The sequence below is a fragment of the Candidatus Binatia bacterium genome (assembly GCA_029243485.1).
Taxonomy (GTDB): domain Bacteria; phylum Desulfobacterota; class Binatia; order UBA12015; family UBA12015; genus VGTG01.
On record JAQWRY010000075.1, the window covers coordinates 168,980 to 226,487 of the forward strand.

General features: G+C 65.9%; 55 protein-coding genes (2 of these 55 cut by a window edge). 30 read left to right on the plus strand and 25 right to left on the minus strand.

All coding sequences use genetic code 11. From position 1 onward, the window contains the following. Positions 1–1,311 carry the 3' portion of a Na+/H+ antiporter gene (locus P8R42_22450; GenBank protein ID MDG2307357.1) on the plus strand. It extends 285 nt beyond the left edge of the window, so the window shows 1,311 of its 1,596 coding nt (coding positions 286–1,596); the start codon falls outside the window, past its left edge; its stop codon occupies positions 1,309–1,311. Between the two features lie 567 nt (positions 1,312–1,878). On the opposite strand, the gene P8R42_22455 is transcribed toward P8R42_22450, so the two are convergent. Next, positions 1,879–3,513 (minus strand): acyl-CoA/acyl-ACP dehydrogenase, encoded by a 1,635-nt coding sequence (locus tag P8R42_22455; GenBank protein MDG2307358.1) that lies wholly within the window; start codon positions 3,511–3,513, stop codon positions 1,879–1,881. 56 nt (positions 3,514–3,569) lie between these two features. Beyond that, positions 3,570–5,549 carry a protein meaA gene (locus P8R42_22460; GenBank protein MDG2307359.1) on the minus strand — a complete coding sequence of 660 codons (1,980 nt, stop codon included), beginning with the start codon at positions 5,547–5,549 and terminating at the stop codon, positions 3,570–3,572. A gap of 463 nt (positions 5,550–6,012) precedes the next feature. Here P8R42_22460 and P8R42_22465 point away from each other — a divergent pair, with 463 nt between their 5' ends. The 3 genes from P8R42_22465 to P8R42_22475 all read left to right on the plus strand — a co-directional run bounded on the left by P8R42_22465 (position 6,013) and on the right by P8R42_22475 (position 8,191). Then, positions 6,013–6,540: a hypothetical protein gene (locus P8R42_22465; protein ID MDG2307360.1), complete on the plus strand. Its 528-nt coding sequence runs from the start codon at positions 6,013–6,015 to the stop codon at positions 6,538–6,540. Positions 6,541–6,748: 208 nt separating this feature from the next. Beyond that, positions 6,749–7,645 carry a 3-hydroxyacyl-CoA dehydrogenase family protein gene (locus P8R42_22470; protein ID MDG2307361.1) on the plus strand — a complete coding sequence of 299 codons (897 nt, stop codon included), beginning with the start codon at positions 6,749–6,751 and terminating at the stop codon, positions 7,643–7,645. 138 nt (positions 7,646–7,783) lie between these two features. Continuing rightward, on the plus strand, positions 7,784–8,191 hold the full coding sequence (locus P8R42_22475) for a hypothetical protein (GenBank protein MDG2307362.1): 408 nt from the start codon (positions 7,784–7,786) through the stop codon (positions 8,189–8,191). A 73-nt stretch (positions 8,192–8,264) separates the two neighbouring features. Here the strand turns inward: P8R42_22475 and P8R42_22480 are convergent, their stop codons facing one another. The 6 genes from P8R42_22480 to mtnA all read right to left on the minus strand — a co-directional run bounded on the left by P8R42_22480 (position 8,265) and on the right by mtnA (position 14,098). Further along, positions 8,265–9,380 (minus strand): response regulator, encoded by a 1,116-nt coding sequence (locus tag P8R42_22480; protein ID MDG2307363.1) that lies wholly within the window; start codon positions 9,378–9,380, stop codon positions 8,265–8,267. Continuing rightward, positions 9,377–10,738 carry a HAMP domain-containing sensor histidine kinase gene (locus P8R42_22485; protein MDG2307364.1) on the minus strand — a complete coding sequence of 454 codons (1,362 nt, stop codon included), beginning with the start codon at positions 10,736–10,738 and terminating at the stop codon, positions 9,377–9,379. Before P8R42_22485 ends, P8R42_22480 begins: the two co-directional genes overlap by 4 nt. Before the next feature lie 3 nt (positions 10,739–10,741). After that, positions 10,742–11,365, minus strand: a complete 624-nt coding sequence (locus P8R42_22490; GenBank protein ID MDG2307365.1) for a hypothetical protein — start codon at positions 11,363–11,365, stop codon at positions 10,742–10,744. Between the two features lie 63 nt (positions 11,366–11,428). Further along, complete coding sequence (locus tag P8R42_22495) at positions 11,429–11,671, minus strand: acyl carrier protein (GenBank protein ID MDG2307366.1); 243 nt, start codon at positions 11,669–11,671, stop codon at positions 11,429–11,431. Further along, positions 11,658–12,902, minus strand: a complete 1,245-nt coding sequence (locus P8R42_22500; protein MDG2307367.1) for a beta-ketoacyl-[acyl-carrier-protein] synthase family protein — start codon at positions 12,900–12,902, stop codon at positions 11,658–11,660. The genes P8R42_22495 and P8R42_22500 overlap by 14 nt, the downstream gene beginning before the upstream one ends. A 107-nt stretch (positions 12,903–13,009) precedes the next feature. Then, a complete protein-coding gene (mtnA, locus tag P8R42_22505; protein ID MDG2307368.1) occupies positions 13,010–14,098 on the minus strand; it encodes an S-methyl-5-thioribose-1-phosphate isomerase in 1,089 nt (362 codons plus the stop codon). A 94-nt stretch (positions 14,099–14,192) separates the two neighbouring features. On the opposite strand from mtnA, the gene P8R42_22510 reads away from it, so the two are divergent. Further along, complete coding sequence (locus P8R42_22510) at positions 14,193–14,642, plus strand: SRPBCC family protein (protein MDG2307369.1); 450 nt, start codon at positions 14,193–14,195, stop codon at positions 14,640–14,642. A 53-nt stretch (positions 14,643–14,695) separates the two neighbouring features. On the opposite strand, the gene P8R42_22515 is transcribed toward P8R42_22510, so the two are convergent. Next, the gene (locus tag P8R42_22515) at positions 14,696–15,040 is read right to left on the minus strand and encodes a helix-hairpin-helix domain-containing protein (GenBank protein ID MDG2307370.1); all 345 of its coding nucleotides are present in this window, start codon (positions 15,038–15,040) and stop codon (positions 14,696–14,698) included. 203 nt (positions 15,041–15,243) lie between these two features. Here P8R42_22515 and P8R42_22520 point away from each other — a divergent pair, with 203 nt between their 5' ends. Further along, entirely contained in the window at positions 15,244–15,984 is a 741-nt protein-coding gene (locus P8R42_22520) for a dienelactone hydrolase family protein (GenBank protein ID MDG2307371.1), read from the plus strand. 69 nt (positions 15,985–16,053) lie between these two features. Further along, positions 16,054–16,671, plus strand: a complete 618-nt coding sequence (locus P8R42_22525) for a hypothetical protein (GenBank protein ID MDG2307372.1) — start codon at positions 16,054–16,056, stop codon at positions 16,669–16,671. 81 nt (positions 16,672–16,752) lie between these two features. Here P8R42_22525 and P8R42_22530 read toward each other — a convergent pair whose 3' ends face one another. The 3 genes from P8R42_22530 to P8R42_22540 all read right to left on the minus strand — a co-directional run bounded on the left by P8R42_22530 (position 16,753) and on the right by P8R42_22540 (position 19,312). Then, positions 16,753–17,637: a fructose bisphosphate aldolase gene (locus P8R42_22530; protein ID MDG2307373.1), complete on the minus strand. Its 885-nt coding sequence runs from the start codon at positions 17,635–17,637 to the stop codon at positions 16,753–16,755. A 399-nt stretch (positions 17,638–18,036) separates the two neighbouring features. Beyond that, positions 18,037–19,053 carry a tRNA dihydrouridine synthase DusB gene (gene dusB, locus P8R42_22535; protein ID MDG2307374.1) on the minus strand — a complete coding sequence of 339 codons (1,017 nt, stop codon included), beginning with the start codon at positions 19,051–19,053 and terminating at the stop codon, positions 18,037–18,039. 52 nt (positions 19,054–19,105) lie between these two features. Beyond that, positions 19,106–19,312 carry a hypothetical protein gene (locus P8R42_22540; protein MDG2307375.1) on the minus strand — a complete coding sequence of 69 codons (207 nt, stop codon included), beginning with the start codon at positions 19,310–19,312 and terminating at the stop codon, positions 19,106–19,108. Positions 19,313–19,500: 188 nt separating this feature from the next. Between P8R42_22540 and P8R42_22545 the strand changes: the two genes are divergently transcribed. Continuing rightward, positions 19,501–19,713 carry a hypothetical protein gene (locus P8R42_22545; protein MDG2307376.1) on the plus strand — a complete coding sequence of 71 codons (213 nt, stop codon included), beginning with the start codon at positions 19,501–19,503 and terminating at the stop codon, positions 19,711–19,713. On the opposite strand, the gene P8R42_22550 is transcribed toward P8R42_22545, so the two are convergent. From P8R42_22550 to P8R42_22565, 4 genes are read right to left on the minus strand one after another with little or no spacing between them, the layout of a single operon-like run. Next, entirely contained in the window at positions 19,710–20,789 is a 1,080-nt protein-coding gene (locus P8R42_22550) for a ferritin-like domain-containing protein (GenBank protein ID MDG2307377.1), read from the minus strand. The genes P8R42_22545 and P8R42_22550 overlap by 4 nt on opposite strands. Positions 20,790–20,804: 15 nt before the next feature. Continuing rightward, positions 20,805–20,987 (minus strand): hypothetical protein, encoded by a 183-nt coding sequence (locus P8R42_22555; protein MDG2307378.1) that lies wholly within the window; start codon positions 20,985–20,987, stop codon positions 20,805–20,807. Between the two features lie 9 nt (positions 20,988–20,996). Beyond that, positions 20,997–22,070, minus strand: a complete 1,074-nt coding sequence (locus tag P8R42_22560) for a hypothetical protein (protein MDG2307379.1) — start codon at positions 22,068–22,070, stop codon at positions 20,997–20,999. Then, positions 22,067–23,980 (minus strand): AAA family ATPase, encoded by a 1,914-nt coding sequence (locus P8R42_22565; GenBank protein ID MDG2307380.1) that lies wholly within the window; start codon positions 23,978–23,980, stop codon positions 22,067–22,069. Before P8R42_22565 ends, P8R42_22560 begins: the two co-directional genes overlap by 4 nt. Positions 23,981–24,100: 120 nt before the next feature. On the opposite strand from P8R42_22565, the gene P8R42_22570 reads away from it, so the two are divergent. Then, positions 24,101–24,736 carry a hypothetical protein gene (locus P8R42_22570; protein MDG2307381.1) on the plus strand — a complete coding sequence of 212 codons (636 nt, stop codon included), beginning with the start codon at positions 24,101–24,103 and terminating at the stop codon, positions 24,734–24,736. Here the strand turns inward: P8R42_22570 and P8R42_22575 are convergent. Beyond that, positions 24,733–26,739 carry an ATP-dependent helicase gene (locus tag P8R42_22575; GenBank protein ID MDG2307382.1) on the minus strand — a complete coding sequence of 669 codons (2,007 nt, stop codon included), beginning with the start codon at positions 26,737–26,739 and terminating at the stop codon, positions 24,733–24,735. The two genes, P8R42_22570 and P8R42_22575, sit on opposite strands and share 4 nt — an antisense overlap. Before the next feature lie 82 nt (positions 26,740–26,821). Here P8R42_22575 and P8R42_22580 point away from each other — a divergent pair, with 82 nt between their 5' ends. From P8R42_22580 to cutA, 7 genes are all read left to right on the plus strand, one after another. Then, positions 26,822–27,142, plus strand: coding sequence for a DUF3467 domain-containing protein (locus tag P8R42_22580; GenBank protein ID MDG2307383.1), 321 nt, complete (start codon positions 26,822–26,824; stop codon positions 27,140–27,142). A gap of 11 nt (positions 27,143–27,153) precedes the next feature. Continuing rightward, the gene (locus P8R42_22585) at positions 27,154–27,456 is read left to right on the plus strand and encodes a hypothetical protein (protein ID MDG2307384.1); all 303 of its coding nucleotides are present in this window, start codon (positions 27,154–27,156) and stop codon (positions 27,454–27,456) included. Continuing rightward, positions 27,456–27,704 carry a sulfurtransferase TusA family protein gene (locus P8R42_22590; GenBank protein ID MDG2307385.1) on the plus strand — a complete coding sequence of 83 codons (249 nt, stop codon included), beginning with the start codon at positions 27,456–27,458 and terminating at the stop codon, positions 27,702–27,704. Before P8R42_22585 ends, P8R42_22590 begins: the two co-directional genes overlap by 1 nt. After that, a complete protein-coding gene (locus P8R42_22595) occupies positions 27,694–28,554 on the plus strand; it encodes a tetratricopeptide repeat protein (GenBank protein ID MDG2307386.1) in 861 nt (286 codons plus the stop codon). The genes P8R42_22590 and P8R42_22595 overlap by 11 nt, the downstream gene beginning before the upstream one ends. Positions 28,555–28,822: 268 nt before the next feature. Next, positions 28,823–30,352, plus strand: coding sequence for a YifB family Mg chelatase-like AAA ATPase (locus P8R42_22600; protein ID MDG2307387.1), 1,530 nt, complete (start codon positions 28,823–28,825; stop codon positions 30,350–30,352). A 251-nt stretch (positions 30,353–30,603) separates the two neighbouring features. After that, a complete protein-coding gene (locus P8R42_22605) occupies positions 30,604–31,983 on the plus strand; it encodes a cellulase family glycosylhydrolase (protein MDG2307388.1) in 1,380 nt (459 codons plus the stop codon). 40 nt (positions 31,984–32,023) lie between these two features. After that, a complete protein-coding gene (cutA, locus tag P8R42_22610; GenBank protein ID MDG2307389.1) occupies positions 32,024–32,356 on the plus strand; it encodes a divalent-cation tolerance protein CutA in 333 nt (110 codons plus the stop codon). 9 nt (positions 32,357–32,365) lie between these two features. Here cutA and P8R42_22615 read toward each other — a convergent pair whose 3' ends face one another. The 4 genes from P8R42_22615 to P8R42_22630 all read right to left on the minus strand — a co-directional run bounded on the left by P8R42_22615 (position 32,366) and on the right by P8R42_22630 (position 36,669). Continuing rightward, complete coding sequence (locus P8R42_22615) at positions 32,366–33,475, minus strand: radical SAM protein (protein MDG2307390.1); 1,110 nt, start codon at positions 33,473–33,475, stop codon at positions 32,366–32,368. Then, a complete protein-coding gene (locus tag P8R42_22620; protein MDG2307391.1) occupies positions 33,472–34,533 on the minus strand; it encodes an NAD(P)-dependent oxidoreductase in 1,062 nt (353 codons plus the stop codon). The genes P8R42_22615 and P8R42_22620 overlap by 4 nt, the downstream gene beginning before the upstream one ends. Positions 34,534–34,551: 18 nt before the next feature. Next, entirely contained in the window at positions 34,552–35,763 is a 1,212-nt protein-coding gene (locus P8R42_22625) for a glycosyltransferase family 9 protein (GenBank protein MDG2307392.1), read from the minus strand. A 126-nt stretch (positions 35,764–35,889) separates the two neighbouring features. After that, the gene (locus P8R42_22630; GenBank protein ID MDG2307393.1) at positions 35,890–36,669 is read right to left on the minus strand and encodes a class I SAM-dependent methyltransferase; all 780 of its coding nucleotides are present in this window, start codon (positions 36,667–36,669) and stop codon (positions 35,890–35,892) included. 192 nt (positions 36,670–36,861) lie between these two features. On the opposite strand from P8R42_22630, the gene P8R42_22635 reads away from it, so the two are divergent. Beyond that, complete coding sequence (locus P8R42_22635; protein ID MDG2307394.1) at positions 36,862–37,272, plus strand: OB-fold domain-containing protein; 411 nt, start codon at positions 36,862–36,864, stop codon at positions 37,270–37,272. Then, positions 37,269–38,411 (plus strand): thiolase family protein, encoded by a 1,143-nt coding sequence (locus P8R42_22640; protein ID MDG2307395.1) that lies wholly within the window; start codon positions 37,269–37,271, stop codon positions 38,409–38,411. Before P8R42_22635 ends, P8R42_22640 begins: the two co-directional genes overlap by 4 nt. A 23-nt stretch (positions 38,412–38,434) precedes the next feature. Here P8R42_22640 and ptsP read toward each other — a convergent pair whose 3' ends face one another. Further along, positions 38,435–40,888, minus strand: a complete 2,454-nt coding sequence (gene ptsP, locus P8R42_22645) for a phosphoenolpyruvate--protein phosphotransferase (protein ID MDG2307396.1) — start codon at positions 40,886–40,888, stop codon at positions 38,435–38,437. A 105-nt stretch (positions 40,889–40,993) separates the two neighbouring features. Between ptsP and P8R42_22650 the strand changes: the two genes are divergently transcribed. The 4 genes from P8R42_22650 to tatC all read left to right on the plus strand — a co-directional run bounded on the left by P8R42_22650 (position 40,994) and on the right by tatC (position 46,029). Further along, positions 40,994–43,714, plus strand: coding sequence for a PBP1A family penicillin-binding protein (locus P8R42_22650; GenBank protein MDG2307397.1), 2,721 nt, complete (start codon positions 40,994–40,996; stop codon positions 43,712–43,714). After that, entirely contained in the window at positions 43,711–44,736 is a 1,026-nt protein-coding gene (locus P8R42_22655; protein ID MDG2307398.1) for a histone deacetylase, read from the plus strand. The genes P8R42_22650 and P8R42_22655 overlap by 4 nt, the downstream gene beginning before the upstream one ends. A 75-nt stretch (positions 44,737–44,811) precedes the next feature. Continuing rightward, positions 44,812–45,216: a twin-arginine translocase TatA/TatE family subunit gene (locus tag P8R42_22660; protein ID MDG2307399.1), complete on the plus strand. Its 405-nt coding sequence runs from the start codon at positions 44,812–44,814 to the stop codon at positions 45,214–45,216. 36 nt (positions 45,217–45,252) lie between these two features. Beyond that, on the plus strand, positions 45,253–46,029 hold the full coding sequence (tatC, locus tag P8R42_22665; GenBank protein ID MDG2307400.1) for a twin-arginine translocase subunit TatC: 777 nt from the start codon (positions 45,253–45,255) through the stop codon (positions 46,027–46,029). On the opposite strand, the gene P8R42_22670 is transcribed toward tatC, so the two are convergent. The 3 genes from P8R42_22670 to P8R42_22680 are packed head-to-tail and all read right to left on the minus strand — an operon-like array spanning position 46,026 to position 49,005. Continuing rightward, the gene (locus P8R42_22670) at positions 46,026–46,340 is read right to left on the minus strand and encodes a hypothetical protein (GenBank protein MDG2307401.1); all 315 of its coding nucleotides are present in this window, start codon (positions 46,338–46,340) and stop codon (positions 46,026–46,028) included. The two genes, tatC and P8R42_22670, sit on opposite strands and share 4 nt — an antisense overlap. Continuing rightward, the gene (locus tag P8R42_22675) at positions 46,337–48,616 is read right to left on the minus strand and encodes an AsmA-like C-terminal region-containing protein (protein MDG2307402.1); all 2,280 of its coding nucleotides are present in this window, start codon (positions 48,614–48,616) and stop codon (positions 46,337–46,339) included. The genes P8R42_22670 and P8R42_22675 overlap by 4 nt, the downstream gene beginning before the upstream one ends. Positions 48,617–48,618: 2 nt before the next feature. Next, entirely contained in the window at positions 48,619–49,005 is a 387-nt protein-coding gene (locus P8R42_22680) for a hypothetical protein (protein ID MDG2307403.1), read from the minus strand. Positions 49,006–49,171: 166 nt separating this feature from the next. On the opposite strand from P8R42_22680, the gene P8R42_22685 reads away from it, so the two are divergent. The 8 genes from P8R42_22685 to argH form a co-directional block, all read left to right on the plus strand. After that, positions 49,172–50,086 carry a tyrosine recombinase XerC gene (locus P8R42_22685; protein ID MDG2307404.1) on the plus strand — a complete coding sequence of 305 codons (915 nt, stop codon included), beginning with the start codon at positions 49,172–49,174 and terminating at the stop codon, positions 50,084–50,086. Positions 50,087–50,140: 54 nt separating this feature from the next. Continuing rightward, positions 50,141–50,728, plus strand: coding sequence for an ATP-dependent protease subunit HslV (gene hslV, locus P8R42_22690; GenBank protein MDG2307405.1), 588 nt, complete (start codon positions 50,141–50,143; stop codon positions 50,726–50,728). A gap of 59 nt (positions 50,729–50,787) precedes the next feature. Continuing rightward, complete coding sequence (hslU, locus tag P8R42_22695; protein ID MDG2307406.1) at positions 50,788–52,107, plus strand: ATP-dependent protease ATPase subunit HslU; 1,320 nt, start codon at positions 50,788–50,790, stop codon at positions 52,105–52,107. 113 nt (positions 52,108–52,220) lie between these two features. Next, a complete protein-coding gene (argB, locus tag P8R42_22700; protein MDG2307407.1) occupies positions 52,221–53,114 on the plus strand; it encodes an acetylglutamate kinase in 894 nt (297 codons plus the stop codon). After that, positions 53,111–54,310: an aspartate aminotransferase family protein gene (locus P8R42_22705; protein MDG2307408.1), complete on the plus strand. Its 1,200-nt coding sequence runs from the start codon at positions 53,111–53,113 to the stop codon at positions 54,308–54,310. The genes argB and P8R42_22705 overlap by 4 nt, the downstream gene beginning before the upstream one ends. Beyond that, positions 54,307–55,227: an ornithine carbamoyltransferase gene (gene argF / locus P8R42_22710; GenBank protein MDG2307409.1), complete on the plus strand. Its 921-nt coding sequence runs from the start codon at positions 54,307–54,309 to the stop codon at positions 55,225–55,227. The genes P8R42_22705 and argF overlap by 4 nt, the downstream gene beginning before the upstream one ends. A gap of 15 nt (positions 55,228–55,242) precedes the next feature. After that, the gene (locus P8R42_22715) at positions 55,243–56,445 is read left to right on the plus strand and encodes an argininosuccinate synthase (protein MDG2307410.1); all 1,203 of its coding nucleotides are present in this window, start codon (positions 55,243–55,245) and stop codon (positions 56,443–56,445) included. A 4-nt stretch (positions 56,446–56,449) separates the two neighbouring features. Then, positions 56,450–57,508 carry the 5' portion of an argininosuccinate lyase gene (argH, locus tag P8R42_22720; GenBank protein ID MDG2307411.1) on the plus strand. It continues 393 nt past the right edge of the window, so the window shows 1,059 of its 1,452 coding nt (coding positions 1–1,059); it begins with the start codon at positions 56,450–56,452; the stop codon falls past the right edge of the window.

The window sequence follows — 57,508 nt, forward strand, 5'->3', positions numbered from 1 at the left end:
ACGACCGCCGCGGTGGCGTTCGTCGCTCACGCTCTGGTGCCGGGCCTTCCTCTCGCGGCGGCCGCGACGCTGGGCGCGATCGTCTCGCCGACCGACGCGATCTCCGCCACCGCGATTGCCCGACGACTGCGCATTCCCCATCGAGTCCTCACGATCCTCGAGGGAGAAAGCCTCGTGAACGACGCGAGCGGGCTCGTCGCCTACCAAATCGCCGTTGCCGCGACGGTGACGGGCATCTTCACGTGGCAGGGTGTCGGCCTCGAGTTCGCCGTCGTCGGCGTCGGCGGGATCGTGATCGGCCTCGCGATGGGCTGGCTGATCGCGCAAGCACTTCGCTTCGTGGAGGAGTCGGCGTCCGAGATCACCGTGTCGCTCGTGACACCGTACATCGTCTTCCTCTCTGCCGAGCAGGCCCAGGCTTCCGGCGTGCTAGCGGTCGTCGCGACCGGGATCTACCTACGCTCGAGGCGCACCGAAATCTTCTCGCCCGACGGGCGGGTCGAGCACGCGGCCATATGGGACGTCATCGAATACCTCATCAACGGCCTCGTTTTCCTCCTCATCGGGCTGCAGCTCAAATCCGTCGTCGAGGGCCTTCCCGCCTGGCCACTGGAGGACATTCTGCTGTACGTCCTCGCGATCAGCGCTGTAGTGCTCGGGGTGCGCATCCTCTGGGTCTTTCCGGCGTCACGAGCAACGCGCTTGGTCCGCACGCGCCTCGGCGGTCAGGACCCGGGTCTTTCGTGGCAGAGCCAACTGATCATCAGCTGGGCCGGGATGCGCGGGGTGATCTCGCTGGCCGCCGCCCTCGCTCTCCCGGCCACGATTCATCACGGCGCGCCCTTTCCGGACCGGAGCGTGATCGTCTTCCTCACGTTCTCCGTCATCCTGACGACCCTGATTCTGAACGGGCTCACTCTACCCCTGCTCATTCGTCGCCTCGGCGCGAGCCCCGACGAGATTGAAGAGGAGAGCGAGATGCGAGCCCGCGTGACGATCATGCGGTCCGCCGTCGAAGAGCTCGACCGACGTGCTGCAGACGGAGCCCTCCCGTTGTCGCACGACGACGTCATGGCGTTGCGCAGCGAGATCACCGCGCGGATCCAACGCGCGGAGGCGCTCAGTGGCACCGAGGAACGACGGGCCGAGAACCAGCGGCTCCACGGAGTCTACCTCGAGATGCTGCAGGTCGAACGCCGCGAACTCGAGCGACTCACGCGCGCCCGCCGCATCAGCCGCGAGGTCGCGCACCGCATCGAACTCGACATCGACGTCGAGGAGAGCCGCGCGAGCGCACAACGCCGCGCCTGAGGGCCGTGGGTGGCGCGGAGCCGCGATCCGGGGCGGAGTAAGACAGATAGGGGAGTCCGCTCGTGGAGAAGTCCGGCGCGAGCACCAGACCGAGCAGTCCGTTCTCGCCGACGCGTGACACGTCGATCCACACCGGTGGCCCAGCTTCGTATACAAGGACCGCCCCCATGGAAGGCTCGCCGTCCGTGTTCGGGTAGATGAACCCCTGTTGGTCGACGACCTCCTCATCGATGGTCAGGAGAATCGGGTGGCCGGATCGCGGGTTGCGATCAAAATTGTAGATCTCTGGCAGACGCCCCACGACAAGCCGCGAGCCCCGCCCGCAAGACGCGGGCCCGGACACGTGGGCTGCTTCTGCGCAAAGGCGGGCGCGGTACAGACCAGACCCGACACCAGGACAGAAGCGAGAACAGAGACCGAACGCGAAGGCACCTCGGACGGCCTATCCCGCACCCGCGGCCGAACAAGTGGAGGTTTCCGAGACGAGCCGGGTCCGCAGAACGGCCGCCTCAGGCGGCGCTCGAGGCCCGAGCTTCCACTTTTGCCTCTTTCCGGTGGGATCCCGGCTCAGGCGAGAATGGTCCGGCCGATGACCTTCAGCTCGAGGATGGGCTTCACCCCCTCGAAGATCGGCAGCACCAACGCGTCGATCGCATAGCGGCAGATCGGGAACTCCTCGGCGTAGCCCCACCCTCCGTGGAGCAACTGGGCCTCCTGCGTCGTGCGCACCGCGACGTCACAGGCGAAGAGCTTCGCCATCGCCGGCTCGAGCGCCCGGCCCTCATCCTGATCGAAAATGCGTGCCGCGTGATAGGTGATCTGTCGCGCTGCGGCCAGTTCGACGGCCATGCGCCCCAACTTGTACCGCGTGAGCCCATACTCGCCGATGGGCTTGCCGAACTGCCCGCGCTCGTTCGCGTAGATCGCAGCCGCCTGGATCGCCGCCTGCGACAGGCCGGTTGCGCGACCACCGGTCTGCAGACGCCCCGCGGCGAAACCGCTCATCTGCAAATAGAAGCCACGCCCTTCGCCGCCGACGAGGTTCCCGGCCGGAACGAAGTAGCGATCCAGCTGCATCGAGTACGAGTGCATCCCGCGGTAGCCCGGCGTGCGATCCGCCTGGCCCTCGAGGCTTCCGCCTCCGGGCTGCTCCATCGTGAAGCTGTGGCCTTCAAACGAATCCTTCGGAACGACGAGCAGCGAAAGCCCCTTCGCCCCCTTGCTCATGTCCGGATCGGTGCGGGTCAACATCGCGATAACGTGGGCGCGACCGGCGAACGTACACCACGCCTTCGCACCCGAGATGAAGTAACCGGGCTTACCGTCCTGCTCACCCTTCTCCGCTTTGATCTTCACCGACGCGACATCCGATCCGGTGTCGGGCTCCGTGACGGAGATCGCGACCAGGAGCTTGCCCGCGGCAATCTGCGGCAGCCATTCCTCCTTCTGCTCTTCGGTCCCGCCGGCAAGAAGCGCCTTGGTGAGAATCTCCGGCCGCGTGATGAGACTCCCCGCGGCAGCCAATGATGCGGCGGAAAGCTCCTCAGTCGTGAGGATCATCGCCTCGTTGCCCATGCCCTGGCCGCCGTATTCCTCCGGAATCGCGAGGCCGAAGAAGCCCAACTCGGCCATCTTCGAGATGATCGAATCGGGAACGAGGTCGTCGTTGAGATGGACTTCCTGGGCGATCGGGGCGACTTCGCTCTGGGCGAAGGCCCGAACGGCCTCACGCGTCATCCGAAGTTCTTCGCCCTCGAGCCAGGAGTCGGGCACTCCTTGACGCTCGATGATCTGGCGCCCGACCGCCTCGATCCGCCCGTCGGCGAGACCGGCGCGAATGAACGCCTTGTGCTCCCCCGAATCGATCGTCTCATCGAGGAGTGAAGAGGAAAGACCAAACGCCTCGGCCTGCTCCGCCGCCTGCGCTCGGACACGGGAGCCGACCATCGCGGTGAAGATCGCCGCAGACTCCACGGCCAGCGGATCCTTGCTGCCCGCCTTGCCCGCGTAGTCGAGCAACGCGTCTACGGCCGCAGCCTCCGTTGCCAGGTACGCCAAGCGCTCGGTGTGAGGCTGGTAATCATCGACCGCCTTGCCGCCATCGGTCAGCTTTCGCCCAGCCTCGATGGCTCCGTCAACGACCTTACGAATCTGGTCACGTGCAGCGAGCGCCGCGTTCAGCGCGTCCGTGGAATCCGACATGCACTCCTCCTCTGGTATACTGCTGGAACGGGAACGACCCCTGCCGGCGCGAACGACTATGCGGCGGCGGCGCGTTCAGAAACGACGTTCACCATGTCATCGACGATGGCGAGGACGTCGTAGTCCTTGGGCGTGTAGATACGCGCGACACCGCGCTCTCGCAGGGTGTCGGCATCCTCGTCGGGGACGATGCCGCCGAGGACGAGCGGGATGTCTTGTCCCCCACCGTCACGGAGACCATCGAGGACCTCCGGTACGAGCGTGAGGTGCGACCCCGACAGAATACTCAGGCCGACGAGATCGACCGCTTCGTCGCAGGCAGTCGCAATGATCTCGGCGGGCGTGAGACGGATGCCGCCGTAGATCACTTCAAATCCGGCATCGCAGCAGGCGACGGCGATCTGCTCGGCGCCGTTGGAGTGGCCGTCCAAACCCGGCTTGCCGATCAGCACCTTCGGCGGGCGGCCGATGTCCTTCGCGAACGCCTGAACCCGGTCGCGCAGCATCTGAAGCCGCGGCGCCGCCTCGGTCCCGCTGACGCCGCTTGCCGCAATCCCGGTGGGGGCGCGGTAGCTGCCGAAGATCTCGCGGAGGGCACCGGACCATTCCCCTGTCGTGACACCCGCGTGGGCGGCACGAATCGAGGCCGGCATCAGGTTCTCGCCACTGGTGGCCGCGTCGCGGAGTCCCTGGAGAGCGGCGTCCGCATCTTTCTGGTTGCGCGCCGCCCGAAACGCACGCAGCGACTCGATCTGTGTGCGTTCCGCGTCGGCGTCGACCGTGAGAATCGAGCCCGCGCCCTTCTCGGCCAACGGCGACTCCGCCGTCTCCTGGAACTTGTTCACACCGACGACGACTTGCTCGCCCGTCTCGATCCGCCGTAGGCGCTCGAACTGCGAACGCACGAGGCGCTGCTTGATCCAGCCGGATTCGACGGCGGGAACGATGCCCCCTCGATCCAGGATCTCCTGGAGTTCGGCCATCGCCTCGCGCTTGATCTGGCCCACCTTCTCTTCGACTACCACGCTGCCTTCGAACAGGTCGGGGTACTCGAGGAGATCGGATTCGAACGCAAGGATCTGCTGGATACGCAGGCTCCACTGCTGATCCCACGGCCGCGGAAGGCCGAGGGCCTCGTTCCACGCGGGAAGCTGGAGCGCTCGACAACGAGCGTCGCGCGAAAGCGTGACACCGAGGGACTCCAGCACGATGCGCTGGATGTTGTTCTCCGGCTGCGGCTCGGTGAGCCCGAGCGAGTTCACCTGGACGCCGTAGCGGAAGCGGCGCATCTTCGGATCGGTGACGCCGTACCGCTCCTCAGTGAGCTCGTTCCAGAGCTGGCCGAACGCGCGCAGCTTGCACATCTCCTCGATGAACCGCATGCCCGAGTTCACGAAGAAGCTGATGCGCCCCACGACGCGACCCAAAGCGCCGGCATCGACGCCACCGGACTCGCGCACGGTATCGAGAATCGCGAGGGCCGCGGCGAGCGCGTACGCGACTTCCTGGATGGGCGTCGCCCCGGCTTCTTGGAGGTGGTAGCTGCAGACGTTGGTCGGGTTCCACTTGGGAACCTCGTTCACCGTGTAGCTGATGATGTCCGACGTCAGGCGGAGGCTCGGCCCGGGCGGGAAGATGTACGTCCCGCGGGAGAGATACTCCTTGATGATGTCGTTCTGCGTGGTGCCCTGGAGGACCTTCGGGTCGACCCCTTGGCGCTCGGCCGCGGCGACGTACAATGCGAGCAGCCAGGCGGCGGTCGCGTTGATCGTCATGGAGGTGTTCATGTCGCCGAGAGGGATCTCGGAGAAGAGCGTCTCCATGTCGCCGATGTGGCTGATCGGCACGCCGACCTTGCCCACCTCGCCGGTCGCCAGCGGTTCGTCGCTGTCGTACCCGGTCTGCGTGGGCAGGTCGAAGGCCACCGAAAGCCCCGTCTGCCCCTTGGACAGATTGAGACGATAGAGTTCGTTGCTGGCCCGGGCACTGGAGTGGCCCGAGTAGGTGCGCATCACCCACGGACGGTCGCGTTCCACGACTCGGAACCCTAGCAGCCCCGCGCGACGTTCGGGAGACCCTAGGTTTCGCGGGTCGTGCGCCGGCTGCCGAGGCCCCATACGTCTCGTTCAGGTAGCGGTTGGCAGCGTCCACCGTCCGGATCTTGTGCACGCGCAGCTCGTTGACGAGTCGATCCTGCAGAGTCCGATTCACACGCTCGCTACGACCGCCCGCCTGCGGTGAGTAGGCCACGATCTGCTCGATCCCGAGCTTGGCCAGTGCCCGCGCCACCTGGGTCGGCTTAGACTTGTCCGCCGGCCCGCCCGCCTTGCGCGGGAAGACGGCCCACCTCGCCCGGTCGGAGTACAAAGCCTGCGGAATACCTCTGTCCGCAAGCACGGCACGCAATGCCGCCAGGACCGACATCGTCGTCTCCTCCGGCCACAGCTGCGCGTACAAGAGCTCGCTGGTCGCGTCGTCGGCCACCGCGAGGAGCATAGGATGCTCGTCGGGGCACAGAGTCAGTCAGGCGTGCTTCGACCCGTCGATGTGCAGCATCTCCCCAAAGCTCGCCCACGACTCCCGCCGCCTGCGATGCTTGCCCCGCGGGCGCTTCGTGCGCACCAAGCCTGGTTGCTGCAGCGCTCCTTTCACAAAGCTGCACGAAAGCTCCACCCCGTGCTCTCGGACCGCAATCTCTTGGAAGTGGCGCACAGTGAAGTCCAGATACCGCTCGCGATACAGCCGCAGGATTCGCTCGACCTCTTCGAGCGGCGCGCATCGCGGCGACGGGCTCCGGTGTCGGCGATCTCACAGGCCGCCCTAGCGCCCCGCGCCTCATTCCGCAGCTGCCACCGCCGCATGCTGCGGGCGCTCATCTGGCAAATCTCTGCCGCCGCACCCCATGTGATCTCTCGCCTCATCGGCTTGGCGATCACCTCTGGCCTCTTCATTGACCGCTCTAGGGCGACGGGCGTGATCCCGACTTCCATGTCCCTCATGGACCCCGGCTACACCGCCGACGGCTAAAGCGGTCAATTCACTTGCTACACAGGAGCGGACAGATCATGTGCTCCCTACACGCCGAGGCCCCCGTGGTTGACCGGAACGGGCCTCGATTCCTATAGTCCCCGACTTACCTACCGACCGACGGGACGTTTCGCCGGATGTTCGCGACCCACGCCGCTTGAGCCGCTTGGACGCGCGCGGCACCTCGCCCGAGCCAGGAGACCCAGACATGAGCGCGAAGAAAATCGAGAGCATCGGCGTCCTCGGTGCCGGCCAGATGGGCCTCGGCATCGCCCAGGTTGCGGCGAAAGCGGGCCTCAAGACCGTCCTGGTCAAAGCCACGCCCGGCGACACCGACCCCCTGAAGAAAAAGGTCGAAGGCGCATTCGGCCGCGACGTCGACAAGGGTCGGATGGAAGCTGCCGACCGCGACGCGGCCCTCGGGCGCCTCAACGTCACGACCGACTTCCAGCAGCTCGGCCCATGCGACCTCATCATCGAGTCGATTCTCGAGGACCTGCCGACAAAGCACGACGCCTTCGGCCGCCTCGACGACATCTGCGACGAGGGCACCGTCTTCTCGAGCAACACGTCGACGCTCGGCATCACCGAGATGGCCGTGAAAACCAAGCGCCCGGACCGCTTCCTCGGCGTCCACTTCTTCAACCCGGCGCCTGCCATGAAGCTCGTGGAGATCGCCCCGACGATCTCGACCGACCCCGACGTCACCAAGGCCGTCCACGAAGTGGTTGCGGGCATGGGGAAGACCCCGGTTCTGGTCAAGGACTCGACCGGCTTCGTCGTAAACCGGCTTCTCGTGCCCTACATGATCGACGCCATGCACGAGTGGGCGCGCGGCACCGCATCCATCCAGGACATCGACACGGCGATGTGCAACGGAGCAGCCCACCCGATGGGGCCGTTCACGCTCGCAGACTTCATCGGGCTCGATGTGGTCTTCCACATGGCAACGAACCTCCTCGACGAGTACCAGGAGGCGCGCTTTGCTCCGCCTCCTGTCCTGCGTCGCATGATGTTGTCCGGTCAGCTCGGTCGTAAGACCAAGCTCGGCTTCTACGACTACAGCTCGAAGCCGGCCGGCGTGAATCCCGCGCTGACCCGCTGAATAGTGACGAGTTCCTGACGATTCGGCGAGATCGAGTCGACCAAGCGACACTTCTTGCCCATGCGGGGCCCGCGTTGCGGGCTCCCGCTGTGGCACGGAATCCGCTCTTCTATCTCTTCGCGGGGGGACCACGAAGAGATGTCGACCACTACGAAATGGCGGGTGATTACACCTGCACTGCTGGCGGAGTTGCCGGATCGGCCCGGCGTCTTCGAAATCGGGAACCTGGTACGCACGGTTCTGTTCATCGGATTCGCTCCCTGCGGGATCGCGGCCGATCTGCGCGAGGCACTTACGACGCCGCGGCTCCTGTCCAGAGCGCACTGCATCCGGTTCGAGGTTTCGGATGAGGGGGAAGACCGGGCCCGCGAGCGTCTCGCCGAGTATCGCAGAGTGCATGCCGGTATCCTTCCCTACGCCCACCGGCACGACCCGTTGACCAGCCTGCTGGATGCCCGACGCCCGCCGGCCCGCGCGCTGCCGCTGGCCCGACCGGGCCGCAAGTCTGGACCGGCGACCTTCCGGCGATCTTCGCCCGGCGCCTGAGCGCCGCACACACGATCGGCACGCCGCTTGTCAGATTCGCGGCGAGACGGGGCTGTCCTTCGAAGGTCCGCCCTCAGGCGCCCGGCAGCCGCAGCGTGAAGACCGCTCCCTGCGGATCCCGTCCGGCGACCTCCAGAGAGCCCCCGTGTGCACGCGCGACACACTGCGCGACGAACAGCCCGATCCCGAGCCCGCCCGACCGCGTCGAGTAAAACGGTTCGAAGATCTTGGTGCGATGCTCCTCCGAGACCCCTTCCCCTCCATCCGACACTTCGATGTGGATACGCGCCTCGCCCCCCGGCTCTCGGGTGGAGCGCACCGAAACCTCGACGCTCCCTCCCTGCGGAGAAAAGGCCATCGCGTTGTCGAGCAGGATCACCAGAGCCTGCTTCACGGCCTCGCGGCCGGCGAGGACCAACGGCAAGTCGTCCCCACTGCGGGCCACGTAGTGGATCCCCTTCTCCGTGGTGCTCCCCTGAACGTAGAGCTCGAGCTCCCGCAGGAGCTCGGGCATCGGCCACGGGGCCTCGCCGCCCGAAAGCGGGATCGCAACCGCCTGCATCATGCTCTGGATCAGAGCGCGGATCCGCTTCAGCTCGGTCAGGACCAGGGCGTAGTACTCGGTTCGGAACTCCTCGTCGGTCTCGTATCGTTCCGGGAGCAGCTCGAGAAACGTCCGAACGGTAGTGAGCGGGTTGTTCAGGTTGTGGGCGATGCCGGCCATCAACGTGTTGAGAGATGCGAGATGTTCCGCACGGGCGAGGCGACGTTCGAGAGCCGCGTGAGCCGAGCGCATACGAACCCGCTCCAGAACCTCTCGGATCACGAAGGGCAGGATCGAGACGTATCCCTCTTCCTTCACGATGTAGTCCTCTGCCCCAATCTTCATCGCCTCGACGGCAACCTCGGGCGAGGTGCTCGTCGTGACCAGAACCACAGCCTCCTCTCGCTCGTCCTCACGAATCGACCGTAGGACCTCGAGACCGTCCCCATCCGGGAGCTGGAAGTCGAGCAGGCAGAGATCAAACTGGCCCTCTGCCAACGCCTCACGCGCGCCGGCGACGGTCGTCACCAGCCGAACCGTCGCGGTCGGCATCTCCGCCTCGATCTCGTCTCGCATGAGCCCGGCGTGGCGCGAGTTGTCCTCGACGACGAGGATCCGCGTGCTTTCGTCCGGAAGTCCCGTCATGCGCTGGCCTCGTCGCGGCCCGGGAGGCACACACGAAACGTGCTGCCCTGCCCCAGTGCGCTCTCGACCTCGATCCGCCCGCCGTAGCGCTCCACGATCCTCTTCACGATGGCGAGCCCCACACCGTGGCCATCCGGACCGCCGGTGGTGGCCCCGGGTTCCGGGACGCGGTGGTAGAGCTGAAAGACCCGCTCTCGCTGACGTTCACTGATACCGATTCCATTGTCGCGCACGAAGTACTCGACCTCTCCATCTAGATGCATGCCCTCGACTTCGATCCGAGGTGCCTCCTCGTCGCCGATGTATTTGCAGGCGTTGTCGATCAAGTTGTCGAAGATATGCCTGATCTTGCTGTGGTCGGCAAAAACTCTGGGCATGGTTCCGATACGAATTTCGATGTTCTTCTGCTCCATCTGAGGACCCAGACGCCGCACGACGCGCCGCACAATGTCGTCGACATCGACCCATTCACGGGTCTCGATGCTCGGATCCGTTGCGCGGAAGAGTCGGAGTAAGTCCTCGAGCATCCGCGAGAGCGTGCGGGAGTCCTCGAGGAGATGGCGGACATACACCTGGCCCCGGTCCGAGAGTCGATCCTTCTCCTTGGTCGCAAGCTGCCGAGCGGTCTCCGTGGCGCCGACGGCGACGTTCTTCAAGTCGTGCGAGACGATGTGGACGAGGTCGGCAATCTCCTGCGTCGCCGCGGCCAACTCCGCCGTACGTTCCGCGACGCGCCTCTCCAGCTCGAGATTATGCTCCTCGGCTATCGCCGCCGCGGAGCGAAGCTCGGCGTTGCTCTGCTTCAAATGGTCGGCGAGCGTCCCCCCGACGAACGCGAGCGCGAGGATGAATGCGGTACTCACGCCGAACGCGAGCACCTGGGCCGCCGCCGAAAGGTGGTGATCCCAAAGCTCGACCGGGGCAAGGACGCCGATGTTCTCCAAAAAAACCAGCGTCCCGAAGCTGAGCATCGAAGCCGCAGCGAGCCGCATCGCGACGCGCCGCGATTCACTCACCGCGGCGAACAGGACCAGCGAGTAGTACATGATCGTCGCGTACGGCGCGTCTGCGCCCCCGATGTAGTGGATGAGGACGGTCAGGAAGAGGATGTCAACGAGCCAGTGAGGGAAGAAATCGGAGAGCGGAAACCGACGGGCCTTCCCAACGAACCAATACGGCACGTTGATCGTCGCGAGCCCCGCCAGAATCGCGAGCGCCGGGTACGTACTCGTCGTCGGTGCCAGACGGAAAACCGCGAAGATCATCGCGACGAACGAGAAGACACCCGCCAGCGCGCTCCGCACGAGAAGCCCTTCGATAAAGAGCTCCCGTCGAGCTTCAAGCGACGGATCACTCATCGGCTAGTCACCCGCAGCGACGACCCGGGCGGCATCGCCCCGCGGGCGCTGCGCCGACGACGCCGAGTCCAGCGCAGATTGCAATCGCTCAAGAAGGTCGGCGACCTCCAGAGAGCAGTCGACAGGCTGGCCCAAAGCAAGGTCGACCTGTGTCCCCTTGCGCGGGATCGCGACGGGCCCCGGCAGGGGGAGGGACAGCGAGCCTCGCACGCGAATCCCCAGGGGAACCGCGATGGCCTCGGACTGCCGTGCCAGCCGGGCGAACGACGAACCGACCTCGCGGTAGGGCCCCCGCCCGTCGACCGCGATACCGATGGAGCCCGTCGCTCGCACGAGCTTGCCGACGTCTCGGGCGAGCGTACCGGGTCGGCGATGGCGCAGCAGCATATGCTCCCAACCCAGACGACGCAGAACGTCCGCGGCGATCCCACCGCTCAGCGTCTCGTCGCACACGAATGCGAGATCTCGTCCCAGCAGACCGCCCCCCCGACAACCATACAACATCAACGGCAGAGCGCCCTCAATCCAGTAGTAAAGAATGAAATGTCGATTCGGGGAGTCCTGGCGGAGCTTCTGCCATGCCGCCTCGGCGGGCTCGACACCCTCGAGGCGGACGACTGGCGCCACCCAGCGAAGGTATCGCTCCAACGCCCACCCCGCCGCTCGCCTGAAGGCCGCCACGGCCCCCCTTCAGGCCGCCGCCGACGCCAGAACCTCGGCGATGTCAGCCACAGTGTCGAGCCGCCGCACACCGTCGAGGTCCAACTCGCAATCGAATTCTTCTTCCAGCGCGAAGAGGATGTTCGCCACCGCGATCGAGTCCATGCCGAGATCGGTCCGCAGCGAGCCAGCAGCGCGCACCTCCTCGGAGGTCGCCTGCAACTCGATCGACAGCGCTCGGATCACCGCCTCGTGGGCCTTAGGCTGCGACATCGCGATGCCGTCGGATGACCATGGCTCCGTTGCGAGAGCCAAAGCCGAAACTCGTGGACAATGCCACGTCGACCCGAGCCGGTCGTGCGCAATGCGCCACATAGTCCAGATCACACTCGGGGTCCGGCTCGTCTAGGTTGATCGTCGGCGGCACGAACCCCTCCCTCATGCCGACGAGGGTCGCGGCCAACTCGACCGCGCCGCACGCACCCAGCGTATGGCCAACCATCGACTTGGTCGAACTCACCGGCGTCGACGAAGCCGACTCACCCAGGACTCGCCGCAGCACACGGGTCTCGAAGGCGTCGTTCTGCTTCGTCGCGGTCCCGTGGGCGTTCACGTAGTCGATCTCGGACGGCTCGACCCCTGCATCATCGAGTGCCTGCCGAATGGCACGCACCGCTTCGTCCCCACTCTCCGCTTGCGTGAAGTGATCTTCGGCGTCACAGGTCGCGCCATATCCCGCGACCTCCGCGTAGATTCGAGCGCCTCGCTCCTTCGCCGACTCGGCTCGCTCGAGAACGAAGACCGCTGCGCCCTCGCCCAACACGAAGCCACTTCGATCAGCCGAGAACGGGCGCGAAGCCGTCCTCGGGTCGTCGTTGAAATCTCGCGGCATCGCACCGATGCGATCGAACGCGGCGAACAGAACAGGAGCAAGGGGCGCATCGGTACCGCCCGCGAGCACTACATCGACCATCCGTCCTTCGAGAAGACCACGCGCGAGGCCGAACGCGTCGGTGCTGGAAGTGCAAGCACTCGAAACGGTCAGGACCGGGCCTTTTGCACCGAACTGAATCGCGCATTCGGAGGCGATCGACCCGTTGTGCGCATAGGCCGGGAACATCGGGTTCATGCGCCGAAGCCCCCGCTCGACGAAGATCAGCCCCTGCTCGAACTGATACGAGCCCGGCCCACCGCTGCTGCCGAGCAACACGCCGACGCGCCCGGCGTCGGCCCACGTGGGCATGCGCGCGTCGTCGATCGCCAGACGCGCCGCGGCGACACCGAGTTGAACGACCCGTGGCAGGGACCGCGCCTCGCGCAACGCCATGAAGTCGGCCGGACGGAAATCCAAGACCTCCGCGGCGACGCGACAGCCATACGGACTCGAATCGAATGCGGAGAGTGGCCCCGTACCGGACACGCCCGAGCGCAAAGATTCGGAAAAGGCAGGGAGCCCGATTCCAATCGGAGTGACGCAACCCATGCCCGTGATGACCACGGCCATGGGGGAACGGTCTCAAACCCCTAGGCGGAACGCAACCGATTCATGCCATGAAGCTACGGGTAATCCCTTAATTAAATAGAGGTCTTACCCAGCTTCACATTCGGCCGCTACCGAGCGGCCCGTCGACGCGTCTTGGATGCCCCGGCAGGCCGAGACGTGGCCGACGCCTTCACGAGCTTCGCGAGGTTGCGCTTGTACGACGACTTCGCCACACCGTTCTCGGTGATGATGGCCGTTACGAGCTTCGCCGGCGTCACGTCGAAGGCAGGGTTCGCGACCTTCACGCCCTTGGGCACCCCGGGCTTTCCGCGGAAGTGGCTGACCTCTTCCGGCGCGCGTTCCTCGATCGGAATCTTCGTACCGTTCGGACAGGCGAGGTCGATCGAACTGGTCGGCGCCGCAACGTAGAACGGGATTCCGTGCCGCGCCGCGAGAACGGCCACCATATACGTGCCGATCTTATTCGCCACATCGCCGTTGGCGGCCGTGCGATCGGTACCCACGACGACCGCGTCGATCGCACCCTTCTGCATGAAATGGCCGGCCATATTGTCGGTGATCACGGTGACCGGGCAGCGGGCTCGCTTGAGTTCCCATGCGGTGAGGCGCGCGCCCTGGAGAACCGGGCGGGTTTCATCGGCGAACACCGAGAGCTTCTTCCCCGCATCGCGGGCCGCGAGAATCACGCCAAGAGCGGTACCGATGCCCGCAGTCGCGAGGCCGCCGGCGTTGCAATGCGTGAGGATGGTTCCCTTCGACGGGAGGAGCTCCGCGCCGAACTCGCTCAGGCGGCGGTTCGCATCGAGGTCTTCTCGGTAGACCGCCAAAGCCTCGGCCTCCAACAGGTTCCGAAGCGTGTCGACGGACATGCGGCTGTTCTCGCGGACGACCCGGCGCATGCGCTCGATTGCCCAGAACAGGTTCACTGCCGTCGGACGCGCAGCGGCAAAGGCCCGACACAGCTTGTCGAACTCCTTCGAGAACCGCGCTTGCGGCAATTTCTGAGCCCCGAGGGCCAGGCCCATGGCCGCGGAGACGCCGATCGCAGGAGCGCCGCGGACCACCAGATCGCGAATCGCCTCGATCACTTCCTTCGGATCTTTGTAGAGGCGGTAGACTTCTCGATTCGGCAAGAGCCGCTGGTCCAGCATGACCACGCGACCCTTCTTCCATTCCACGGTGCGAACTTTTTTCATGTAGCCAGCGATTGTACCGGCCGCGCGCGCCCCGAACAAGACGATTTGCCGCACCCGCCTTGACTTCAGTCCCCAGCCAGCATCCTCTCCCGCCATGGCCGAAGCGCCACAGGAATACGAAGTCGAGATCGCCGCCAACATCGACGGATGCATCGAGGTCCTGACCGACTTCGAGCAGTATCCCGTGTGGAGCTCGCCCATTCTCGAGGCAAAGATCCTCACGCAACACCCGGATGGACGCGCCCACCATGTCGGGTTCGCTCTGGACATGCGCATCCGGACCCTGCGGTACACGCTCGCCTACGAGTACGACCTGCCGTCGCAGATTTCGTGGAGCCTGCTGGAGGGCGACCTCACGAACGTGAGTGGCTCCTACCGACTCGAAGGTACGCCCCAGGGCCACGTCATCGCGACGTGCCGACAAGAGATCGATCTCGGCTTCTGGGTCCCCGGCGCGATCCGCCGCATGGCCGAGCGTCAGGCGCTTCGCGACTCCGTCCTCGAGTTCAAGACGCAGGCGGAACAGAAGCACGGACTCGCGTGACGGGACAGGCGACCGCCGATGAGCGGCCACCCGCCCCGCCCCATTCCGCCCCCTCAGCGCTTCTGCTTCGCGCTCGTCGCCTGTCGCTCGGGCTGGCCGACCTGGACGTGCTCACGGAGCTTGTCGACCAACGCATTCCCGATGCCGGGGACCTCACTCAACTCGTCCGCCGAGTCGAAAGGCGCCTCCTCGCGCCGCTCGATGATCGCGCGGGCCCGCGCGGGCCCGATGCCCGGGAGCGACGTCAGCTCCTCGAGCGACGCTTCGTTCAGATCGACCTGCGCGTCCGCCATCGATGCGCTCGGCAGCCCGAGAACCAAACCGAGCATCAACGCAACCGCGGTCGCAACCGCGCGCCCTCGGACGAGCGTCTTTCCAGTCTTCCAAAATGCCTTCATCGTCCACCACCTTGCGCAGGATTTGGGCCTGCGCTTCTTTCCGGCGCGTCGCGTTACCGTGCGCACCTAGCCTTGGCTGAAAGCATCGCGGGGGAAACGACGCGTCGAGGTAACCACGATCTATCCCCGCGCGCGTCGGTGCGGCAAGGCGTTCTCATGTGGGCGGACGCAAGACTCTTCGCAACATCGGGAGGGAAATGACCTTGGCGACAAACACGCAAATCGAGAGTGTCACGTTCCTGTCCCCGGAGACCGACGGAGCCGAGATCGGAGGCGACCTGGTCGGAGTCGGCACCACTAGCTCTCCCGCCTTGATCCTCATCCCGGATGTACACGGCATCTCGCCCCTGTACCGCACCTTGGGCGAACGACTCGCAGCCGCGGGCTTTCGCACGCTCGTGCTCGACATCTACGCCCGCGAAGGCGCACCGCACCTGGCCGACATGGCGCAGGTGGGTGAGTGGATCGCGAACCTTCCCGATGAACGTGTCCTGGGCGACGTGGCTGCCGCGCGAGTGTATCTCGCGAGCCGTGCCGACGTGACGGAGTCGGCGATCGGCATTCTCGGATTCTGCCTCGGCGGTCAGTACGCCCTGATGGCCGCGTGCCGACTTCCCCAGATCACGGCCTGCGCGAGCTTCTACGGAATGCTGCGCTACGCGGAGCGGTCCGAACGCAAGCCCGCGAGCGCTCTCGACATGGCGCCCCAGCTTTCATGCCCGCTCGTCGGCCTCTACGGAGCGGACGATTCCCTCATCCCGACCGCGGACGTGAGCGAACTGCGCGACATTCTCGAACGCGGCGGGAAGGAATTTGACCTCGTCACTTACGAGGGCGCGGGCCACGCATTTCTGAACGAGGCACGCCCCGAGGCGTACCGTCCGGAGGCCGCCGCGGACGCCTGGGAGCGCGCCTTGAAGCTCTTCCAAAAATACCTTTCCTGAGTCGCGGCAAACATTTGCAACCCCTCGCCCTCGCTGCTTAATCTCCTCGTTCCAATCGGAGGAGATGCCATGGCACGCCAGAACAAAGACTTCCTGACGCAGGTACGAGAGCAGGCCGAGCGAACGCTCGCGATCCTCACCTCGGAGATTCGCAAGCGCGAGGCCGAGTTGGAGAAGCTCCTCGAGCAGGCGCGCGTGTGGCGCGATGCGCTGACGAGTTCTTTCACGCCGGCCCTGCTTCAGACCCCACCGAAGAAGAAGAAGAACAAGACCGCCGGCAGACCTGCGAAGCGCAAGTCAGTGAAGAAGACCACACGCAAGGCATCGCCGGCCGCCAAGAAGGCGACCAAGAAAGTCGCGAAGAAAGGCAAGCCCGCGAAAGCAGCCGCGGCGCGGGCGACCACCGCCGCCGCGAAGAAAGCACCGAGGGCGAAGAAGGCCGGCGCCACGAAGAAAGCACCGAAGGCGAAGAAGGCCGCCCCCGCGAAGAAGGCATCCGCCGGCAAGCGGGTCGACTGGGACAAGCTTCTCGCCTCGCTCCCCGCCACGTTCTCGATCGACGACGTGATGGACACATCCGGCGCCCGTTCCAAGGGCCGCAATCAGGTCTACCCCGCCATCAACCGGTGGGTGAACGCGAAAAAGGCCCGCAAGGTCGGCACGGGCCGGTACAAGCGGATCGAGTGAGAACGAAACCAAGATCCAAACGAAAAAGGCCCGCCCCGGACATTCCGGCGCGGGCCTTTTTCGTTGGATCGGCAGGCGCGCTCAGGTGCGCGATGCCTGGAAGATGCTCTCGATCGACGTATCCAGAGTCGAGTTGAACTCTGCGTCCGACTGGTTTGCCGAGAGCCCTTCGGCGAGGGCGCGAGAGAAGCTTGCTACGATCCCCTTGCTGCGGGTGAGACGATCGTTGGCCTCTTCACGGCTGTAGCCACCCGACAGGGCAACGACGCGCAGCACCGCCGGGTGCTTCACGAGCTCATCGTAGAAGCTCGCCTCTTCCGGCAGCGTCAGCTTGAGCATGACCTGCTGGCCGGCACCGAGCTTCCCGAGGTTCTCGAGAATGTCGGCCTTGAGCAGCGCCTCGGCTTCCGCCTTCTGTGGCGACTTGATGTCGATCTCCGGCTCGAGAATCGGCATCAGGCCCGCGGCGAGGATCTGCTTTCCGACCTCAAACTGCTGATCCGCGATCGCCTTCACGCCGGCCGGGTTGGCCAGCTTGATCACGGAGCGCATCTTCGTGCCGTAGATGCCTTTGGGCTTCGCGCGCTCGAGCGTCGCGTCGAGTCCCGGCATCGGCTTCATGAGCTGGACGCCGTCCGCCTCGTCCGCAAGGCCCTTGTCGACCTTCAGGAAGGGAACGACGTTGCACTCATCCCAGAGGTACTGCGCGCTGGGCTTCCCCTTGATTTCGCGATCCATGGTGCCCTCGAAGAGGATGGCGCCCATGACGCGGGTCCCATCGAAGCTCGGGCTCGTGATGATACGAGTCCTCATTTCGTGGACCTTGTCGAACATCGCGTCTTCTCCCGAGTACTCGGTCTCCGCTATGCCATAGAGGCCGAGGGCCTTCGGCGTGCTGCCGCCGCTCTGGTCCAGAGCCGCAATGAAGCCGTCAGACTGGATCTTCTGGGTCTGCTTTTCTGAGATCCCCAAGGTTTGCTGTCTCCTTATTTGAAATGCACGCCGAGCCGACGAATTCCGCGGCTCCGCGATCCACGCGAGGTAAACAGCGAGTCTACCAGAGCCCGACACCCTAAAAAAAGAGGGTAATCCCCACCCCAGTTGCCCCCCCCCCCTAGCGCGGCCGGCCCAACGCCCAGACGCGGGCCGCTGTGCACGATAGAGGAACGGGAGCCAATACCGGTCCCGCGTGGTCCTCGGCCAGGAGTGGGGGCTTGTCGCGGAGTGAGGCGTGCCACCTGCGGGCTTCACGCGTAACCGGCAGTGCCCCCACGCCCGGTATGTCTCCAGCCCGCAACCGGAGAGCACCGCCCCAAGAAGGAGACCATGCGGATGCCCCTGGCCCCGAAGACCAGACGACGAGGCTCAGGCCGCCGCGCCCGACAACCGCCGGGTGACGTGTGGGTGTCTCTCGAATTGGTCGAGGACATCGACCAACTCGTCGGCGGTCCGCGTGTGCGTCACGGCCTCGCGCAGGTGCGCACTCCCGGGGAAACCCTTCACGGTGCGACACGTCATGCCGCGAAGCCGCGCCGCGGTCGTCTTCGTTGGATAGACCTCATCGAGAAGCTGCCGATAGCGGCGCAGGGCAGCGAGCCGCTCTCCGACGGTCGGCGCGGGGAGAGTCTCGCCCGCTCGATCCGAGATGATGTGGCGGAAGAGCCACGGGTTCTCCATCGCGCCGCGCCCGATCAGCAACCCGTCGACCCCCGATCGCTCGAGGCGCTTCCTGGCCGTTGCGACCGAGACGACGTCACCGCTGCCGAACACCGGGATGTCGACGGCGCGTTTCACCTCACCGATCAGATCCCAATCCGACGCGCCGTGGTAGAGCTGCATACGAGTCCGGCCGTGCACCGCGACGAGTTCGACGCCGGCGGCCTCGGCCATCTGCGCCACCTCCACGCAGTTGATCGAGTCCTCATCCCAACCCGCGCGGATCTTCAGCGTGAGGGGCACCGAGAGCTCACGGCGCACCTGCCGCAAGAGCCGTTCGAGGTGACTCACCCGGCGCAGGAGTTCGGCTCCACCACCTTTCTTCACGACCTTCGGCGCGGGACACCCACAGTTGATGTCGACCATGTCGACGCCCGTGGCCTGCACGAGCGCAGCCGCTTCCGCCATCCGATCGATGTCCGAGCCGAAGATCTGGATGGCAATCGGGCGTTCGCTCGCGTCGTAGCGCAACATCCGGTGAGTCTTTAGATCGTTTCGGGTCAGGCCCTCTATCGAGATGAACTCGCTCACGACGAGGCCCACCGCATCGCCGCTGCATTCGCGCACGAGACGGCGGAACGCCATGTCGGTGACCCCGGACATCGGCGCCAGCACGAGTGCAGGCGAGATGTCGACTGGGCCGACCTTTACCGAACCTGCCTCCATGCCGTTCAGGATACCGTTCGCGGGCGCGCGCTCGCAACGCAGCGGATACGGCTCAAACCGGGTCCTGGTGCTTGGAGCTCTCCTCCATGAGGGCGTCGAAAGTGCCGTCTTTGAAACCCTTCTCGCAGAACCGCTCGAGCGTATCCCGCTCTCCGAGGTACTCGTATCGCGGCACCGCCCATCCGCACGACGTCTGGACCTTCTCGACGCCGATCGCGATCAGCTGGCGCGTGTAGTCGCCGACCATTCCGGGTCGCATGCGACCCGCCAAGGCGTCGAACTCGACGGAGCCGGCTCCATAGACCTGCCCTCGCCCGTAGCGCCTGCTTCTCGAAGCCGGCAAACATGAGAGTCAGACGCCCGCCGCCGTTCACGTGGCTCGCCGTCTGATTCCCGCTTCCGGGCCAGTCGGCGTACACCAACTCCCTCGGGCCCAAGACGTCGAGCGTGTCATACCCCTTCGGCGAGACGTTCGGGAATCCGCCCCCGTCCGCCGGCGCGCTGCCGATGAAGAACAGCTTCTGTGCGCGAACGAAGTCGATCAATGACGGCGAGAGGTCATCGTACCACTTGGCCATGGCCGAAGAGTGGCCCGGCGTCGGCGTGCGCGCAAGCCTCGGTCGCCCTCGATTCGAGGCGACCGAAGCTCCCGCATTCTAGATCATGCTGGCGCGCACGTCCTCGTCGACACCCTTGCCAAACCGATCGCCGAACATGATGCCACGCTCACGGTACTTTCCTTCCGTGCGCTGGGTGATGAGTCCCAGGCGCGCGAGGTTCGGTACGACCGTGTGCATGAAGAGATCGCTGTTGATCTCTGCCCAGTTCGGCAGACCCATCGCCACCTCGACGACGGCATGCGGCTCGAGGCCGTACTTGGGACCGAGAACGTTCAGCATGTCGAGCTGCTGGTTGGCATTGAGCGCCTCGAGAATGTTGAACGCGAAGTCCTCCATCTCGGCCATCTCTTCTTCGTTCGCATCCTTCACGGTGCGGCGCATCGTGAGAACCCCGAAGGCCGCGTGCCGAGCCTCGTCCTGCTTCACCCGTCGCATGATGTCGCTCACGAGAGGGTTGGTCGACCCCTTCTGGATGATGTCCAGGATGCCGACTGCGACCCCCTCGAACAGCGTCTGCATGCCCAGCGTCTTGGTCTTCCAGGTCGGCGCCTGCAGGAGCTTGTCGAGAAGGACCTTCAGCGTACCGCCGATCGGATAGATCGTGCCGAACTTGCGCTGAAGCAGCTTCGAGAGCACCTCGACGTGCCGTGCTTCATCCGCAACCTGCGAGGCCGCATAGAACTTCGCGTCCATCGTGGTGCACGCGTTCGTGAGCTGCCCGCAGATCTGCAGCGCGGCCTGCTCTCCGTGTAAAAGCTGGGAGATCGTGAAGGCGAACTCGTCCACGGCGGCCGCTTTGCACGTCTCTTCGTCGGCCTCCATCAGGGTGAGAAGCGTCGGAAGGACCAGCACGTCCTGGCGCGGAAGGAACCACTCGTCGAGTGGGATGTCGGTGTCCCACTGGATGTCCGTCTCGGCGTTCCACTGCCCCTTCTTGCCCCGCTCGTAGAGCGCGGCGAGCTCTTCGACCTCGTTGCCGTAGTTCCACGTCCAGTGGAGATCGAGGGGCGCTGCGATGTCGAGTTCGCCGCGAATCTTCTCGACACGCGACTCGTCGATCTCGATGACTTCAAAGTCCCCAATCTGGCTGCGATAGTCCGCAAGAATCTTGTCCATGGCTGTCTACCTCTCTCAGGCGTTCTTCGTCGCGCCGAGACCGTCGCGCACGAGGTCCAAAAATTCACCTTTGATCCGCCGCCCCTGCGCGGCTTCGAATACTTCTTTACCCAGCAGCTCCTGCCCGAAATCTCCGGACGCGAACGGAAACACGATCGGTCCGATCAACAGGAGCAGCACGTGCGGCACGCTCGCCATGCGAATGCCTCAGTTCGCGCGCAACAAGAAGGTCGCGCCCTGGTGCGCGAACTCGACCTGTTCGGGTAAGATGCGCTTGACAGTCAAGCCCTGGTAGCTCTCGCCCTCGCGGACCTGCGTCATCGCCGGGTTTCCCTCGACGCTCATGTAGGCAAACCGGCGTCCGGGGTTGCTCGAGTACTGCAGGATGTTGATTCGAACCTGAGGCGCGCTGCTCGGGGGCCGTCGGAGGCCCTCGTCCGTCGGCCCGCTCGCTGACAGAACCAGCGGCTCTCCGGAGACCGGAGCAGGCGCCGGTGGCGGCGCTCGAACGATGGCCGGCGCAGGCGCCGGCGCGGGCCGAACGCCCGGAGCCGGCGGGATTTCACGCTGCGGGCGCGGGGCCGTCGGGTCGTACGTACCGGTGACCGCGTGCGCGCCCTGGGCCATGCGCTCTTCTTCACGCACGAGCCGCCGCTCTGCGGAGGCCGCCTTCCTCTCCATGCGCGCGATGTTGCGGGTCTGGCGGAACTCCGTCAGAAGCTCCTCGCGCTCCTCAGGCGTCCCAGCCGAACGGATGGCCTCTCGAAGCCCTTGCGACTCCTCCCGCTTGGCGAAGCGATTCTCGCGCCGGCCAGCACGGTCCTCACGCCGCGCCATGACGCGCTCCAGGACGCGGCGACGCTTCTCGCTCATCGGCTTGTGCTTCACGGCGGCCGGCGCGTTGTCGAGGGGGGGGGCCGCCTTGACCTCACGGGACACGCGCTCGGGGCGAGCAACGGGAACTCGCTCCTGCGGCGGCGGTCGCGTCGGCTCGACTCGCGCCGGCGGGGCCGGCTCCGGCTCCACGACGGCGGCGACTTCTAGCGGTTCGGCCACCGCTTCGGCCTCGACGGTCTCTTCCGTTCGCGTAGAGGACCCGCCACCGCTCAGTTCCAACCCGCCTGCGAACGCACCGACAAGAGCGATCAGGCCGAGAGCGATCCACAGAAACCGGGGCCCGCCCTTCCGAGGAGGCCGCGGGGGTCCGTCGCCGAAGCTCCCGGCGCCGTCGGGCGCATCACCGTCCTGTGCCTTCCGAAGAGCGTCGAGGACGGTGCTCAACGCACGGCTCCGCTGGCAATCACGTTCGCGGGAGCGCCCTTCGAGCGCTGAGAACCGAGGTGTGGCACGCGATCCGATGCCGCCATCCCGTACAGCGCGATCATCGTCATCGGCCCGACCTTGCCGTCCGCCTCGAGGTGAACCCCCCTCTGAAACTCCACCACCGCCTCCTCCGTCAACGCGTCGAACTGATCACCACCGGGACCCTCGTAAACCCCGGCCACCTGCAAGAGGTCGTGCAGGCGCCGTACCTTCGCGCCCGCGATGCCGCGGCTCAGCAAGCTTCCCAGCTTTTCGACGTCGTACCACAGCACATGGCCCTGGCCGAACCAGACCTCCGACAGAACGCTGTGGGAGACCTCGATCCGCTCCTGCCCCAAGCGAACGTAAGCCATGCGGTCATCGACGCGATCAACCATCCCGAAATGCACGCCCGACCCATCCCCGAGATCCAATTCCAGGATGACCGGAAGGTCGAGGACCCGCAGCACGTTCAGGTTACCGGTGAACTCGAGGTAATCGAGCCCACGCCGCCGGGCGATCGCTGGAAGATCGAGCCTATGACTCGCCGCCTCCGCCGCCGAAAGACGGTCGCCGTTCCAGACCCCGACCAGAGATTCCACCGCTTCGTACGCGCTCTCACTTGCGGTGGTCTGCCGAAGAGCATCGCTTAGCGCTGCGCGCTCGATCCAGCGCGAATCGGGCACCGGAGCCGGCACCTCGGGTTCCGCGGCCACGACCGACATCGGCCCTCCGGGCGGCACGTAGCCGTGCGACACGGGGACAGCAGCCACGGGCGGGTCGACTTGCCCTGCGGGCCATGGTTCGAAGCTCGGCGTGAGCGGGTGCGGGGCGACTCGCGGCTCGGACGCAGCGGCGGGCAGCGGCGCGGCTGGGACACGGTCGATCGCATCGAGCATCTGCGCGACGTCCCGACTGTCGCTGCTCGCGGCGCGGCCAGGCTCTTGCGTGAACGAGATCGAGCGGGCCCCGAACTCGTTGAACCCCCAGACCCCGGCGCCTCCGAGAAACGCGGCAAGGACGAGTCCGGCCGCCATCGCAGCCCACTGCGGAATCCGACGCGTAGGCTCCGAACGACGGCGCCGCGGGCTTTCGATCTCTTCAATCGCACGCTTTACGATCGAGCTCGTGATCGACGTGGAGTCGCGCGCGTACGCGACGAGCAGCGCGCGGTGGCAGACGACATTGATCCGCCGCGGGATCCCCTGACTGTACGCGAAGACACGTTTCTGAGCGCCCGACGAGAGAATGCGGCGAGGGCGTCCACCCGACGCCGTAGCCAGGCGGTGCCCGATGTATTGCCCGGTCTCCTCACGGTCGAGCGGCCCGAGGTGCCAGCGCACGGTAATGCGCTGCTCGAGCTGAACGAGGTCCGGTCGCGCCAGGATGTCGCGAAGCTCGGGCTGTCCGACCAGAACGATCTGTAGAAGCTTCGCGCTCTCGGTCTCGAAGTTCGACAGCATGCGGAGCTGTTCGAGGATCGCACCGCCGAGCGCCTGGGCTTCGTCGATGACGAGCACCACCTGATTGCCGGCCTGCTTCTGGTCGAGAAGGAACGTGTTCAGGGCGACGAGCAGATCGCGCTGCGTGCCCTCCTCGCGCAACCCCAGCTCGTGGTTGATCTCCTGGAGAAGCTCGACGCCACTCAGGACCGGATTCAGGATGTAGGCGTACCGCGCGTTTTCCGGCGGGTCCGACAAGAACGAGCGCAGGATGGTCGTCTTGCCTGCCCCGATCTCCCCGGTGATCGCCACGAAACCGGCGCCTTCCTCCAGCCCGTACACGAGGTGCCCGAGGGCCTCCTTGTGCTTGGCTGACAGGAAGAGATAGCGGGGGTCCGGGGTGAGCCGGAACGGTGCCTCCTCGAATCCGAAGAATCTCTCGTACATGAGCTTTGCTGGTGGACGACAGTCGCCCACCCGGGATTCAATTAAGAGGAGCGGCGGGGAAGCTGTCAAACAGACCGCCTTGTCTGCAGCGAGGCCTGCTGGCACAAGGGGCCGGAGCCCATGGCCAACGAGTGGTGGCAGCAGCTACCGGCCGACGAGCGCCGGGAGTATCAGCGGAGCGAAAAGCTCTCGAAGGTCCCCCTGCCCCCGGACCCCTGCTTGGGCAAGATCGCCCTAGCCATCGACCGGGCCCTGGCCTCCGAGAACCGCCTGAAGGCCGAGGGGGCGTCCCAAGCCCTCGTGGATCGCCTGAGTCGGCGTCTGTCGATGCCGAGCGCGACGATCCGGGTGCAGGGCCGGCGACCGCCCGATGGAGAAGGCGAGCTCCACGGCATCTACCGACCGGCCGAGGGCACCGAGCAGGATCAGATCAGCGTCTGGATGCGGACCGCAAAGCGAGCGGACGTCGTGGCCACGCGGACGTTCCTGCGCACCCTCCTGCACGAGGTGGGCCATCACCTCGACATGCGGCTGCTCGATCTGCCGAACTCGTATCACTCCAGAGGCTTCTACCAGCGCGAGGCATACCTCTTTCGGATCATCACGAAGGGTACGGCGCTCGCGCCGGGAGGGACGGCCGAATCACCGCGAGAGCCTGCTGTGCCGCCGCCCCAAGTCGATGTGCAGCGCGGACTCGCGCTGCTCCGCGCGACCGTCGACAAGATCGAGGGCCGCTCGCAAAAGGAAGAGTCCTAGAACTCTTCCCCTTCTTCTTCGTCGACGAGCCGCACGGCTTCGAGAAGGCCGGGCGGAAGATCGTCGAGGAAGCGAGACACCCGTGAAGGAACCGGGCCCAACTGCCGGTCGTGCACGAGAGTCGGGTAGCTCAAGTGGAGATGGTTCCGCGCACGCGTGCAGGCGACGTACATGAGGCGCCGCTCCTCCTCGATGTCTTCGTCCTCGACCGAGTACTGCGAGGGGAAACGACCCTCGAGTGCGGAGATGACGAAGACGGCATCCCACTCGAGCCCCTTTGCCGAGTGCACTGTCGAGAGCGTGAGCTGCTCATCCTCACCGGCGTCCACGGCCATCACGTCGCCAACCGAGTCGTTCGGCGGCTCGAGCGCCACGTCGGTCAGGAGCTCCGAGAGGTCCTGGAAGCGCTCCGAAAGAACGACGAACTGTTCGAGATCCCTCATCCGCTTGGGCGCGTCGTCGCGATGAACCCGCTCCAGTGTGCCGCGGTACTGATCCACCACGGCCTGAACCAACTCCGCGGGCCCGTGCCGCTGCGGATCGAGGCCGGCGAAGAATACGCCCAGCTGCCGTAGCGCGTCCCCGACGCGACGACGAATCACCGGCCCGCTCGGCGGGTCGGCGAGTGCGCCCGGCCCCCGCCCTCCTTCGAGGAGCCAATCCACGACCGTCTCCGCCGCGCGCGGCCCCACGCCTTCGAGCAGCAACAGAAGACGGTGCCACGACACGACGTCACGCGGGTTGTCCAGCACCCGAAGGTGGGCCACCACGTCCTTCACGTGCGCGGTCTCGACGAACCGGAAGCCGCCTCGCTTCACGAACGGCACACCCGAACGGGCCAGCTCGAGTTCCAGGTCGAAGGAATGGAACGACGAGCGGAACAGGACCGCCATATCGGAGAGAGAGACACCCTCCTCCCGCAACTCGAGAAGGCGTTGGCGGACGAACAGGCTCTGCCAGCGCTCGTCCGGCGCGGGGATCAGAAGCGGGGTCGGACCGGGGCCGCGGCTCGTAAAGAGCGTCTTCGAGTACCGTTCGGTCGCCTTCTCGATCACGACGTTCGTCAGATCCAGGATCGCCTGACTCGAGCGGTAGTTCTCCTCGAGAGTGATGACCTGCGCGCCGGGAAAACGCTCCGGGAAGCGAAGCATGTTGCCGACGTCCGCCCCGCGGAAGCCGTAGATCGACTGCGCATCGTCGCCAACGGCCATCACGTTGCCGGTCGGGCCCACCATGCGCTCGACGATCTCTGCCTGCAGCGCATTGGTGTCCTGGTACTCGTCCACCATCACGTAGCGATAGACCGACCGGAGCCGCTCGCCGAAGTCGGGATGTTCCGCCAGCCGGTCGCGGAGCGAAAGCAGCAGGTCGTCGTAATCCAGGAGCTGGTGCTCCGTCTTGTAGGAGACGTACTGCTCGTGACAGCGGAGCATGTCCTCCACGTCGTCGAGAAGGTGAGCGTGATCCGTCTCGACCAGATCCTCGATCGTCACCCCTTTATTGGTGGCGGTACTGAAAATCCGCGCCAGGGTGCTCTTCCGCGGAAATCGGCGCTCCTTGCGATCCAGCCCGAGTCGCGTCCGCACCAGCTGAAGCGTGTCCTCCGAGTCGCTGCGGTCGAGGATGGTGAACTTCTCGGGCCACCCGAACAGGCCTCCGTACCGACGCAGGACGGTGTTGGAGAACGAGTGGAAGGTACCCCCGGTGACCGCCCCGAGTTCCCCTCCGGGCAGAAGCCCCTCGGCCCGTCGCAACATCTCGGACGCGGCTCGACGCGTGAAGGTCAGCAGAAGAATCGAGCGCGCCGGAACGCCACCCTCGACCAGGCGCGCCACTCGGTACGTCAGCGTCCGCGTCTTCCCACTTCCGGCACCCGCAACGACGAGAACAGGCCCGTCGAGCGTGGTTGCCGCACGATGCTGCGCCTCGTTCAGCTCTCCGCGGTAGTCGATCTGCCAGCGACTGGGATCGCCCGCGCCACGTTTGATCGTGTAGGTCGCCATCGACAGGTCCGGCATACCTCCTGGAGAAGAAACGCGCACACGCCGGTGACACGCCCGCATGGGCATGGCATGTTGCCCCACGATGTCCGATGAAACCAAACCTCAGACTGGCCACGGGCCCGCGCGCGCCGTCACGGTCCAGGCCGACGCCGCGATCACCCCGGGCGTGTACTCTAATCTCGCCATGATCACGCACCGCAAGGAGGAATTCGTCTTCGACTTCCTCTTCGTGCAGCCGCAGGGCGGGAACCAGGGCGAGCCCGTGGCCCAACTGCGTTCGCGTGTGATCGCCTCGCCCGGGCACACCAAGCGCTTGCTGCGCGCGCTCGAAGAGAATGTTCGCCGCTACGAAGCCCAGTTCGGCCCGATCGAAGAGGCCGAGCCGCCACCCATCCTGCAATGAGGACAAGATCGATGCTGCGAAACACCCAAATCGCCGGCGTTGCCGTCACAGGCCTCCTAGCGGGCGCCGTCGCCAGCCCGGTACGCGACGAGGAATCGGCGGGAGCCGCGAACTCCGTCGAAGCCGGCATTCAGAAGGCTGGAACTGAGTCCAAGAACGGCCTCGATACCGCCGGGAGGGCCACGGGCAACGCGCTCGATAAAGCGATGGAGGAGACCGGAAAAGGGGTCGGCTACGCGATCGACAAGACCGGCGAGGGTTTCAAGAAGGCCGGCGATTCCATGACCGGCACTGGAACCAGCGACGCCGATTGATGTCGCAGGCGGCACCCAACGACCCTCGCGAGACCGAAGAGATGGCTCTGCGTGGCGTTCGCTGCCCATTGAACTGGGCACGCGCGAAGGTCCGGCTGGAGGAGATGCCGGTCGGCGCGCACCTCGCGCTGATCGTCGACGACCCGCGTGCGGTTCGCGACATCCCGCGGGCCGCCGAAGCGCACGGCTACGTCGTCCTCGATGTCACGAAGTTGCCCGACACATGGCGGATCGAGATTGAGCGCTAACGACACAAACAGGACGTCCACGGCAACCATCGCGGGCGAGGTCTTCACCACGCGCGATATGGCTCGCCTTGCGAAGCTGACGCCGTCCCGTGTCCGGCGCTGCGTCCATGCCGGCTTCCTCATGCCCAAGCGCGGCGTGCGGCGGCGGTTCGAGTACTCGCTACACGACCTACTTGTCCTTCGCGCTACCCGCACGCTGCTCGAAGCCCGCCTGGGGCCTCGCCGCGTGGCGGAAGTCGTCGGCGACCTTCGCGCCGTCCTGCCCCCCGAACGAGACGTGTCGAGTGTCAGTCTCACCGTCGAGGGCGACGAGGTCATCGTCTCCGAGGGTCGGCGACGTTGGCGCCTGGGCAGCGGCCAACTCCTCCTTGGCTTCAACTCCCCCAAGAAGCGACGCCGGGTCGAGAGTATCGTCGAGGACGACGAAGAGGACGACCGAGCCGCCTATCGAGCCTTCACCCGCGGCCTCGCCATGGAGCAACACGCCGCCGAGGACGCCAAAGCCGCATACCGCGAAGCGCTGGAACTCGACCCGACTGCCGTTCCGGCGATGGTGAACCTGGGTCGGCTCGAGCACGTAGCCGGCAACCTCGACGAGGCCGAACAGTTCTACCGCGATGCGCTCTTGCTCGACGAAGACGAGAGGACGGCGGCGTTCAACCTGGGCATCCTCGCCGAAGACCAGTCGAACCCGCGTCTCGCGATCCAACGGTACAACGCCGTGCTCGACATCGACCCGGACCACGCGGACACGCATCATCGCCTCGCGCGGCTGTATGCGCGCCTCGGGCGCCGCGACGCGTCCCGGCGACACACGCGGATGTACCGGGACTTGCAGCGCAAGCGCTGACGGGCGGTCGCTTCGCGGCTTCACCGGTTGGGCCAGCGGCCCCGGTGCCGACACTCCCTAGCCCGTCGGATCGCTCGCGAGCAGATACGGGGCGAGCCAGGTTTCGGCTCTTTCTTCGACGTATCTGGACTGGTTCGTGGGGTAACGAGATGAAGCTACGGCGGCGCAGGCCACGGAGCCCGCAGTATGCGCTCCAGACCGGTACGCACACGCTGCAAACCCCTCCGCACATCCCGTAGCCCAGAGCACGCCCCGAGCGGCGTTTCTCATGACGGCAAAGGTCCACTCGTGCGTCGTTTCCGGCGTGTCCGCGCAATTGGTCGAAGTCGAGGTGGACGTCGCACTCGGGCTGCCCCACTTCGCGATCGTGGGGCTGCCCGACGGCGCGGTGCGCGAAGCGAAGGACCGGGTACGAGCCGCTCTGCGCAACGCGGGTTTCGACATTCCGGACCGAAAAATCACCGTGAACCTCGCACCCGCGAACCTTCGCAAAGGGGGCGCGACCTTCGACCTCGCGATCGCGCTCGGCGTACTCACCGCACTCGATCAAATCCCCGCTCCCCGCGTCCGCGGCCTCCTCGTCGCGGCGGAACTGGCACTCGACGGTCGCCTGAAACCGATTCACGGCGCTCTCCCCGCCGCGCTCAGCGCCAGCCGCGCGTCTCTCACGACCCTCATTCTCCCGCAGGAGAACGCCCCCGAAGCGGCGGTCGCCGGCGTCACGACGGTCCTTGGCGCACGCCACCTGCGAGAGGTCGTCGCGTACCTTCGCGGCGAAGACGACATCGCGCCGTGTCGCGTCGACCACGAGGCCATGCTCGCTGCAGCCCGCGCGACGCCGGACCTCGACCTGCGCGAGGTCCGCGGCCAAGCCGCCGCGAAGCGCGCGCTGGAAGTCGCCGCGGCCGGTGCACACAACCTGTTGCTCGTCGGCCCTCCCGGCTCGGGAAAAACAATGCTCGCACGGCGACTGCCCACGATTCTTCCAGACCTCTCGCTCGCCGAAGCCCTCGAATGCACTGCCGTACACAGCGTCGCCGGAATGCTCGGCGACCGGTCGCTCATCGGCACGCGCCAGTTACGCGCACCGCACCATACCGCGTCGCGCGCCTCGCTTCTCGGCGGCGGGCGCCCGATCCGTCCCGGAGAGGTCGCCCTCGCCCACCGAGGCGTCCTCTTCCTCGACGAGCTTCCGGAGTTCCCAGGCGGCGCCCTCGAGGCTCTCAGGCAGCCGCTCGAGGAAAGATCGATCGTCGTCTCCCGCGTCGGCCAGACCTGCGAGTTCCCCACCGACGTCATGCTCGCGTGCGCGATGAACCCGTGCCCGTGCGGTCATGCCGGCGATCCGACCCGCGAATGCATCTGTCGTCCCGGCGCGGTCGAGCGCTACCGCCGGCGCCTCTCCGGCCCTCTCCTCGACCGCATTGACCTCCACGTCGAAGTGCCCGCGATCGCCCGCGACGAGCTCCTCGGAACCGCCGACGGCGAAAGCTCCGAATCCATCCGCGCCCGGGTCGTCGCCGCGCGGGTGCGCCAGACCAAACGCCTCGCCGAAACCCCGGGCGCAACGAACGCCTCCATGCGCCCCACCCACCTCGAGCGCGACACGAGGCTCGGCACGGCCGCTCGCGCCCTCCTCGAGACGGGCGTCGACCGCCTGGGCCTCTCCGCCCGCGCCTACTCTCGCGTGCTGCGTGTCGCCCGCACGATTGCAGACCTGGCCGCACACGAATCGATCGAAGCCGCAGACGTCGCCGAGGCCCTCCAGTACCGCACGTTGGATCGACGGGTGGTGTAGAACGGGACTGGAGTAGGGAAAAAAGTACGACATATGATCTTGCGATGAAGGCCGAGATCTCCGTCATCGTGGACCGAACCCTCCTGCGTGACGTCGCCCGCCTCTCGGGCGAACTCAGCCGGATCGGCGGGGCCCTGCCCTGACGGGCGCCTCGTCCACGAGGCACTCGCCGGATGGACCGAGCATGGATCGAGAACGTCTCCCCCCAGCCGCTCTTGATTTCTTGACCTACGGTTGCTCGGTTCGACTCGGTGCCCATCCGAGCCACGATCTCGCTTGCCGTCCTCGCTGCCCTCGTGGCGCTCGTGGGCTGCACCGAGCGCGGGCCGTTCGCGGCCCCCACCCTCGAACCACTCGAGACCCGTGTCGGCTCGGAGTGGATTCGAGACCGGCGCGGCCGCGTCGTGATCCTGCGTGGTGCGACATACACCGTCACCGAGGACGGGCTGGAAAGTAGTCTCATGGGTGGAGCGGTCGACCTGACGCTCGCCGGGATGGAGCGGCTCGGAATGAACCTGATCCGGCTGCCGCTCTCCTGGGCCCTGATCGAGCCGAAGCCGGGACAGCGCACGACCGAGTACCTCTGGATGCGGGTGAATCCGATCGTGCGGATGGCGGCCGCACGCGGCCTAGCCGTGGTTTTCAGCATGAGACCCTGGCCACGTGGCGCCTGCGACGGGAGCGACCCGACGATCCCGAACTGGGTGTGCGACTCGATCCCTTCCGAGGACGATCCGTCGTGCGCCTTCTGGCGCTCACGCGGACCAGACAAGATCCCCCTTCGAACCCACTACGCCGCAACGTGGGAGGTCGTCGCGCGACACTACGCGCAAGACGCCCGCATCCTCGGATTCGACGTCCTCGAGGAGCCGTCTGCCGGGAACTGTTTCCCCGCAGCAACGTTCGAGTCTCAACACCTGCGCCCCTACGCCGAGGAACTGCAGAAGAAGATCGCGAGCGCAGGCGCGCTCGGAGCACTCCTGTACGAGCCACCGGTCCACATCGAAGCCCGCATCGAGGGCCAGGCACCCTTCGAGACGCCTGCGATCTATTCACCCCACATCTGGACCGAGCGACTCGGGCCCCCGCACTCGGGCGACGGCAACCCGCTGTCGCACTCCTACGACCGCGCGACGGAGGCCGCAGACCGAGCGCGGGCCCCTCTGTTCGTGGGTGCGTTCGGAAGCGACCTGCCTCCCACCTCGGCAGGAGGCTTCCCCGTCACCTCGCCCGCCATGGTGCTCCTCTCACTCGACCTCCTCGACCAGCACCTCGCCGGCGGCGCCTTCTACGCGCTCCGGCCGCGGGGCGCAGACTCTCCTGCCGCCGACCTGGGGCCGGTCGAGGCGCTCCTCAGCCGGCCGTACGCGCGGCGCATCGCAGGCATCCCGACGTCGATGTCGTTCAACGCGCGCACTCTGGAATTCTCTCTGCGGTTCGAGGACGACCCCGAGCACAGCCCACCTGACCCGACGGAGATCTTCCTTTCGTCGGCCTTGTACGACGAGGGCTTCGTCGTCGGGCTCGGGCCCGACGACACGTGGACGTACGACGAACCGACACAGCGACTCCTAGTCTACCGTGGTTCCAGTGCGACACACGAGGTACGGGTGCACCCGAGCGCCGACTGAATTGACCGCGTTCCCGGCGATTTGATACCCGATTGAGGCCATGCTCTCCAACGAAACGAACGACGCCGTCGTCGTGCTCACCACTGCAGGCAGCGAAGCGGAAGCGAGCAACATCGCGCGCGCCCTCGTCGAGCGGAAGCTCGCCGCCTGCGTAAACCTCGTGCCGGGCGTGCGTTCGATCTACGCCTGGCAGGGCGAGATCTGCGATGACTCCGAGGTCCTTCTCGTCAGCAAGACCACGCGCGCCCGCTTCGACGCACTCGCCGCCGCCATACGCGAGCTGCACTCGTACAACGTCCCCGAAATCGTGGCCCTTTCGGCATCCGAGGTTGACGACGCCTATGCGGCCTGGCTCACCGAGGCCGTTCGCTAACCCGCCCGCTCAGGCTTGACCCGAGACGGCAGGCGGCTCGGCCGCCGCCGCACTCTCCGTCGGTGTCTTCCGTCCGGGAACGAGGAAGTTCCCCATGATCGACTGATACGCTTCGCACGGTGTCCAACACTGCGGACAATCGTACTTCCAGATCTCCTTCTGCGTCTGAACCGCCAAAGGCTCCGCCCAGATCTTACGGAGATCGTAGTCGGTATCGCGCAGCGCCCCCATCTTCTTGTCGTAGATCGTGCAGGGGAAAACGTTGCCCCAGGAGTCGATGAAGCACGACGCGGAGAGCGCGTGACAGCGCACGGGCGTCTGGCCCGTCATCAGATAGCGCTCGACATGCTCGAGGTACTGCCGCTCGAGATACCCCACCGGTCCGGTCGGCGATCCACGGAGCTTTGATACGTTCTTCACGGCGTCGAGAAGCGCCTTCGGCGGCGTGTGCTCACGCAGGCCGAGTTCGGTGTTGCCGAGATAGTGCGCGGACTCGTGAACGATGTTCACATGGAAGTCGCGATATTCGAGGCCCGGAATCACCTTCGATGCGGCCGCGTACGCCTGCTCAAAGTGATCGACGTTCTTCTTCGAAAGCGTCATACCGAGAACCACTTCGACGCCGGGGATCTCTCGCAGGCGTCGGAACGTCTCGACCTGACGCTGCCAGCCCCCTTCGATCCCGCGGATCTCGTCGTTCATCGCCTCATCGCCGTCCATCGAGACGGTGATGATCAACTTCTCGGGACGACGATCGATGATCGCCTTCGTGTTCTCGACGATCTGGTCGCAGAGATACCCGTTGGTCGGGAAATGGAGCAGTAGAAGGTTCGGCGAGTTGTCTATGACCGCGTGCGCAACCTCGACGAAGTCCTTTCGCAGAGTGACCTCGCCGCCGGTGAGATCGACCCAGAGGAAGTCGCGAGACTTCTTGAAGATCTGCTGAATCTCGTCGAGCCGGAGCTCATCGCGCGGCTTCATCTGCCAGATATTGCACGTCTGGCATTTGTAGTTGCACCAGTAGGTGATGCAGAAAGTCAGCTTGAACGGATGATCGAGCCGCCGGAAATTCGCCTCGAACGCCTTCTTGGCGAGCGCGGCATAGGTACTCAGCTTCACGTCAGCGCCTCCAGGAGTCGAAGCGCCGGGTTCGGCTTGGGCGCGACATCCTGCCAGTTCTCGTAGTACCAATCGTAGGCATCACAGGTCATCTTGACGTTGTCGCTCTCGGGCCGCCACTTCAGACGCTCACGGGCGAGCGAAATATCCAGAACGAAGTTCCGGTCGGCTAGAAGATAGTGCTCCGGCACGATCGGCGATATCCCGAAAATATTGAGCACCCGCGCGGCGTTCCGGAGAAGCTCCGCCGGGAATCCGGTGAACTTCGAGGTGGCGCCGGCGTATTTCACCAGAGCCTCGACCTGGGCACGGACCGTCGGCACGGTGTCGGGATCCGACCCGATGTTGATCGCGAGCCCGCCGGTATCCGGCTCCACCGCCGCTTGGATCGCTGCGCGCGAAACGTCGTCAGCCGAGACCATCTGGACGCGATTCAGACCGCTGCCGAGCATGAAGACGCGGCGGTTGCGCCGCACCCAATCGAACAGGAGGACGAACACACCCGTCATCCCGTTTCCAAACAGGCTCATCGGACGCAGCATAGTGATGTCGAGCCCGTCTTCCATCGCCTTGCGGCAAAGGCCCTCGGCCTCGAGCTTGGAGTCGCCGTACGCACCGAGCGGCTGCAAGGTGTGGTCGCTTTCCCCGACGAGGCGATCCTCGGGAAGTCCGTAGACGGCCGAGCTCGAGATAAAGACGACCTTGCGCACTCGACACGTCTTCGCGGTGGCGAGAACGTTCTTCACACCGTCGAGGTTCATCGAGAAGATCTCTTCCTCGGAGAAATTTGAGAACTGCGGCTTCATCCGCTGCCCGGCTGCGAGATGATAGATCACCTCTGCGCCGTCAGCAGCCTTCTCCAGTGCGGCGAGATCACGCATGTCGCCAGCGATCTCCTGCAGGCGAACGCGATCCACACCCGCGGTCGAGAGCCGACCTCGCAAGCTCTCGGGAGGGGCCACCATGTCGAAGAGGCGAAGGTCATCCCCGCGGGCAGCCAATTGCGGCGCCACGCTGTGACCGAGAACACCGGAGGATCCGGTTACGAGAGCTTCCATGACTTCCTTCGCGAAGGTTCAGACGGCCTTGGCCGCGGGAAAGCGAGCATCAATGCCTGCGACGACTTCCGCGACCTCGATCTGCCGCATGCAGACCGGATCCACGCATCGGCTCATCTTCAGATTATAGTTGGATAGGCACGGGCTGCAGAATACTGCCCTGTAGAAAACCAGATCCGCCGAGCCACGTGGCCCGTAGATCCGCGGCTCCGTTGCGCCAAAGATGGCCACCACCGGAGTCTCGACCAAGCCGGTGAGATGCATGACCGATGTGTCATTGGACACGACGAACGTGGCCGCCTCAAGCAAGCCCGTGAGTGCCCCGACCGACAACACGTCACACAGCGAACGCGCTCCGTCCGGGTGACGCATGTGCTGAAGCGCCTCGCGGACGAGATCCGCTTCTTCTTCGCCGACACCCGTGAACACCACACGCACGCCGCGAGTCTCGATGAGATGATCGGCCAACCGGGCAAACCGCTCGACGCTCCATCGCTTGAGGGCGACCTTGCCGTAATTCGGCCCCGTGCCGACGTGCATCGCTACGAGGCCGGCGCCGTCGGAGACACCCGCGGCGGCGAGAGCATCCGCACGGTCGCTTGCGGCAACCGAGATACGCACGTGCGGCGCCGGCTGGATCGCGAGGCCGAACGGCAGGGCCAAGCGCATGAAGATGTCGGCCATGTGATCCGTGTCGGCATAGGCGACCCGATGCGAGTAGAGCCAACCGCGCGCCTGCCCTTCGGTGTTGAACCCGATCCGGGCGGGCGCCCCCGAGAGGAACGCGAAAATGCCAGACAGCTTCATGAACTGCTCGAAGTCGAGAACGGCGTCGTACTTTCCGCCGCGCAGCGCATTGAACAACCCGATGACCGAGCCGATGAAATCTCCGAGGCTGGACACCTCGACGGTGAGCGATCGCGTCACGAACCCGCTCTGCTCCAGAAGTGAGATGTTCCCGGGGAGCGTGAGGAAGTCGATCTCTACCTCGGGGTCATCGCGCTTCATCGCAGCGAGCGTGGGTAGGATCATCGCGATGTTGCCCAGGCCATAGAACTTGATGGCGAGAACACGACGCGGCTCGGAGAGCGGCGTGGTCCCGGGAGGCGTCGTCGCAAACAGCGCCGGGACCAGACGCCCCGCACTCAGCAGGCGCGCGGCGGCCCAGAGCACGAAACAGATGCCGAGGCCGACCCAACGGTCGATATAGCGCGCCAGACGCAGGTTCATCTTACCCTCGTGGGCGTGGCCGGAAGCCCGCTGCCGCACCGCGAAGGCAGCGGCCAGACGCACGTAAGGCGCCGTTTTCCCACCAATTCTGGTACCACCGCGTGCGAAGGCCAGTCAACGAAGGATCTACTCGGCGGAGTCTCGCCGTACGGCGTAGATCTCAGCTCTGGCCTCGAGCCCCGTCCACTCCCCGACGCGGATCAGAGTCGCGAGACCGAGCTTCACCAGCGGCGAGAACGCGTATCGACCGAGGTACGGGCTCTCGCCGCGCACTTCCTTTACTTCGAAGCCGCACTCCTCGACGAGCTTCGCGAGCGTATCGGGCGTGAAGTACCAATAGTGGTTCGGAACGTACAGGCGCTGCGCCATCCCGGCGATCCCGGGGATCCGCGCGATGACGTCGGCGGCCCAATACATCGTCGAGCGATGATTCGGCACCGCGACGAAGAGAGCCCCACCGGGCCGGAGCACCTTGGCCGCGCGCTCGAGAAAGACCCGCGGATTCGGGGTGTGCTCGACCACGTCGGCCATCGTGATCGCGTCGGGCGGCGTCTCGAACTCGGCCTCGAGGAAATCGCCGACCTGCACTTCCACGCCGAACTCCTCGCGCGCCTTCTCGGCCGCTCCCCCAGAGATCTCACAACCGAGCGCGCGAAAACCGCCCTCTGCCGCCAGATGGAGCAAGAGACCGGTCCCGATCCCGACGTCGACGAGACTGCCCCCGCCCGTCATTTCCCGAAGCCGGTCGACCGTCGCACGGAACCCGCGGACCACCGGATCGTCCACGTAGTCGCGGTAGTACGCCGAGAACATCTCGGTGGTCTCGTCGACGAGGCCACCATGGAACGCCTCGTCTTCGCGCTCCGAGATCTCGTCCGCCGTGGGGATCGGGTCGACGAAGACCAATCCGCATCGACAACGCCACAGCGGACTCCCGTTGCCGTGGAGGGGTTTCGCTCCCGTTGCCCCGCAAACCAGACAAGGACGCGGGGGCGGTGAAGTGGAATCCTGCGGCATGGCTCTGGCGATCTACACGACCGTCTCGGCTGTCGCCACGCCCTGTCACTCCGCGCCGGTGGGTGGTAGGAGTTAGAGCCCATGGCGCAGGTAGCCATCCAGCCCGGGCTGTTCACCACCGCCCCCGAGCCCCGACTCTTGGCGGGACAGTGCGAATCCTGCCGGGAACGCCACTTCCCGGCCGCCGACTTCTGCCCGTACTGCTCGTCGGACGCCGTCTCCCCGGCCGAGGTCGGAGCGACCGGGACCCTCTATCTTCACACCGTCGTGAACACCGCGCCTCCGGGATATGCCGGGCCCGTGCCGTACGGGTTCGGCCTGGTCGACCTCCCCGAGGGCCTCCGCGTCGTGACCCGCCTCGTGGCAAGCGATCTCGGTGCCCTTCGCAGTGGCATGCCCATGCACCTGACCGTCGGCCCCCTGTTCGAGGATGAGGACGGAAACGAGGTCCTCAGCTGGGCCTACGCGGCCTCCGCGGAGCCGAGCAGGTGAGCGGCCGCCCGGTGTACATCCAGGGCGTCGGCCTGCACCCGTTCGGGCGCTTCGCCGAGAAAGACGTCACCCAGCTAGGACAACAGGCGGTACGCGCAGCGCTCGCGCAAGCCGAAGCCGGCCGTGGCGATTTTCAGGCGGCCTTCTGCGGAACGGTCTACACCGGCGTGGCCGCGGGCCACAAAGTCCTCACGTCCCTCGGCCTGTCCGGGGTTCCGATCGTGAACGTCGAAGCCGGCTGCGCGAGCGGTGGTGCGGCTCTGTCGCTGGGCGTGTCCCAGATCTCCTCGGGAAAGCGCGACACCGTACTCGTCTTCGGAATGGAGAAGATGCCTCGCGGTATCATCCGCTCCAGCTTCTTCCCTCCCTGGTGCGAGAAGGCCGGCCTCACGCCGGCACCCGCCTACTTCGCCCTTCGCGCGCGGCGACTCATGCAGGAGAGCGGCGTAACGCGAGAGCACCTCGCGCGCGTCTCGGTGAAGAACCATCACAACGGTGTCGACAACCCCTACGCGATGTACCGGAAACCGTTCACGCAGGAGCAAGTCCTCGACTCCAAGATGGTCTGCGATCCCCTCACGCTATTCATGCTGTGCTCCCCTAACGAGGGCGCAGCATGCGTCGTGATCGGAGCCAAACCCGGCCCGGTGGGCCCGCCCGTGCGCGTTCTGGCCTCGGTCGTCCGTTCGCATCTTCCCGGCAGCGCGCTCGGTGAGCATACCCCGATGTCGGGGAGGATCGCCGACGACCCGGCGAGCCCGACCGAGCTCGCCGCGGCCGAAGCATTCTCCGAAGCCGGGCTCGGACCGGCCGACCTCGACGTCACCGAGGTGCAGGACACCGACTCCGGCCGGGAGATCCTGTCCATCGAAGAACTCGGCCTCTGTGCGCGCGGTGCCGGGGGCGCATTCGTTGCCGACGGAACCGGAGAACGCGGAGGCGCGCTCCCCGTCAATCCGAGCGGCGGTCTTCTCTCGAAGGGCGAACCACTCGGCGCGTCGGCCCTCGGCCAGATTGTCGAACTCACGTGGCAACTGCGCGGCAGCGCCGAACGCCGGCAAGTCGATGGCGCCCGCACCGCTCTCGGTCACACCGTCGGCCGCGGCGCCAACGCTTCCGTCGCGATTCTCCAGCGCTGATCCGCGGACCGCTCAGCGAGCCGCTACTGGTACATGTCGAGCAACTCGATGACGCCGTGCTCGCGCATCGAGTCGAAGACCGCGCTCTTGATCTCGCGCACCGTGTTCAGCGTAAGCGCATGCTCGGCTAGCTTCCTCGCAGACTCGTAAGGAACACTACGGATCAACTGCTTGATGACCGGAATGAAGAACGGCTCCATGCTGAGTTCGTCGAGACCCAGCCCGAGGAGTACGAGCGTCGACATCGGGTCGGACGCCATCTCCCCGCACATCGAGATCGGCTTGCCCGCCTTCTTGGCTGCGCCCACGCAGTGCGCGATCGCCCCGAGCACCGCGGGGTGCAACGGCTGATAAAGCGGCGCGACTTTCCGATTGTTGCGATCGACCGCCAGAATGTACTGGATCAGGTCGTTCGTACCGATGGACATGAAGTCGCACGCCATCGCGAGCTGCGGCGAGAGATACACCGCAGACGGCACTTCGATCATGACACCGAGCGGAAGATCCTTCACGTGCGGGATCCCCTCCTCCTCGAGGTCCTCCGCGGTGTCGGCGATCATCTCCTGCACCTGCGTGAGCTCTTCCAGCGACGAGATCATCGGCAGAAGAAGTCGCGTCGGCCCCTCCGTGGCGGCCTGGAGGATCGCGCGAAGCTGGTGATCAAAAAACTCGGGCATCTCGAGCGAGACACGAATGGATCGCCAGCCGAGGAACGGATTCTCCTCCTGCGGAATGTGCAGATACTGCGGATATTTGTCGGCCCCGATGTCGAGCGTCCGCACCGTCACCGGCTTCCCGCCCATTCCCGTGATGACCTTGCGGTAGATCTCGAGCTGTTCGTGCTCGCTCGGAAACTCGCGGAAGGAGATGAACGGAAACTCGGTGCGATAGAGCCCGACGCCCTCCGCACCGTGCCGGTCCGCCAGGACGACGTCGCCGACCAAGCCCACGTTGGCGTGCAGCACGACGCGCCGCCCGTCGGTCGTCTCCGCCGGCAGGTCGTGCAAGACCTCGAGCTTCTCGTTGAAAGCCTTGTAGTCGCCTTCCATGCGACGGTACTCGCGAACGACCTCCGGGCCCGGCTCCCGGTAGACGACACCGGCGTTTCCGTCGACGATCATCTCGTCGCTCTCGGCGACATGCTCGAGCAGATGCTCGATCCCGACGACGGTCGGAATCTCGAACGACTTCGCCAAGATCGTCGCGTGCGACGTCGCGCCGCCCGTAGCGAGTGCGATGCCTCGCAGGTGCGCGGGATCGATCTCCGAGAGATCCGTCAGCGTGAGCTCGCTCGCAACGAGAACGCTGCCATCCTCCGGGGACGGCGGTGCGACGTCGAGGCCGAGCAGGGTTCGGAGGAGCCGCTGGCCGATGTCCTTGATGTCGAGCGCCCGCTCTTGAAGGTACGGATCCTCGACGTTGTCGAACGCGCTGAGGTACTCCTCCACCACCTGCCGGACCGCGAACTCGGCCACGGCCCCTGCGTCGATCAACGAACGGATGCGGCTGGACACGGTCTCATCCCGCAGCATCATCAGATACGCGTCGAAGATCTTGCCGGTGGCCTCCGGGAGGACCTCCTCCATCTTGGCGCGCTGCTTGTCGATGCCGCGGGCGGCGAGTTCCAGCGCATCGTCGTACCGCTGGATCTCCGCAGGGATGTCCTCCACCGGGCGGTCTTCAATCTCGGCAAAGTCGACCGGCGGGCGAAGGACGTGCACCCGGCCAATACCGAAGCCCGGCGAGGCGGCGATCCCGCGCAGCCGCTCTCCGGGGTCGCGATCGGCGGCGGGCTGAGCGCCGTGTGCGCTCGCCTGGCGCTCGAAGGCCTGAAGGCGACGGAGCGTCTCGAGCGTCCGCCGGCGGAAATCCGCCTGCTCCTTCTCCTTCATCTTGAGGCTCTCGAGCAGGCGAGCCTGCACGAGAACCGCGGCCAGCTGCGCCGCGATCGTGCGCAACAGGCTCAGTTCTTCGGCAATGAACTGGCGCCGGCGCAGCGTCTGGACGACCAGAACACCGAGCGGGGCTTTCCGCTCGAACACCGGAACGCCCAGGAAGGAATGGTAGCGCTCCTCGCGCGTCTCCGGGAAGAACTTGAACCGTGGATGCACCGGGGCGTCGGGGACGCCGACGGGCTCCATACTCTCGATCACGAGCCCCGTCAGGCCCTCAGTGACGCGCATCCGAACCCGACCGACCGCACTGCGGTCGAGACCGGTCGTGGCCCACAGGGTCAGGTTTTCGGTGTCCTCATCGAGGAGGTAGAGCGAGCACGCCTCGGTTCGCATCCGCTCGGCGACGACCTGGACCACGCTGTCGAGGGTCTCCTGTAGGTCCTCGGACTGCCCAATGAGCGCAGAGACCTTCTCGAGAAGGCGAACCCCGTGCGAAGAACGCCCCGAGCCGCCCGTGCCTTCACGAGCGCCGTCGCCCGCCGAAGCGGACGGGGTATCTCTGGGTGATACAGGGCCTGCCATGGCGCGACAGTATCACGACCAGCCCGAGCCATGTCCAACGGCGCCCCGGGATGCACGCGGGCCCCAGTTCGCCGGATGCCCTCGAATCGTGTAGGTTTTTTGGGGGTGGCGAGGAGACGGAAGGCGGCGAAGCGGAAGGCTTCGAAGAACAAGAAGGGACCCAGGCGACCCTTCACGCCCTTCCTGCTCGGGTTCGCCGCTCTGCTGATCAGTCTGGGCGGCGGCGGCGGCTTCCTTGTCTACAGCCAGTTCACGGAGAACCTGCCCTCGGTCGAGAAGTTGCTCGACTACCAGCCCTCCGTGACGACCCGGGTGTTCGCGGGCGACGGCTCGGTTCTGGCCGAGTTCTTCGTCGAAAAGCGGTACCTGGAGCCGATCCACAAGATCCCGCGGGTGGTCCAACTCGCGTTCGTCGCAGCCGAAGACGCAACCTTCTACGACCACACCGGAATCGACTTCATCAGCATCGGGCGGGCTGCCTTCGAGAACTATCGAGCCGGCGCCACGCGCCAGGGCGGCAGCACGATCACACAGCAGGTCGTGAAGGCGCTCCTCCTCTCGCCCGAGCGCAGCTACGAGCGGAAGCTCAAAGAGGTCTTCCTCGCGATGCAGCTCGAACACGAGCTGACCAAGGACGAGATCCTCTATCTTTATTTGAACCAGATCTACCTCGGGAGCGGTTCCTACGGGGTCCAGGCGGCCTCGCGCGACTACTTCGGGAAAGACGTCTCCGACATCTCCCTCGCCGAGGCCGCGCTGCTCGCCGGCCTGCCGCAGGCTCCGAGCCGCTACTCGCCTCGCCGCCACATGGAGCAGGCCCTCGCACGCCAACGGTACGTGCTCCGCCAGATGGTGAAGAGTGGCTTCATCACCCGCGACGAGGCACGCGACGCCGAGGCGCAGGAAATCGTGCTCATCGAGAGCACACGCGAGCAAGTGCGGGGACCAGCCCCCTACTTCGTCGAACACGTACGGCGATACCTCGTGAAGCGATACGGCGGCACCGCCGCGTACAAGCTCGGGCTCGACGTCCACACGACCCTCGACCCCCGAGCCCAGCTCGCGGCCGAGCGGGCCGTGCAAGAGGGCATTCGCGAGATCGATGAACGGCAGGGGTTCCGCGGGCCGCGAAAGACACTCACCCAAGAACAGTGGCGCCCCATGCAGGCCGCCGCGGAGCCCACACCACCCGGAGACCTGCCCGAGACGGGGGCCACGCTCGAAGTGGTGGTCGTGCCCGGACGCGACGGCAACGTTCGGCGCGCCGTCGGGGGCGTGCACGTGCTGTGGGCGGGGGGCCGCTCGCACATCGGCACGAAGGCTTTCGAATGGGCCGCCCGGGGCAACTACGAACCCGTGCCGGGAGACCTCCTACAAGCGGTGGTCCAGGAGTCGGACGGAAACCGCTTCCTCGCGCTCGCCCACGACAACGGAACGCAGGGCGCCCTCGTCGCCATGGCTCCCGAGACCGGGGACATCGTCGCGATGGTCGGTGGACTCGACTACCAGAAGAGCGAGTTCAACCGGGCGACGCAGGCGCTTCGGCAGCCGGGCTCCGCCTTCAAGCCGCTCATCTTCACCGCCGCCATGGATCGCGGCTTCACGCCGACGACGGTCATCCAAGACACGCCGGTTAGCTACCACATCGGCCCCGGACAGACCTGGTCGCCGAAGAATTTCTCCAAACGGTTCCACGGCCCTACGACCTTGCGCGAAGCGCTGACCAAGTCACGAAACGTAGTAACGGTGAAACTGACGAAGGCGATGGGCCTCAACTACCTGCTGGACTACCTACCCCACTTCGGCCTGAACCGACCGATCCCGAAAAACCTCTCCATCGCGCTCGGCACGTCGGAAGTCACACTGATGGAGATGGTCGAGGCGTACGGTGTGTTCGCGAACCTCGGCTCGCGCGTCGAACCGCGATTCATCACGAGCATCACCGACCGCGACGGCCGACTCCTCGAACAGACACCCGTGCAGACAACACCCGAAATCTCCCCCGAGACCGCGTACATCACCGTCAATCTCATGCGCAGCGTGGTCGAGAACGGCACGGGAAAACGCGCCCGTCTCGAACGCGCCGTCGCCGGAAAGACCGGGACGACGAACGATCTCCGCGACGCCTGGTTCATGGGCTACACCCCGGAGCTCCTCGCGGGCGTCTGGGTCGGGTACGACAGCGACCGAACCCTCGGCAAGAAGGAAACCGGTGGCCGCTCGGCGGCGCCCATCTGGAAGTCGTTCATGGAGGAAGCGCTCGAAGGCGTGCCTGTGAAGGACTTCCCGGTCCCGCGCGACATCGTCCTGGTGAACGTCGACAAGAAGTCGGGAGAGCGAGCCCGCCCCGGCCAGGCCGGCTCGATGATCGAGGCGTATCGGCGCGGTACGGAACCGCCCCCTCTGCCGGACCCGGCCACCGACTACGCGGCCACCGGCGACGAACGGGAGCAGAAGTTCGCCGCGCCGGAAGATCACTACGGCAACACAGGAATGACCAGCAATGCGGCCGCCCTCCGCCGTCGCCGCGCCGCCGCCCGAGACACGCACGCCACGCGACAATGGGGCGACCGAGTCGACGCCGATCCGGGTCGCCGCCGGTGGGGCGAACGCCCCGCCTCCGACCCCTACCGACGACGATGGGGCGATTCGGCGCCACGCGACGAGAGCCTGCCCGGCTGGGCCCAGGCAACCGAGCCTGCGCAACAGGAGCCACAACAAGACTGGGGCCGGTCTCTGAACACCGGACGATGGGTCGTGCCTCCGTCCTACGACTCGGCCGGCGCCGCGACCGGGGGCAACGCTCCGCCCCGGGGTCGAATGTGAGCCACAAGACGAGCGTGCTGATCGACAGCCGGTTTCAGGAACACGACCCGGGCCGCGGACACCCGGAACGCCCCGACCGCATCGCCGTCCTCGAGGATCTGCTCGGCTCCTGGAGCGGGCCATCGCTCGAACGCATCACGCCCCGCCTCGCGGCGCCCGACGAGATCCAAACGGCCCACACCGAGTCGCTCTTCGAGCGCATCCGCGAGACCGAGGGGCTTGAACGCGCGCAAATCGATCCCGACACGGCGACGTCGGCGCGCTCCTATGAAGTGGCGCTTCTCGCTGCGGGCGGCCTCCTCGAGGTCGTCGACGCCGTCGCGGACGGAGCCACCGGGAACGCCTTCGCGTTCGTACGACCGCCCGGGCACCACGCCACCGCGAGCCAATCGATGGGGTTCTGCCTCTTCAACAACGTCGCGGTTGCGGCGAAACACCTCCGAGCCGTCGGCTTCGACCGTGTAGCCATCGTCGACTTCGACCTGCACCACGGCAACGGGACCGAGGCGATCTTCTACGACGACCCGAGCGTACTCTACGCTTCGCTCCATCAGTATCCGTACTATCCGGGCACCGGCGCCGCGGACGACCTTGGCAGTGACGCCGGCAAGGGCTTCACGGTCAACGTCCCCTTCTCCGCCGGCGTGGGAGACACGGGCTATCTCCTCGCCTTCGATCAGATCCTCTCGCCGGTTCTACGCCAGTTCCAGCCGGACTTCCTTCTCGTGTCGGCCGGATTCGACTGCCATCGGCGCGACCCGCTGGGCGGCATGCAGGTCACTGAAGAGGGAGTAATCGGCATGACGCGTCGGCTCCTCGACGTCGCCCGTGATGTCTGCGGCGGGAAGGTCGCCGCCGTGCTCGAAGGCGGCTACGACCTCGACGCCATCCGGAGCTCCGCAGAGGCCATGCTGATCGAGATGGCAACCGCACCAGAAGCACCGGAGCCCGTCACCGAAGACGCCGACACCGACATGCTCGAGCCGCTCAAGGACATCCTGCGCCCCTATTGGGAGCTCTGACTCGGACCCCGGCCTGATTCCAAATTGAATCCCCTCTGAGCATCGGGTAGCGTTTGACCGATGTTCGGCATTGGGATGCCTGAAGTTGCGGTCATCCTCGTCGTGGCCCTCGTCGTGCTCGGTCCCCGTCGTCTCCCCGAGATGGCGCGCGCGCTCGGAAAGGGGCTCGCCGAGTTCCGCAAAGTCACAGGCGAGGTGAACAAGGAGCTTCAGGGAGCGCGCGACCTGATCGAGAAGGAGGCGCGTCAACATCAGCGCCTGGCGCGCGACCACGAGCGCGAGCAGCGGCTCGCCAAGCCCGCCGACCCGGCCCCGGCCGCCGAGACCGCCCAGACCGCCCAGACCGTTGCAGCCCCCGAGGACGCAACGACACCCCCGGCCGAACCGATGAAGGTCGCCACGCCAGGCAAACAGCCCACGACGAACCCGGCAGCCGCAGACGCACCCGACGCCTCCGGCGGCTCCCAGTCGGAGTCCTGAGCGGCTACGCCCGTCCCGCACTGACCGAGAACCGAGATGCCCGAAGCCGAGATGCCACTGACGGACCACCTCGAAGAGCTTCGGTGGCGCATCATGAAGATCTTCGCGTTCGTGATGATCGGCTTCGGCGCGTCGTACGCGTTCTCCGACACTCTCTTCGAGATCCTCACGCGCCCGATTCAACTCGCCGGCGACGGCAAGCACGTCATGCTGATCGGCACCGGGGTGGCGGAAGCGTTCTTCACCAAACTCAAGGTCGCGTTCATCGCAGGGATCTTCCTCGCGTCCCCCGCGATCCTGTTCCAGCTTTGGGGCTTCATCGCTCCTGGACTGCACGACCAGGAGAAGTACTACGTCATCCCGTTCGTCCTCTTCGGGACGTTCTTCTTCGTGGCCGGGGCCGCGTTTTGCTACCTCCTCGTGTTCCAGGTCGGATACCGATTCTTCCTGGAACAGTACGCGACGATCGGCATCGAACCGACATTGCGGATCAGCGAGTATCTCTCCTTCAGCTCCAGGCTCCTTCTAGCGTTCGGAATCACGTTCGAACTCCCGGTCCTCGCGTTCTTCCTCGCGCGCATCGGGATGATCGATCACAACTCGCTGATCAAGCCATGGCGCTACGCCATCATCGGGATCGTCATTCTAGCCGCCGTCCTCACCCCGGGCCCCGACGTCGCCTCGCAGATGCTGCTCGCGGCGCCGCTCATAGTCCTGTACGGGGTGAGCATCATCGTCGCCTACGTCTTCTCACGGGTCCCCGCGCGACCCGACGAAGAAGACCCCGCCGACGACACCGACACGAACGACTAGGGCTTCGCCCATTCCGCGAGGAACCAATCCTCGCGACACGCTGCCGGCAACTCGGCCGGACCAACCGCCGGAGAGCCGTACGCGAGAACGTCGTCGAGAATCGCCTGCGCCTCGAGAACGAAGTCGGCCGGGGCGATGATGACGAGGATCGCTTCGTCGCCGTCATTCGCGGCCGTTCGAATGAGCGCCACGTGCTCGAACGACTCGTAGAGGTGCTTCCAGAACGCCGCGTCGGCTCGAGGTGTTCGAAACGGGCGCGCCCACAAGCCCGCGGCGGGCAACTCCGTCCAGCCGGGCGGGTACAGGTTCATTTCTCGGCTGCGGCCTCGTCCTTCCAGCCCCCACCGAGAAGCCGACGAAGGAAGCCGGCGGCACCCCCGGTTGCTTCATTCTCGACGGACTTCGTCACGAAGGCCGGTGACGGCGCGCTGACCAGGTCCGGATACGTACCCTCGATCGACACCGGAATGCGGATCGGCTCCCCATCCGGCGACAACACCGACAGGATTCCCGAAACCGACACCAGCGCATCCGTCGCCTCGGCACCCAAGACGAGATCACCATCGAGATCGACGGCGCCATCGAAGGCGACCTGGCCCTGCGCATCGATCGAGTAGTCCGGCGCGGCGAGCTCCACGTTCGAGACGGACACGACGCCATCCGCAAACGTACCGTTGATCGCGAGCGAGTCGATTCGACTCGTCCGCGCGAGAAGCCCCGGGACCTTCTCTTCGGCCCGGTCCTCGATGGCCTGCCGCAACCCGGGAATCGCCCCGAGATTGTTCACAGTCGCTCGCGCCAGATTCAGATCAGGAACGGACCCGTCGTCGAGCCTCGCGTCGAAAACTCCGGTCAGAGTTTCGAGGATCGACTCCTCCGCACCGCGCCGTGCGGCGAGGGCCGCCTTCCCGGTAAACAGCCCGTGAATATCTACCTCGACGCCGAAGAGCCGGAGGAGTCCGGCGAAGTCGACCCCGTCCCACTGCGGATCAAATCGCATCGTGAGGACGTCGCCTTCGTCCCTCGCGATTTCGCCGCGTGCGTGCAACGTTCCGCCGAGCCCGGCGACCTGTAAACGTCGCACCTCGGCACGCTCATCCGTGATCTCACATTCGACGGTGAGCTGCTCGAGTTCGGCGCCCGCGCGCCCGCCACGCGCCCCGTCGATCCGAACGCTGATGGGTTCGTCGCCCCCGCCCTCGAGCGCGGCCGTGAGACGGTGTGCGAACAGGTCCTCCGAGCGAAGGTCTTGAACGGAAACGCCGGCCGTAAAGCGTCCTTCGGGCCCCATGTCGAACTCGAGGGCCGCGCCGCCGAGTTCCGCGGGTTCGCGCCCGATGCGAATACCGAGATCCGTTCCCGACAACTGGACGTGTGCCATCGTCTCGGAATCGCCGGGCACGACCGTTCCTTGCAGCGACAGCTCGCCCGCGGGCGCGATCGCACCGAGGAGTGGGATCCAGTCGGCGAGCAGAGCGCCGGTGAGGTTCTCGCTCGCAACGCGGAGCGCAGGCTGCTGCCCGGGCTCGAGCTCGTCCACCGGCGCCGCCGAAACCTCGACGCGTGCGTCACCGCTCTCGAACATGGCACGCCGCACCCGCAGCAGGTCCGGCTCGGCCCGCAAGTCGAGAGCCATCGCCAGAGGCGTCCCCGCGCTCTTTGTGACGTAGCCACCGGCCATCGACGCAGACGCGTCTCGCGCATCGACCAAGACCCGGATCGCGGCGTGCCCGGGCGGCCACTGCTGGGGGAACTGGCACGAGACCTCCGCCGAGACGACACCCTCGAGCACCGCGCCGAAGGGGATCCCGCCACGCGCGAGCTGCATCACCTCCGGTAGACGACTCGCGGGTACGTCGGCCGCGGTCAGCTCGAAGGCCACATCCCGGCCGCCCCGCGGGAATTCGAGCGTGCCGCGCAGGTTGCCCGTCGGGCCGCCGAGGGCTCCGCCCTCGAACTCGAGTGTCGACGTCTCAGCAGTACGCCGGAGCCGCGCATCCATCGAACTGATCTCGAACTCGGGCACGCCCGGCATGGCCCGATCTCGGACGCTCAAGCGACCGTGGGTGATCACGAGGTCGGCGTGGTCGAAGCGAGCGTGCTCGAGTGGCAGCACGACGCGAAGCTGCGCGGTTGCCCCGGGTGCGTTCTCGAAGACCGGCTCGTCAGCGCCGGCGTCGAGCGCCGCCGCCGGGCGTCCGGCAAAGTTCCAGGTCCCGTCGACTCCACGCACGAGACGAACCACGGGAGACGCTACTTCGACGCGCTTCACCACCACGGTGCCGTAGAGAAGCGGCCAAGCGCGAACGACGAGCCGCGCCTCATCCGCATGCACGAGGCTCCCCGGGCCGAGCGGCGACTCATCCGGAACGCGAATCCCGTGAACGACGAGCCCCGGCGGCCACCAAGTGACCCGTACGCCATCGGCCTCCACGGGCAGACCGATCGCCTCCGAGAGTGCGGCAAGCACTTCGTCGGGGCGATCTGAGAGACTCCGGTGGGCCCGCCACGCTACCAACCCGAAAGCGAGCGCCACGAGGAGCACCAACGCTCCCCCGAGGGCCCACCAGGTACGCGCGCCCCGCACCGTCAATCCAACTCCTGGAAGTTCGCGACGCGCCACGTGCCACCGTCGTTCTGGACCGAGACGAGTGCCCGGCGTATCACCTGCCCGCCGCCGCCGAAGGTGATCGTCAGCTCGTAAAGGAACCCGCGGTGGTCCGCGTCCGATCCGACCCGCTCCTCGAGGAAGCTATAGTTCACCTGCGGCTTGCCGGCGGATTCGGGCGCTTCGATTCCCTCGAGCAGTTCCATCTCCCGTTCGAGCTTCACGACCGCGAAGTCGACCGCGTGTTCTCGGGCCGCCGGCAGATCGATCTCGACGTAGTATCGGTCGATGAAGCGCTCGGCCCCCGCGCGCGCCGGGTCATTGGACGTGCAACCGAGCGAGGCGAGGCAGAGCGCCAGGGCGATCACCGAAAAACCCAGTCGCGCCGTGGACGGACGCCTCCCCGCCCCCCGGATCCGGCCAGGTCGTACGGGCCGCACGATTGGCCAGAACATGAGGGTTCGGGTATCACAGAAAGGGGCCCGGCGACAGTTGGGCGGACGGTCCGACCAGGACCGCCGGAGGGGGCAAGGCGTGGAGCGCGCGGGCAAAACGCAAGAGGACTTCGTAGCGAGCTTTCTGCGCGAGCTCGAAATTCAGCGCAACTCGTCGGCGCACACTCTGCGTGCCTACGGCCGCGAGCTCGAAAGGCTCCAGGCGACACTCCTGGGCGACGACCGCACCGGCCGGGTCGACTGGACGGCCGTCTCGACCGACGACCTCCGCCGCTTTCTCGCCACCCGCAGCGAGAACGTCGGCCGGCGTTCGCTGGGACGCTCCGTGAGCGTCCTCCGGAGCTTCTTCTCCTACCTCCGGCGCGTCGGCCTTGCCCAGAATAACCCCGCTTCGGGAATCGGCGTGCCGAAGTTCCCCCGCACCCTGCCCCGCTACCTCTCCGAGACCGACCTCGAGAACGTGTTCACCGATGAAGAGGTCCAGGACGAAGCCGCCGCTCGCGACCTCGCGATGCTGGAGCTGCTCTACGGCAGCGGCCTGCGCGCGAGCGAAACCGTCGGACTCGACTGGAAGGATGTCGCCCTCGACGAACAGCGCGTCCACGTCCGGTCCGGCAAGGGCAACCGCGACCGGATGGTCCCGATGAGCCGCCCCGCCAAACAGGCCCTCGAGCGCTTACGGTCCGTGCAGACGACTACCGGCAACGACCGTGGCGCCGCACGCCCGATCTTCCGCAACCAACGGGGCACCCGACTCGCAGTTCGGAGCGTCGGACGCATCGTCAGCGCCGCGATGGAGAAAGCCGGCCTGCCGCCGATGAACCCCCATGCGCTCCGTCACAGCTGTGCGACCCACCTGCTCGATAGCGGTGCCGACCTCCGATCGATTCAGGATCTCCTTGGGCATACGAGCCTCACCACGACACAGAAGTACACCCACGTGAGCCTTTCGCATCTGCGCAACACGCACCGCCGCTTCCACCCCCGGGGCTGAGCGCAGCGACAGGACGGCATCGACAAGTCCCAGAACGATGCCTACAGATGGATCGTGAGCAACTCCTCCGAGTTCCCGACGATCCGCGCGACTACGATCCTTGCCGTCCGCAAGGACGGACGCACCTGCCTTGCCGGCGATGGGCAGGTGAGCGTGGGATCGACCGTCATGAAGCACAGCGCACGCAAGGTACGCCGTCTCCACCGAGACCAGGTTGTGGTCGGCTTCGCGGGAGCCTCAGCGGACGCGTTCACCTTGTTCGAACGCTTCGAGCAGAAGCTCGAAGAACACCGGGGACAGCTGCGGCGCGCCGCTGTCGAGCTTGCGAAGGACTGGCGTTCCGATCGGGCCCTTCGCCGGCTCGAAGCCATGCTCCTCGCCGCCGACCACGAGCACACGCTCGTCGTCTCCGGCACCGGAGACGTGATCGAACCCGACCCACTCCCGGACGGCGCCTCCACGATCGCCATCGGATCGGGTGGCCCTTTCGCACTGGCCGCGGCTCGCGCCCTACTCGTCCACAGCGATCTCGACGCCAAGGCAATTGCCGAAGCTGCACTCAGGATCGCCGCCGACATCTGCATCTATACGAACGACGACATAACGCTCGAGGAGGTCTCGGGCCCAGAGAGCGAATCATGAACAATTCCGTCGCTGCACCAACCACCCTCGACAACGACGGCGGATCGAGCGCGAGCCCGATGACCCCACGCGAGGTCGTCTCCGAACTCGATCGCTTCATCGTCGGCCAGCGTGCCGCCAAGCGCTCCGTCGCAATCGCCCTTCGGAACCGCTGGCGCCGCCAGCAGGTGGCCGGCGACATGCGTGACGAGATCACCCCGAAGAACATCATCCTCATCGGCCCGACTGGTGTCGGCAAGACCGAGATCTCCCGGCGACTCGCCCGCCTCGCACAAGCGCCGTTCGTGAAGGTCGAAGCCTCGAAGTTCACCGAGGTCGGCTACGTCGGGCGTGACGTCGAATCCATCGTGCGCGACCTCGTCGAAGGCGCGATCGGCATGGTCCGTGCGGAAGAGCGCGAGAAGGTCCAGGTCCGCGCGCGCGAAGCCGCCGAGGAGCGCGTGCTCGACGGCCTCCTGCTGCGCACGACCCCACCGGACGGAACCCCGCCCTCCGAAGACCACAGCGGTACGCGCGACAAGATCCGACGCAAGCTGCGCGACGGAGAGCTCGACGAGCGCGAGATCGAAATCGAAATCCCCGATCAGGCTCCCTCCGTCGAGTTCCTCGCGCCGCAGGGCATGGAGGAGATGGGCGTGAACATCAAAGAGATGTTCTCGAACCTGATGCCCAAGAAGACGTCGAAGCGAAAGGTGAAGATCCCCGAGGCGCTCGAGCTTCTCACCGCCGAGGAGTCCATGCGTCTCGTCGAGATGGACAAGGTCACCCGCGAGGCCGTGCGCCGCGTGGAAACGTCGGGGATCGTCTTCATCGACGAGATCGACAAGATCGCCGGCCGCGCTCAGGGCGGAAACGTCGACGTCTCGCGCGAAGGCGTCCAGCGAGACCTGCTTCCGATCGTCGAGGGGTCGACGATCAACACGAAGCACGGCCCTGTGCGGACCGATCACGTGCTGTTCATCGCGTCCGGTGCCTTCCACGTCTCCAAGCCCTCGGACCTGATCCCCGAGTTCCAGGGCCGCTTCCCGATCCGAGTCGAACTCGAGGCGCTGACCCGCGAGGACTTCGTCCGAATCCTCACCGAGCCGCAGAATGCTCTGATCAAGCAATACGAAGCCCTGCTTCAGACCGAAGGCGTGACACTCAAGTTCGACGACGACTCCATCCAGGAGATCGCTCGGATCGCGGCCGAGGTAAACGAGCGGAACGAGAACATCGGTGCCCGCCGTCTCCACACGGTCTTGGAACGACTCCTCGACAGCCTCATGTTCGATGCCCCCGACCGCCGCGGACAGGAGTGCGTGATCACCGCAGAGAACGTTCGCACTGAGCTCGAGCCGATCCTGAGCAGCGAAGACCTCTCTCGCTTCATCCTCTGAGCGACCGACGATCGCGCCCCGAAGTTTCCACGAGCCGCGAAAAGACGGTCAAAACCGGGCAAATCGCCGCCTGCAGAGTTGCGTTCCGGTACCGCTTTGCGTAATCGCGTCCCGTGGACCAGGCGAGTCGGATCCAGCACGCCGAGATCCTCCTCGAGGCGCTGCCGTACATTCGCCGGTTCGCCGGCAAGACGGTCGTAGTCAAGTATGGCGGCAACGCCATGATCGACGACGACCTGAAGCGGGCGTTCGCCCGCGACATCGTACTGCTGAAGTTCGTGGGAATGCTCCCGGTCGTCGTCCATGGCGGCGGACCTCAGATCAACAAGATGCTCGGTTCGCTCCAGATCAAATCGTCTTTCGTTCGGGGTCAGCGGGTCACGGACGCGGCGACCATGCGAGTAGTGGAGATGGTTCTGGCCGGTGAGATCAACGGCGAGATCGTGACCGGCATCGACCAGGCGGGCGGGCGCGCGGCAGGCCTCTCCGGCAAGGACGGCGGTCTCATTCGAGCACAGCGACGAGACGAAGAGCTCGGCCAGGTCGGGCGCGTCACGGGCGTCGACGTGGGCGTCATTCGAGCGCTTCAAGCCCAGGACTTCATCCCCGTGATCGCACCCGTCGGCTCGGGACCGGATGGCGAGACGCTCAACATCAACGCCGATACCGTCGCGGGCAAACTCGCCGAGGCACTCGATGCGGAGAAGCTCCTCTTGCTGACCGACATTCAGGGGATCCAGGACGGCGACGGAAAGCTGCTCTCGTCCCTTTCCATTTCGGACGCGCGACGACTCATCGACGATGGCGTGGTCGCCGGTGGAATGATCCCGAAGGTCGAGTGTTGTCTCGCGGCCCTGGGCGGCGGCGTCCGGATGGTTCACATCATCGACGGCCGCGTGAGACACGCGCCCCTTCTCGAGCTGTTCACCGACGACGGCGTCGGGACCGAAGTGCATCGCGACGGCACGACGCCTCGCGCGCAGGGCCGCAAGGGGCCGGGCGCATGAGTGCCACAGACGCGACCTCCCAGATCGTCGACCGGAACCTGAAGCACCTCGCGTCCACGTACGCCCGCGCCGAGATCGCGTTCGTGCGCGGCGCCGGTACGGAACTGTGGGATGTCGATGGTCGGCGCGTCCTCGATTTCTTCTCGAGCATCCTGTGCACGAATCTCGGCCACTGCCACCCCGCCGTCACCGAGGCCATTCGTGAGCAAGCGGCGAAGCTCGTACACCTTTCGAACCTGCATCACAGCGAACCGCAGTCGCGTCTCGCCGAGAAGCTCGTGGCGACGTCGTTCGGCGAACGGGTCTTCCTGTGCAACAGCGGCGCGGAGGCCAACGAAGCCGCCATCAAGGCCGCGCGTCGGTACGGCCACGCGAGCGGCGGGCGGTACGAAATCCTCACGGCCCTCGGATCGTTCCACGGCCGTACGATGGCCACCATCGCCGCAACCGGACAGGAAAAGGTGCGGCGCGGGTTCGAGCCGGGCCTGCCCGGGTTCCGCTACGTCGAATTCGGCGATGCGGCAGCAACCGAAGCTGCGATCGGGCCGGATACCGTCGCGATTCTCGTCGAGCCCGTGCAGGGCGAAGGCGGCGTGATCACACCCCCGCCGGGCTATCTCGCAGCCCTGCGCGAGATCTGCGACCGCCGCGACCTGCTCCTGATGTTCGACGAAATCCAGACTGGCTGCGGCCGCACCGGAACCCTGTACGCCTACGAGCAGGCCGACTCCGTGCCCGACGTCATGACGCTCGCGAAGTCCCTCGGCAACGGCCTCCCGGTCGGCGCCATGGTCGCCGGCTCTCGGGCCGCGGGCGCACTCGATCTCGGCTCGCACGGCTCCACGTTCGGCGGAAACTGCGTGACGAACGCCGCGGCCATTGCGACTCTGGACGTCCTCACGGACGGCGCCACGCTCCCACGTGCCCGCGCTGCGCAAGAGCGCCTGTGGGCGGGCCTTCGCACCATCGCATCCGAGCACGACGAATTCGGCGAGGTTCGTGGCCAGGGCTTGCTGATAGGGATTCCGATCTCGACACCGGCAAGAGCCGCCGCCATCGCCGGCCGCGCACTCGACCTCGGTCTTCTCCTCAACGTGACCGGCAGCGGCGTTCTGCGTATCGCGCCTCCTCTGGTCGTAACCGACAACGAGATCGACGAAGGACTCGATCTCCTGAAACGAGCAATCGCGTCATGAAACGAGACTTTCTCTCCATCGCCACACACACGCGGGCCGAACTCGAGGCCATCCTCGACGACGCCGCACGCCTGAAAGCCGACCTCCGCGCCGGCAAGGGCGACCGTCCTCTCCTGGGCAAGACTCTCGCCATGATCTTCGAGAAGCCGAGCCTGCGCACGCGCGTCACGTTCGAGACCGGGATCAAGCAACTCGGCGGTGCGTCCGTGTATCTCGCTCCCGGCGACATCCAGTTGGGCGCGCGAGAGACCGTTCCCGACATCGCGCGCAACCTCTCGCGTTGGGTCGATCTGATCATGGCGCGAACGTTCTCGCATCAGGCGATGCTCGAACTCGCAGAGAACGCGACCATCCCGGTGATCAACGGACTGTCCGACCTCCTGCATCCCTGCCAGGTCCTCGCCGACTGCCAGACGTTGCTCGAGCACCGAGACAAGCTCGAGGGCCTCACCGTCGCGTTCATCGGCGATGGCAACAACGTGGTGAACTCGTGGATCCACGCCGCTTCGCGACTCGGCATCCACTTCCGCCTTGCGTGCCCGAAGGGGTACGAACCTGACGCCACACTGCTCGCGAAAGCGCGCGAGACCGCGACCGCCGAGATCGAGATTCTCCACGACCCGGCCGCGGCGGCCGAAGGCGCCGATGCGCTCTACACGGACGTGTGGACGAGCATGGGTCAGGAAGCCGAATCCCAAGCGCGTCGGGCGGCCTTCGAGGGCTATCAGGTGAACGCCGCCCTTCTTGCCAAAGCCAAGAAGAATGCACTCGTCATGCACTGCCTCCCCGCCCACCGCGGCGAGGAGATCACGGGCGAAGTCGTCGATGGTCCGCAATCAGTGGTCCTCGAGCAGGCCGAGAATCGTCTGCATGCACAGAAGGCCGTGATGGTGCGGCTCGCCGCGCCGTCGGCCTGAGATACGGGAGTACCGATGAAATCAAAGGTCCAGAAGATCGTTCTGGCATACTCCGGCGGGCTCGATACGTCGGTCATCCTCGGATGGCTCCGCAAGGAGTATGATGCCGAGGTCGTGGCCTATTGCGCCGACGTCGGGCAGGGCGAAGAGTTGGATCCGGTTCGCGGCAAGGCCGAGGCCGCCGGCGCATGCGCCTGCATCATCGAGGACCTGCGAGAGGAATTCGTACGGGACTACGTCTTTCCCGTCTTGCGTGCCAACGCTACGTACGAGGCCGGCTACCTTCTCGGCACGTCGATCGCGCGGCCGCTCATTGCAAAGCGGCAGGCGGAGATCGCGCGCGAGCACGGAGCCGACGCGGTAGCCCACGGCGCGACCGGCAAGGGCAATGATCAGGTTCGCTTCGAACTGACGTTTGCCGCGCTCGCGCCCGAACTCACGATCATCGTGCCCTGGCGCGAGTGGGACTTCGTGGGCCGCGAGGACCTCATTCAGTACGCCGAACAGAATGACATCTCGATTCCGGTGAGTCGCGAGAAGCCCTACTCGTGCGATCGAAACCTCCTCCATATGAGCTTCGAGGGCGGCATCCTCGAGGACCCGTGGCGGGAGCCCTACGACGACATGTTCGTCATGACAAAGTCTCCGCAGGAGGCTCCTGCCGAACCCGAGTACGTCGAGATCGACTACGAGGCGGGAGATGCCGTCGCCGTCAACGGCGAACGCCTTTCCCCCGCCGCCCTCCTCGCCAAGTTGAACGAGCTCGGCGGAAAGCACGGTGTCGGCCGCATCGACATCGTCGAGAACCGCTACGTCGGGATGAAGTCCCGCGGCGTCTACGAGACTCCGGGAGGCACCATCCTCTACCTGGCGCACCAGGCCGTGGAATCACTCACGCTCGATCGCGAAGCCATGCACCTCCGCGACTCGCTCGTGCCCCGCTACGCGGACATGGTCTACAACGGCTTCTGGTTCGCACCGGAACGCGAAATGCTCCAGGCACTCGTCGATGAGAGCCAGAAGCCAGTCACCGGCACCGCGCGAATGAAGCTGTACCGCGGCAACGTGTCGATCGTCGGCAGAAAGGCCGCTCGCTCGCTGTACGACGCCGACATCGCCAGCTTCGATGAAGCCGGCGGTTATCAGCAATCGGACGCGACGGGATTCATCTCGCTCACCGGTCTCCGGCTGCGCATGCGCGCTAAGTACCAGGGCTGAGCCGATGCCCGGCTCGAAAAAGGTCCCCGGGAAGAGGAAGAAGGCATCAAAGGTCGCCAAGGCCTGGGACGGTCGCTTCCAGGAGCCGACGGACCCCCTCGTCGAAACCTTCACGAACTCACTCGCCATCGACCTCGAGATGGCCGACCAGGACATTCGGGGCTCGGTGGCTCATGTCCACGGCCTCGAGCGCGCCGGACTCCTCACCTCGAGCGAGACCGGGAAGATCGTGCGCGGACTCGGTCGGGTCGGCAAGGAGATCCGCGACGGAAAGTTCCGCGCGCACCCATCGGACGAAGACGTGCACATGGCCGTCGAACGGAGGCTCACGGAACTCGTCGGCCCGGTCGGCGGCAAGGTCCACACCGGCCGAAGCCGCAACGATCAGGTAGCGACGGACGTACGCCTGTGGCTGCGGGACCAGATCGACGCCACGATTGTAGACATCGCCGCACTCCAGGGATCCCTCCTGCAACGTGCGCAGAACGACCTCGACGTCGTCGTACCCGGCTACACACACCTGCAGCGCGCCCAGCCGGTGCTCCTGTCCCACCACTGGCTCGCATACGCCGAGATGCTCGAGCGCGACTGCGACCGTCTCGCGGACACACGCAAACGCGTGAACGTGCTTCCGCTGGGCGCAGGAGCATTGTCCGGAGCCGGGTTTAGACTCAACAGACGAGCCGTCGCCCGTGAACTCGCGTTCGATTCCGTCACCGAGAACTCTCTCGATGCCGTGTCCGACCGCGACTTCATCGTCGAGTTCTTGTCCGCAGCCTCCCTCATCGCGATGCACCTCTCCCGGTTGAGCGAGGAGATCGTGCTCTGGTCGAGCGACGAGTTCGGGTTCCTCAAACTGCCCGACGCGTTCGCGACCGGCAGTTCGATGATGCCACAGAAGAAGAATCCGGACGTGGCCGAACTCGTCCGGGGCCGGACCGGGAGAGTGTACGGCTCCCTCGTCACGATCCTGACGACGCTGAAAGGCCTGCCGCTGGCGTACAACCGCGACCTTCAAGAGGACAAACCTCCGCTCTTCGACGCGGCGCGTACGACCCGAGCC

Coding starts and splice junctions, on each gene's coding strand:
- P8R42_22455 (MDG2307358.1), bottom strand. CDS start 3,513: ATGTCGGATTCCACGGACGCGCTGAACGCGGCGCTCGCTGCACGTGAC.
- P8R42_22465 (MDG2307360.1), top strand. CDS start 6,013: ATGCTCGTCGGGGCACAGAGTCAGTCAGGCGTGCTTCGACCCGTCGAT.
- P8R42_22470 (MDG2307361.1), top strand. CDS start 6,749: ATGAGCGCGAAGAAAATCGAGAGCATCGGCGTCCTCGGTGCCGGCCAG.
- P8R42_22475 (MDG2307362.1), top strand. CDS start 7,784: ATGTCGACCACTACGAAATGGCGGGTGATTACACCTGCACTGCTGGCG.
- P8R42_22480 (MDG2307363.1), bottom strand. CDS start 9,380: ATGACGGGACTTCCGGACGAAAGCACGCGGATCCTCGTCGTCGAGGAC.
- P8R42_22485 (MDG2307364.1), bottom strand. CDS start 10,738: ATGAGTGATCCGTCGCTTGAAGCTCGACGGGAGCTCTTTATCGAAGGG.
- P8R42_22495 (MDG2307366.1), bottom strand. CDS start 11,671: ATGTCGCAGCCTAAGGCCCACGAGGCGGTGATCCGAGCGCTGTCGATC.
- P8R42_22500 (MDG2307367.1), bottom strand. CDS start 12,902: ATGGCCGTGGTCATCACGGGCATGGGTTGCGTCACTCCGATTGGAATC.
- mtnA (MDG2307368.1), bottom strand. CDS start 14,098: ATGAAAAAAGTTCGCACCGTGGAATGGAAGAAGGGTCGCGTGGTCATG.
- P8R42_22510 (MDG2307369.1), top strand. CDS start 14,193: ATGGCCGAAGCGCCACAGGAATACGAAGTCGAGATCGCCGCCAACATC.
- P8R42_22515 (MDG2307370.1), bottom strand. CDS start 15,040: ATGAAGGCATTTTGGAAGACTGGAAAGACGCTCGTCCGAGGGCGCGCG.
- P8R42_22525 (MDG2307372.1), top strand. CDS start 16,054: ATGGCACGCCAGAACAAAGACTTCCTGACGCAGGTACGAGAGCAGGCC.
- dusB (MDG2307374.1), bottom strand. CDS start 19,053: ATGGAGGCAGGTTCGGTAAAGGTCGGCCCAGTCGACATCTCGCCTGCA.
- P8R42_22540 (MDG2307375.1), bottom strand. CDS start 19,312: ATGCGACCCGGAATGGTCGGCGACTACACGCGCCAGCTGATCGCGATC.
- P8R42_22550 (MDG2307377.1), bottom strand. CDS start 20,789: ATGGACAAGATTCTTGCGGACTATCGCAGCCAGATTGGGGACTTTGAA.
- P8R42_22555 (MDG2307378.1), bottom strand. CDS start 20,987: ATGGCGAGCGTGCCGCACGTGCTGCTCCTGTTGATCGGACCGATCGTG.
- P8R42_22565 (MDG2307380.1), bottom strand. CDS start 23,980: ATGTACGAGAGATTCTTCGGATTCGAGGAGGCACCGTTCCGGCTCACC.
- P8R42_22570 (MDG2307381.1), top strand. CDS start 24,101: ATGGCCAACGAGTGGTGGCAGCAGCTACCGGCCGACGAGCGCCGGGAG.
- P8R42_22575 (MDG2307382.1), bottom strand. CDS start 26,739: ATGGCGACCTACACGATCAAACGTGGCGCGGGCGATCCCAGTCGCTGG.
- P8R42_22580 (MDG2307383.1), top strand. CDS start 26,822: ATGTCCGATGAAACCAAACCTCAGACTGGCCACGGGCCCGCGCGCGCC.
- P8R42_22585 (MDG2307384.1), top strand. CDS start 27,154: ATGCTGCGAAACACCCAAATCGCCGGCGTTGCCGTCACAGGCCTCCTA.
- P8R42_22590 (MDG2307385.1), top strand. CDS start 27,456: ATGTCGCAGGCGGCACCCAACGACCCTCGCGAGACCGAAGAGATGGCT.
- P8R42_22600 (MDG2307387.1), top strand. CDS start 28,823: ATGACGGCAAAGGTCCACTCGTGCGTCGTTTCCGGCGTGTCCGCGCAA.
- cutA (MDG2307389.1), top strand. CDS start 32,024: ATGCTCTCCAACGAAACGAACGACGCCGTCGTCGTGCTCACCACTGCA.
- P8R42_22620 (MDG2307391.1), bottom strand. CDS start 34,533: ATGGAAGCTCTCGTAACCGGATCCTCCGGTGTTCTCGGTCACAGCGTG.
- P8R42_22625 (MDG2307392.1), bottom strand. CDS start 35,763: ATGAACCTGCGTCTGGCGCGCTATATCGACCGTTGGGTCGGCCTCGGC.
- P8R42_22635 (MDG2307394.1), top strand. CDS start 36,862: ATGGCGCAGGTAGCCATCCAGCCCGGGCTGTTCACCACCGCCCCCGAG.
- ptsP (MDG2307396.1), bottom strand. CDS start 40,888: ATGGCAGGCCCTGTATCACCCAGAGATACCCCGTCCGCTTCGGCGGGC.
- P8R42_22660 (MDG2307399.1), top strand. CDS start 44,812: ATGCCTGAAGTTGCGGTCATCCTCGTCGTGGCCCTCGTCGTGCTCGGT.
- tatC (MDG2307400.1), top strand. CDS start 45,253: ATGCCCGAAGCCGAGATGCCACTGACGGACCACCTCGAAGAGCTTCGG.
- P8R42_22670 (MDG2307401.1), bottom strand. CDS start 46,340: ATGAACCTGTACCCGCCCGGCTGGACGGAGTTGCCCGCCGCGGGCTTG.
- hslU (MDG2307406.1), top strand. CDS start 50,788: ATGACCCCACGCGAGGTCGTCTCCGAACTCGATCGCTTCATCGTCGGC.
- P8R42_22705 (MDG2307408.1), top strand. CDS start 53,111: ATGAGTGCCACAGACGCGACCTCCCAGATCGTCGACCGGAACCTGAAG.
- argF (MDG2307409.1), top strand. CDS start 54,307: ATGAAACGAGACTTTCTCTCCATCGCCACACACACGCGGGCCGAACTC.
- P8R42_22715 (MDG2307410.1), top strand. CDS start 55,243: ATGAAATCAAAGGTCCAGAAGATCGTTCTGGCATACTCCGGCGGGCTC.